Consider the following 56135-nt stretch of genomic DNA (forward strand, 5'->3'; position numbering starts at 1 on the left):
GAACACCACTACTGTCCCCCCACCCCTCCCGTCCTCTTGGGGGGGGGGGGGGGGTGTGGGGGGGGGGTGGGCGGTGGGGGGGCCCCCGCCGCCCGGCGCCCGCCGCCGCTCCCCCGCCGCCGCGCGCGGGCGCGTCCGAGGCCCCGCCGGCAGTGCCGCCCGCGGCGCCGCCGACGGTGTCACCGGTCGCGGCGGGGAAGCGGTCGGCGGCGAGGGCTCCGACGGTGGCGGTGGCCCCGAGCGCGGCGGCCAGGCGCAGCGCCGCCCGCCGCCCCATGGGCATCTGATCCTTTTTCATGACCAATGGTTCGTACGGGCGAGGGTCGGCGCGGCTCATCGACACCGCGGCCGGGGCCGAAAGCACCCGATGGGCCGACAGCCGGAACGGGCGGGGGCCGGTCACACGGCCCGCCCCCGTGCAACCGGGGGCGCTACTCGCCCATCACCAGGCCGTCCCGGTCGGCGCCGCGGGAGAGGACCACCTGCCGGATGGTCTCGCGGATGCCGAAGTGCCGGGGGTCGGAGCCGTCGGCGGCGCCGAGGTTCACCACGCGGCCGCTGCCGGTGTCGAACCACTGGGGAACGAACTCCGCCCGGGTGACCTCCCAGCGGCCGCCGGGCGTCCGGGGCGGCGCGAAGGTGAAGCGGCCGATGCTGCCCTGGTTGCCCCGCGGGTCGTGGGCGCCCTCGTGGTTGATCATGTCCCCGGCGATCTGGTCGCCCATCCCGTACACCACCCAGGTGCCGTTGACCTTCTCGTACGCCTGGGGGACGTGGGCGTGGGTGCCGATGATCAGGTCGATGTCGGGGCGGCCGCCGGTCCGCGAGGCAGTGAGGGCGCGGGCGAGGGAGAGCTGGCGCTCGTCGGGCGCGGTCTGCCATTCGGTGCCCCAGTGGACGCTGACCACGACGACGTCGGCGCCCGCGGCGCGGGCGGCGCGCGCGTCGGCGACGACCTTGCCCTCGTCCAGCAGGTTCACGGCCCACGGCTGGCCCTCGGGGAGGGGGCGGCCGTTGGTGTCGTAGGTGTAGGCCAGTTGGGCGACGGTGGCGCCGCCCGCCTTGAGGAGGGTGGGCCGGGACGCCTCCTCGGCGGTGCGGGCCGAGCCCGCGTGGCGGACGCCCGCCCTGTCCAGGACGTCGAGGGTGCGGCGGAGTCCGGCGGCACCGTCGTCGAGGGTGTGGTTGGAGGCGGTGGAACAGGAGTCGTAACCGGTGGCCTTGAGGGCGGTGGCGACCTCGGGCGGCGACTTGAAGGCGGGGTACCCGGTGTAGGGGCCGCCCTCCTTGCCGTAGACGGTCTCCATGTGGCAGACGGCCAGGTCGGCCGCGGAGACGACGCCCCGTACGCCCGAGAGCATGGGGCGGAAGTCGTAGCCGTGGCCGCCGGCGTCCTCGGCCGCCTTGCGGATGATGGAGTCGTGCGGGAGGACGTCGCCGGAGGCGACGAGGGTGAAGCCCGTGGGCGCGGAGGCCCCGCCGGGGGCGGCGGAGGGGACGGCGGGGGACGTACCCGCCCCTCCGGTGGTGACGCCCGGGGCGGGACCTCCGCCGTCCGGCCCGCTCCCCGCGCCGCAGCCGGTCGCGGCGGCGAGCAGGAGGGCGGCGAGGGCCACCGCGCCGGGTCTGGTTCGTGAGCTCATCAACGGTTCGCCACTTTCCTGGGATGAACATCTGTTCTGATGAATTCATCGCTCAGAAATGCCCCAGTCAAGGGCCAATACGGCGAGTCGTGACGAACCCTGCCGAAACGGACGCAAGCCCTCCGCCCGACCGCTCGACGTGCCGTTCACCGCTCGGTGCGACCGTTCGTCGCACACCGCTGCCCGTTCCCTGTCCCTCGCTGCCCGGATGCGTTCGTATACGCCCCGAACGACGAGCCGCACGGAGAGGCGGAAAGCGATGGCGACGGCGACGGCAGCAGCGGGCGCGACCACGACCGACGAGCGGACCCTGGTGGAGATGCAGCGGGACCACGGCCCGGCGCTGCTCTCCTTCCTGCTCGGCCTCACCTACGGGGACCGGCAGCGGGCCGAGGACCTCGCCCAGGAGACCCTCGTACGGGCCTGGCAGCACCCCGAGGCCTTCGACGGCTCCTACGCCTCGATCCGGCCCTGGCTCTTCACCGTGGCCCGGCGCCTCGCCATCGACGCGCGCCGCTCGCGCCTCGCCCGCCCCGCCGAGATCGGCGACGGCGTCCTCGCGGTCACCCCCGACCCCGCCGACGCCACCGCCTCCGCGGAGGCGGCCCTCGACGTGCGGGCCGCTGTCCGGGAACTGAGCCCCGAGCACCGTGCCGTCCTCGTCCGGCTCTACTTCCACGGGCTGACCGTCAACGAGGCCGCCGTGGACCTCGGCATCCCCGCCGGGACCGTCAAGTCCCGTTCCCACTACGCGCTGCGGCAGCTCGGCCGCTCGCTCCCCGGCTACCGCCCGCGCCGCGCGGGCGTTGCCCGGTCGCACGCCGGAGCCCCACAATGACGCCGTGACGCTGACACTCGCCGCCGCCGAAAAGGTCCTCGCCGACAACTTCGCCCCCTGGGTGCTCGATCTGGGACTCACCGTCGAGTCCGTCGGGTCCGCCGGCTCGGCCGGCTCGGCCGGCTCGACCGGCTCCGTCGACGGCCGGGAGGCGGTGCTCCGGCTGCCCTGGTCGGACCGGCTCGCCCGGGAGGGCGGCGGGCTGTGCGGCCAGGCCCTGATGGCCGCCGCCGACACGGCGACGGTCCTCGCGGTCGCCGCCGCACGCGGCGGCTTCGTTCCCATGACCACCGTGCAGCAGTCCATCAGCTTCCAGCGGGCGGTCGTCGGCGCCGACGTCCTCGTCCGGGCCCGGCTCACCAAGACCGGGAAGCGGATGGCGTTCGCGGACATCACGATGACCGCCGAGGGCACCGAGGAGATCGCCGCCCACGCGACCGCCGTGTACGCGCTCCTCGGCTGAGCCGCGGCCCGCTCCCGCCGCTGCCCCGGCGCCCCTCCGCCGGCTCTCCCGCCCCCCGCTCCCCCGTGGTCTCCGTCGCCCCACCGGCACCGATCCGGCCGGGGAACGTATCCCAAACCACACGGGCGAGTTGAGCAAACCGGCACCCGCGCGGACCGTTCCCGGAGGAGGCTCTCCCCCGGGGTTCCGCGTCGGGGACCCCGACGTCCGGGAGAAGGTGGGAGCGTTGCTGCCCGAGAGCACGAACGGCACCGGCGGCACGAGCGGCGGCGGCATCGCCGTCCCGATGGCGTGGCTGTGTGCCGAGTACCTCGCCGACGAGATGGTGCGCGCCGCCGGGCTCGCCCCGCCCGGCACGCTGGAGCACCGGGCGGGCCGGCTGACCCTGGCCCTCACGGTCCACCTCTCCGAGGGCGCGGGGCCGCTGTCGCCCGGCCGGGTCGACGAGTGGCTGCGCCGCACGGCGTACGACAGTTCGTGGGCGTCCTGGGTCGAGGAGCGGCTCGCGGCGCGGGCGGCGACGGACGGCGGGAGCCCGGACCTGACGCTGGCGCGCGCGGCCTGGCGCCGCCTGCGCGACACCTGGGTGCACGCGGCCGACCTGGACGGCCGCACCGCGGCGGGCCCCTGCGGGGAGGTCGACGAGTCGACCCGTGTGTGGCTGCCCGCCTGGGAGTTGGGCCTCCCGCTCGCCCATCTCTCCCTGCAGCTGCGCTGACCCGTCCCGGTGACCCGCGCGGTCAGGGAGGCGAACGGTGCACCCCGGGGCGGTACTTGGGGATGCGGACGGTGACCTTCATGCCGGCGCCGGTGCCGGTCTCGATGACGAGTCCGTGCTCCGGGCCGTACACCTGGCGGAGCCGCTCGTCCACGTTGGAGAGCCCGATGCCGGAGCCGGACGGGTGCTCGCCGCGCAGGACCGCCTTCAGCAGCTCCGGGTCCATGCCGACGCCGTCGTCCTCGACGGTGACGACGGCCTCGGCCCCCGCGTCGTGGGCGGAGATCACGACGCGGCAGCCGCGCTCGCTGTCCTGGAGGCCGTGCTTGACGGCGTTCTCGACGAGTGGCTGGAGGCAGAGGAACGGCAGGGTCACGGGCAGCACCTCGGGGGCGATCCGCAGGGTGACCTTCAGCCGTCTGCCGAACCGCGCCCCGGCGAGGGCCAAGTACTGCTCGATGGAGCGGAGTTCGTCGGCGAGCTGGGCGAACTCGCCGTGCTGCCGGAAGGAGTAACGGGTGAAGTCGGCGAATTCGAGGAGGAGTTCGCGGGCCCGCTCGGGGTCCGTGCGGACGAAGGAGGCGATAGCGGCGAGGGAGTTGAAGATGAAGTGCGGGGAGATCTGGGCGCGCAGGGCGCGGATCTCGGCCTCGACGATCCGGGTGCGGGAGCGGTCGAGTTCGGCGAGTTCCAGCTGGACGGAGACCCAGCGGGCCACCTCCGTCGCGGCCCGCACCAGGACCGCGGACTCCCGCGAGCCGTAGGCGACGAGCGCACCGAGCACTCCGTCCTCGCCGGTCAGCGGGGCGACGACGGCCCAGCGCAGCGGGCAGCCGGGGTCGGCGCAGTCGGTCCGGGCGGAGCGGCTGCGGCCGGTCTCCAGGGTCTCGGCGACGAGCGCGGGGACGCGGTCGCGGTGGTGGTCGCCGCCCGGCCCGTCCCAGGCGAGGACGGCGCCGCGGTCGGTGAGGCAGAGCGCCTCGGTGCCGAGCAGCGAGCGCAGGGTGCGGGCGGCCTTGCGGGCGGTCTCCTCGGTGAGTCCGGCGCGCAGCGGCGGCGCGGCGAGCGAGGCGGTGTGCAGGGTGTGGAAGGTGGCGCGTTCGACGGGGGTGCCGAGGTCGAGGTCGGCGGCGCTGTCGCCGCGGCGGGCCGCGAACCGTCCGAGGACGAAGCCCGCGGCCAGCAGGACGGCACCGGCGGCGGCCGCGGCGGCCAGGGCGACGCCGCTCATCGGCGGGCCTTCTGCGGGGCCACGGGCGTGGTCAGCTCCTCGGGCAGGTGGAGACGGGCGAGGAGCGCGGGGGTGCCGGCCGGGACGCGGCGCGGGGTGGCGAGCGAGACGAGGACCATGCTGAGGAAGCCGAGCGGGACGGACCAGACGGCGGGCCAGGCCATCAGGGTGTGCGGCCAGCCGCCGGGCGCGAGCCCGGCACGGGTCGCCATGACGGCGGCGAGGGCGGAGCCGCCGCCGAACAGCAGTCCGGCCATGGCGCCGGGCGGGGTGAGCCGCCGCCACCAGATGCCGAGGACGAGCAGCGGGCAGAAGGAGGAGGCGGAGACCGCGAAGGCGAGTCCGACGGCGTCGGCGACGGGGACCTTGGAGGCGACGACGCCGACGCCCAGCGGGACGGCGGTGGCGAGCAGGGTGGCGAGGCGGAAGTGCCGTACGCCGCGGGCGGGCCCCCGGGCGGGCAGGACGTCCTGGGTGAGGACGCCGGCGACGGACATCGTCAGACCGGAGGCGGTGGAGAGGAAGGCGGCGAAGGCGCCCCCGGCGAGGAGCGCGCCGAGCAGGTCGCCGAGCGCGCCGCCGACGATCCGGTCGGGCAGGACGAGCACGGCGGCGTCGGCGGAGCCGGTAAGGGCGAGTTCGGGGGCGTAGATCCGGCCGAGGGCGCCGTAGAGCGGCGGCAGCAGGTAGAAGGAGCCGACGAGGCCGAGGACGACGAGGGTGGTGCGGCGGGCGGCGCGGCCGTGCGGGCTGGTGTAGAAGCGGACGGCGACGTGGGGCAGGCCCATGGTGCCGAGGAAGGTGGCGAGGATCAGTCCGTACGTGGCGTAGAGCTGGTGTCCGTCGCGGCCGCCGGCCAGCGGCTGCGACCAGCCGAGGGGGTCGGAGCCGTCGGCGGCCCGCTCGGGCAGCTCGGTGCCGGGCGCGAAGGCGAGGGCGGTGCCGGCGAGGACGTGGTGGGTGCCCGGGCCGAGGGTGACGGTGCTCGCCTCGTACGGGACGGAGTCGACGCTGCCCGTGACGGTGAGGGTGAGGGGGGCGTCGAGCCCGATGCGTACGGTGTCGGCGATCCGGACGGTGGTGTGCTCGCGGAGCACCGCGGGGGCGTCGAAGCGGGCGCGGGGTGCGCCGTCCCCGTACCAGGCGGCGAGCAGGAAGAGCGCGGGCACCAGGAGGGCGGCGAGCTTGAGCCCGTACTGGAAGGCCTGGACGAAGGTGATGCTGCGCATGCCGCCGGCGGCGACCGCTCCGGTGACGACGAGGGCGACGAGGAGGCCGCCGACCCAGTCGGGGGCGCCGGTGAGGATCTCCAGGGTGAGCCCGGCGCCCTGGAGCTGCGGCAGCAGGTAGAGCCAGCCGATGCCGACGACGAAGAGGCTGGCGAGGCGGCGGGCGGGCGGCGATTCGAGGCGGGCCTCGGCGAAGTCGGAGAGGGTGTACGCGCCGGAGCGGCGGAGCGGGGCGGCGACGAGCACGAGCAGGACGAGGTATCCGGCGGTGTAGCCGACCGGGTACCAGAGCATGGCGGGGCCCTGGACGAGGACGAGGCCCGCGATGCCGAGGAAGGAGGCGGCGGAGAGGTACTCGCCGCTGATGGCGGCGGCGTTGAGTCCGGGCCGCACGGTGCGGGAGGCCACGTAGAAGTCGGAGGTGGTGCGGGAGATCCGCAGGCCGAGGGCGCCGATGAGGACGGTGGCGAGGACGACGGCGGTGACGGCGACGACGGCGTAGGTCTGGTTCATGCGGGGCGGTTCACCGTTCTCACCGTTCGACGAGGCCGGTGAAGTCGCGTTCGTTGCGCTCGGCGCGGCGGACGTACCAGTGGGCGATGCCCCAGACGACCGGGTACACGCCGAAGCCGAGCGCGGCCCAGACGAGCGCCTCGGGGGCGGGCAGCGCGAGCAGCAGCGGCAGGGCGCCGACGAGCAGGGCGAGCGCGCCGAGCGCGGTGAGGGCGGCACGCAGCTGGCTGCGCATCAGGGAGCGGACGTAGGTGTGGCCGAGGGTGGTCTGCTCGTCGATCTCGGAGCGCGCGGGCGGGTGGGCCGTGCGCCGTCCGGCACGGGCCGGCGCGGCGCCGGGGCCGGGGCCGTGCGCGGAGGCGTAGGTGACGGTCTCGCGGCGGGGCCTGCGCGGGGCGTCCCCCCGGCCGGGGGCGGGGGGAGGGTGGTGCTCGGACATCGGCGTCCGCTCCCGCCTCTCTCGACGACGTACGGGGGACGGCTCGCGCGGGCGGTTCACCCGCCCGGCGGACGCGTGGAGTCTACGCAGCGGGGTGGCCGGGCGGTAGGTCTCCGGCCCGCTGACGTGCGGCGACCGTCCCGGGGAGGGGCGGGGAGGGGGTCAGCCTCCGGCGCGGCGCATCAGCAGGTCCCGGAGCTGGCGGGCGTGGCGGCGGCTGACGGCGAGGTCGGTGCCGCCGATCCGTACGGTGGTGGCGCCGCCGTCCAGGCGGAGTTCGTCGATCCGGGCGAGGGAGACGAGGTGGCTGCGGTGGATCCGGACGAAGCCGCGCGCCGCCCACCGCTCCTCCAGGGCGGAGATCGGGATGCGGACGAGGTGGCTGCCCTGGTCGGTGTGGAGGCGGGCGTAGTCGCCGTGGGCCTCGACGTAGGCGATGTCGTCGACGGGGACGAAGCGGGTGACGCCGCCCAGTTCGACGGGGATCTGCTCGGGGGCGGCCGGCGCGGGCGCGGCCGTCGCCGCGTGGACCAGCTCGTGGACGCGGCGGACGGCCTCGGCGAGGCGTTCGCGTCGGACGGGCTTCAGGACGTAGTCGACGGCCTTCAGGTCGAAGGCCTGGAGGGCGAAGCCCTCGTGGGCGGTGACGAAGACGACGAGCGGCGGGCGGGCGAACCCGGCGAGGAGCCGGGCGACGTCGAGGCCGGTGAGACCGGGCATGTGGATGTCGAGGAAGACGACGTCGACGGCGTCCTCGCCCTCGGGTCCGCCCTCCAGGGCGCGGCCGATCCGGCGGAGCGCGGCGGTGGCGTCGCCCGCGCCCTCGGCGGTGCGGACGCGCGGGTCGGCGCGCAGGAGGTAGAGCAGCTCCTCCAGGGCGGGTTCCTCGTCGTCGACGGCCAGTACGCGCAGCATGCGCGGGAGTCTAGGGGAGGAGTTCCAGCAGGCGGCGACCGCGGCACGTAGCGTTGTGCCCGACGGGTCCGATCGGGAGGTACGCGGTGCTGACGTGGGACGAAGCCGTCGTTCAGCTGGAAAACCCGTCGTCGGCGAAGCGCCGGGCGGCCGCGAAGCGGCTGCGCGTGCCCGCGGTCACGGCCGCGGGTCCGGGGCTGCTCGAGGCGCTGCGGCACGAGGTTCTCCACCCGCGGACGTGGGAGACGCGGTACGAGATGATCATGGCACTGGGGGCGTGTGATCACCGGCCGGCGGTCCCGTTCCTGAGCGATCTGGCACAGCGGTCGCTCGACGACACGATGGTGTACGTCGCCCTGGGCGACTCGATCGTGCGGCTGCGCGGTGCGGAGGAGGGAGTCTCGGCTCCTGTGCGGTGGTGCCTGGACAGCGGAACGCCCATGCTCGCCGACGGAGCCCTCCGCGCCGTCGCCGTGCTGCGCGCGGTGCCGGATCCGCGGACCGTCGACCGCGTGCTCGACTTTCTGGTACCGCTGGACCCGTACGACGGACTGCGCTTCTGGGCGGCCGCGGCGGCCGGATGGCCGGGCGAGCGCGTCCGGGCGTTCCTGGAAGGGTGCGTGGCGGGTCCTCGGACGGACGTGACCGAGGCGGCGGCCGCGTCACTGGCGGGCACCTACCGGACCTACGACCCGTTCTGGCGCTACTTCAGGAGGCGGGAGAGCCTTCGGTCGGCGAGGACCTTTCCGTCGGTCTGGCAGGTGGGGCAGTACTGGAGGGACGAGTCGCTGAAGGAGACCTCGCGGATCGTGTCGCCGCAGACGGGGCAGGGCAGGCCGGTGCGTCCGTGGACGCGCAGGCCGCTTTTCTTCTCGGCCTTCAGTTTTCCGGCGGCGAGGCCGTGGGAGCGGTCGACGGCCTCGCGGAGGGTGGAGCGGACGCAGGCGTGGAGCGCCGTGATCTCCTCGGGGGTGAGGTTCTGTGTGGGCTTGAAGGGGGACATGCGGGCGGCGTGGAGGATCTCGTCGCTGTAGGCGTTGCCGATGCCGGCGATGAGGCTCTGGTCGCGCAGGGCGCCCTTGATCCGGCGCCGCTCGCCGGCGAGGAGCGCGGCGAACTCCTCGGGGCCGAAGTCGTCGGCGAGGGGGTCGGGGCCGAGGCGGGCGACGCCGGGCACCTCCTGGGGGTCGTGCACGAGGTGGACGGCGAGGCGTTTGGTGGTTCCGGCCTCGGTGAGGTCGAAGCCGTCGCCGCCGGTGAGGGCGGTCCGCAGCGCGAGCGGGCCCTTGCCGGGCCGGGGCGGGCCCGAGGGCAGTGGGTCCTGCCAGCGGAGCCAGCCGGCGCGGGCCAGGTGGACGAGGAGGTGCAGCTCCCCGACGCTCCCGGTGCCCCCGGTGCCCTCGGCGCTCCCCGCGCTCCCTTCGCCGGCCGCCGTCCGGACGGTGATGTCGAGGAACTTCCCGTGCCGTCCGACCCCGGTGACCCGGCCGCCGTCGAGGGCGGCGAGCGGCGGGTCGTACGTCTTGAGGACGCTGATGGCGACGGGCAGCACGCGGGCGATCTCCTTGCCCACCAGGTGCGTGCCGAGGAACGCGCGGAGCGCCTCCACCTCGGGAAGTTCGGGCATGGCTCCACCCTGCCGCACGGACGCCCGCTGCGCCCCCCGAGCCTCAGGGGGTGAGGGGGGCGAGCAGGTCGAGTTCGGTGGTGAGGGCCGCGGCGAGGGCGTCCAGGTCGGGGACGGCGGCTCCGTCGGCGACGAGGCCGATGTGGACCCGGCCGTCGTACGGGGACATGGCGACGGCGAGGGACTGGCCGCGGGCGAGCGGGGCCATGGGGAAGAGGGCGCGCAGCGGGGCGCCGCCGAGAGAGAGCGCGGAGCGCGGGAGGGGGACCTGGGTGACGAGAAGGTCGAAGAGGACGCGGGCGGCCCCGGAGGCGAGGGGTGCGCCGAAGCGGTGGGCGAGCGGGTGGAGCCGGTCGGCGAGCAGGGCGACGGCTCCGGCGCCCCTGTGGGGGCCCGCCGCCTTGTTGCGGTCCATGGCGGTGCGGACGGCGGCGAGCCGAGCGGCCGGGTCGGGTTCGGTGACGGGCAGGTCGAGGAGGTAGCCGGAGAGGCTGTTTCCGGGGCCGGGGGCGCTGCCGGGGCGGCGGCGGGAGACGGGGACGAGTGCGCGCGGATCGGCGCCCGGGAGCGGCTGGTCGCGCCCGTCGATCCAGGTGCGGAGGGCTCCGGCGACGACGGCGAGGAGGACGTCGTTGGCGGTGCCGCCGACGCTGCGGCGGACGGCGTGGACCCGGTCGAGGGGCAGGGTGGTGGTGGCGATCCTGCGGGTGCCGCTGGAGTCGGCGGTGAGGGCGGCGGTGGCGGGCCGCGGGTCGAGGCGGCTGGCGCGGACCACGGAGGCGCCGACGTCGACGGCCCGGCCGAGGTCGCCGAGCCGGTCGCGGGCGAGGCCGAGGAGGCGGCCGGGGTCGGGGAGCCAGGAGTGCGGCGGTACGGGGCGGCGCCCGCGGCCCGGGGTCGTACGGCGGCCGGCGGCGATCTCGTCGAAGATGCCGGCGCCGATGGCGACGGCCCGCATGCCGTCGGCGAGGGCGTGGTGGAGTTTGACGAGGACGGCGAAGGAGCCGTCGGGTGCGCCGCTGAGGAGGTACATCTCCCAGGGCGGCAGGCCGCGCTCGACGGGCCGCTCCATGAGTTCGGCGGCGAGGCGGGCGGCCTCTGCGGGGAAGTCGGCGCCCGGGAGGGCGATCTCGTGGACGTGGCGGCGGACGTCGAAGGCGGGGTCGGCGGCCCAGGCGGCGCCTCCGACGGGCAGCAGGACGTCGCGGACCCGCATGCGGAGGCGGGGGACGGCGGCGGCGCGGTGGGCGAGCAGGTCGAGGAGACCGGAGGGGGCGGGCCGGTCCGGGCGGTCGGGCCGGGTCGCTCCGGCGGGTGCGGGGACGGGGCCGAAGTGGGCGAGGGCGCCCAGGTGGAGGGGGTGGGCGGGGGATTCGAGGTGCCAGAAGGCCAGGTCGAGTGGTGCCAGTAGCTCGCTGCTCACGGTGTCCTCACGTCCTGCGCGGAGAGGCGGTTGAGCAGAGTCAATCGCGCACTGTCAGTTACGGTCAAGTACGTTCAGTTCACGCTCAGTTAATGTCCGGGCCCTTCGGGGGCTCGTCCCGGCCCCTCGGAGGCTCGTCCCGGCCCGTCGGGAGCTGACCCCCGGCCCCTCGGCGGCTCCTCCGGGGCCGGTCCGACGGCGAACTCGCACCACACGCACTTGCCGCCGCCGCGGGACTCCACGCCCCAGGAGTCGGAGAGCCGCTCCACCAGGAGCAGCCCGCGGCCCGACACGCCCTGCTCCCCCGCCTCGCGGCGGCGCGGCAGCGCGCTGGACCGGTCCTCGACCTCGACGCGCAGCCGGCGCGTCGCGCCGGGGAGCACCCGCAGGGTCACGATCGCTCCGCCGTCGGTGTGCATGAGGGCGTTGGTCATCAGCTCGTCGGCGACCAGCTCGATCTCGTCGGCGCGCTCCCCCGCGCCCCAGGCCCGCACCGCGGCCCGGATCATGTGCCGGGCGGCTCTGAGCGCCTCGGGATCGCTCTGGGCGACGTGCTGCCGGAACCGGCCGGCGCCCGCCGGGCCGTACGCCGCCCGCCGGCGGAGCAGCAGGATGGCGACGTCGTCCTCGCCGCCCCGGTCGGCGACGACGTCGCAGAGGTGGTCGGCGAGCTGCTGGAGGTCGGCGGGGCCGCGACGGACCAGGGAGGAGAGCCACTGGAGCCCCTCGTCGAGGTCCGCGCCCGGCTTCTCGACCAGGCCGTCGGTGTAGAGGAGCAGGGTCTGTCCGGCGTCCAGGTCCAGCGTGGTGACCGGGTAGTCGAGCCGGCCGAACTCCGCGGAGAGGCCGAGCGGCAGCCCGCCCTCGACCGGCACCCGGCGGCAGCCGCCGTCGGGCTCCCTGACCAGCGGGTCGACGTGCCCGGCCCGTACCACCTGGACCACTCCGGTGCCCAGGTCCACCTCGGCGTAGGTGCAGGTGGCGAAGCGGTCGGTGTCGAGCTCGTGCAGGAAGACGGAGGCGCGCGCCATCACCGTGGCAGGGGTGTGTCCCTCGGCCGCGTAGGCGCGCAGCACGATCCGGAGCTGGCCCATGACGGCCGCCGCGTGGGTGTCGTGTCCCTGGACGTCGCCGATGACGGCGCCGACCCGGCCGCCGGGGAGCGGGATGACGTCGTACCAGTCGCCGCCGATGTCCCGGCCCAGGCGGGCCGAGCGGTACCGGACGGCTATCCGGGCGCCCGGCACCTCGGGGATCCGGCGCGGCAGCATCGCCTGCTGGAGGCCTTCGGCGAGGTCGTGCTCCTGCTCGTACAGCATGGCGCGCTGGAGGCTCTGCGCGATGCTGCTGCCGAGGGCCACGAGCAGGGTCCGCTCGTCCTCGCTGAAGCCGGTCTTGTCGCTGTAGAGCAGGCCGAGGGCACCGATCGGCCGGGCCTGGGCCACCAGCGGGAGGTAGGCGGCGGAGGTGATGCCGAGTCCGCTGATGTGCGGCCAGAGGACCGGGTAGGACTCGGCGAAGTCGTCGACCGTCTCGATGAACCGGGGCCGCAGGGTACGGATCACCTCGCTCATCGGGTACGGCTCGTCCACGCGGGTGAAGCGGGTGCCGGGGACGAAGGCGCCGGCCGGTCCCTCGGCGACGAGGTGGATGCGGCCCGCTTCGAGGAGGCCCATGACGAGGCTGGCGGCACCGAAGTGTTCGAGCGCGTGGGAGTCGTTGAGGAGGTCGATGACGTCCTGGACGGTCCTGGCGTAGGCGAGCGCGGCGGTGGTGCCCTCGATGACCCCGGCGCGCTTCCTGCGGCCCTCGTCGAGGCCGAGGCGGGCGGCGGACTCGGTGAGCTCGTGGGTGGCGTCGCGGAGGATCCCGACGATGCGGACGGGACGGCCCGAGGCGTCGCGGTGGACGAGCCCCTGGGTGTGGGTCCACTGGTGGCGGCCGTCGCGGCGCCGGATGCGGAAGTAGGCGCCGTACTGCTCGCTGCCCTCCTTGAGGGCCTGCGCCACCAGCGTGTCGAGTCGGCGGCCCTCGTCGGGCAGCACCCGGGTGCCGAGGCTCTCGGGGCGGTCGTCGTACTCCGTCCGGTCGATGTCGAAGACCTCGAGGGCGGCGTCGTCCATGGCCATGGTGCCGTCGAGCAGGTCCCAGTCGAAGCCGCCCATGCGGAAGGCGGAGCCGTACGTTTCCAGGATCGGCGCCCCGACGGAGAGGGGCGGGGGCTCGGCGGGCGCAGGCGCGGCGGAGTCCCGCGGTGCGGGGTCCCGCACGGCGGGGTCGGGCGCACCGGGGTCGGGCGCACCGGGGGCCGGCCGGGGTCCGCCGCTCCCCGGGTCGCCGCCGCCCGTCGTCACCGTTCCCCTCAGCCTTCGAAGGTCTCGGGCTGGCTCGGCTCCCGCTCGCCCGGGAAGAGCTCCTCGGGCGGCAGTTCGCCGTCGGGGTACGGGTGGGGGTACGGGTCGGCGGGCGCGTCCGGGTCCGCGGGCGCGTCCGGGTCCACGGGCGCGTCGGGGTCCACGGGTGCGTCCGGCTCGGCGGTGTCGGGTTCCGGGGCGGGCGGTTCCGGGAGGAGTTCCTGGTCCTGCTCCGGCGGGGTGGCGGCGTCCGGGTCCGTCGACGGGATGTCGGGGACGGCCGGGACGTCCGGGGTGACGGGCGTGTCGGGAGTGTCGGGCGTGCTCGGGGTCACCGGGCCCGTGGGCGCGGTCGGGGCGGTCGGGGGCGGGGGGTTCACGGGGCCGGTGCCGGTGCCGTCGGAGCCGGACGGGTCGGGGGTCCCCTCGCCCGCGAGGTGACAGGCGTCCGGGTCGCAGGTGGGCGGGGTGTCGGGTGTGCGGTCGCGGTCGCCGTCGCTGCCGGTGCGGCGTTCGATCCAGGTGTTGTCGACGACGTTCACGATGACCAGCTCGGTGACGACCGTGGTGGTGGGCCGGACGACGATCACCCGGTCGGGGTCGAATCCGTCCCAGGGGTCGCCCTGGTGGACGGCGCCCGGGACGGTGCGGGGGGTGCGGAGCGGGTTGCCGCAGGCGCAGCGGACGCGCGGGGCGCCGTACTGGTCGACGAGGACCGCCGTTCCGGCCTGGAGGACGGCCTGGAAGGGGGCGGCCGCGCCGTCGCGGTAGCCGTGGTTGGTGACCCGGGTGTCCATCCGCAGCACGACGGGGGTCAGCCCGCGCAGCCAGCCGCCGACGTTGGTCTCGGGGATGCCCGCGGCCTCGGCGAAGGCGCGGTTCCTGTCCTTGTCGGCGGCGAGGAAGGAGACCTGGCGCTCGACGTCGCAGCTGGCGACGGAGCGGGTGCCGCCGTAGAGGCCGGGGACCGAGCCGGTGACCTCGCGGGGGCCGCCCTCGGCGTTCGGGGCGGGTGACGGGGCCGGTCGGACGGCGTCGAGGCGCGCGGTGGAGGCGGTGAACGGGTCCGGGCCGCGGGCGGCGACGGGCTGGAGGTGGACGTCCTGCTCGGCGACCCGGGCGGGTGCGGCGGCCCGGCCGCCGCTGCCGCCGTCGCTCGCGGCGGTGCACCCTGCGAGCAGCAGAGCGGTGGCGGCGGTGACGGCCGCGAGACCGGTGCGCGCGCCGAGCCCGTCGACCGGGCCGGAGGAGCGGGTGGGATGGACAGGGCTCGTGGGGCTGCTGGGGCTGATGGGGGTGCGCCGTGTCGGGCGCGTGGGTGAGGGCACCTGATGTCTCCCGATCGTCTCTTCCCCCGGCGCCCTGCGCCCGGGCGTCCTGCCGGTCCTTCATGTCTGTCGCAGGGGGCGGGGCCCCGCAAGCGGAGGGCGGCCGACCGGGGGCGTCCCCGCGACGACCCCCACCCCTCCACTTGAACACGTTCAAGAGAACCCCTACGCTCGAACCATCGGTTGAACGTGTTCAAACGGGGGTGGTGACCCATGACCGCGCTGTCGGTCCTGGTGAATCCGATCGTCACGATCGGCATGCTGTGGGTGGTCCCGACCGGGCTCGCCCTGCTCGACGGCGGCCGCAACGACGGACTCGACGGCGGTCTCGACGACGACGGTCCACGGCCTCCCGGCTGGGCGTTCCTGCGCCGCCGCTGGGTGCTCCTCGCCCTGCCGGGCGCGCTCTCCCTCTGGCTGCCGCGCTCGGGGCTCGCCACCGCGCTCGCCGCCGTCTACGCGCTCGCCACCCTGGCCCTCGCGCTCCAGGCCCCGGCCCGGCTGTTCCTCACCCGCTCCCTGCGACCGCGGGAGATCGCCGTCCTCACGGCGCTCGTCTCCCCCGCCGTCGCCGGACTCGCGCTCGTCTCCGAACGCGCCGGACACCGCCTCTTCGGCTTCGACCTCGACATGCTCGCCCTGACCGTCCCGCACTTCCACTTCGCGGGCTTCGCCGCCGCACTGGTCGCCGGGCTCGTGCACCGGGCCGCCGCCGACGGGCCCACCGCCCGGTTCGCCGCGCTCAGCGTCCCCGCCGGCACCCTGTTCGTCCTCATCGGGTACTTCATCGACGACTGGGCGGAGCTCGTCGGCGCCGTCGTCCTGACCGCCGGCATGACGGCCGTCGCCGTCCTGACCCTGCGGGAGCGCCGCGACCTCGCCACCGACCGGCTCACCCGGGCCCTGCTCGCCGTCTCCGCCCTGGTCCTCTCCGTCACCATGCTGCTCGCCCTCAGCTGGGCCCTCGGCGAGGCGACCGGACTCCCGCACCTCGGCCTGACCTGGACGGCCGCCACCCACGGCCTCGGCAACGCCCTCGGCTTCGCCGTCTGCGCCCTGCTCGCCCGCCGCCGCCTCCACTCCACCGCGGCCGCGGCCGCGGCCCCCGCCCCGTACGGCCGCCGCACGGCCGACACCCACCGAACGGAGCTCCCGGCATGACCCGCCTCACGCGCAGCCTCGCCACCCCCGGCCGCCGCCCCCGCACGCAGGACCGGGACGGCAGCCGCCCCGGGCTCACGTACCGGGAGGTCGGCGCCACCCGCACCCCCGACGACCTGCCCCCGGGCTACCTCCACCTGCGCCACACCGCCACCGTCGGCCACGGACCGGCCGCCTTCGCCGCCGCGAGGGACGCCGTCACCACCTGGGACCTGCACCGGGCGACCGGCGCCCGGGTGGACGCGGACTCCCGGCGGGCCGCGCCCGGCGTACGCCTCACGGTCTCCCTCGGTCTCGGTCGGCTGCGGTACGGCGTCCCCTGCGCGGTGATCTGGACGGCGTACGAGGAGCGGCGCGCGGGCTTCGCGTACGGGACGCTCCCCGGCCATCCGGAGTGCGGCGAGGAGTCCTTCGTCGTCGAGCTCGGCGACGACGGCGCCGTGAGATTCACGGTCACCGCCTTCAGCCGCCCCGCCGCCTGGTACACCCGGCTCGCCGGGCCGCTGGTCCCCCGGCTCCAGCTCGCCTACGCCCGCCTGCTCGGCCGGAACCTCGCACGGATCGTCCGGGGCTGATCCGGGACCGATACTGGAGGGGATGGAGTGGTTCACCGCTCCCGAGTACTGGCTGAGCCGCATCGTGTTCCAGCGGGGCCTGGCCGTCGTGTACTGCGTGGCCTTCCTCTCCGCGGCCCTTCAGTTCCGGGCGCTGATCGGCGAGCGCGGGATGCTGCCCGTACCGGCGTACCTGCGCCGGACCCGTCCGCGCCACACGCCCTCGCTCTTCCACTGGCGCTACTCCGACCGGCTCTTCGCGCTCGTCGCGTGGACCGGGGCCGCCCTGGCGCTCGCCCTGGTGGCGGGCGCCGGGGACGCGGTGCCGCTCCCGGTGTCGATGCTCCTGTGGCTGCTGCTCTGGGGCCTGTACCTGTCGATCGTCAACGTCGGCCAGACCTGGTACGCCTTCGGCTGGGAGTCGCTGCTCCTGGAGACCGGGTTCCTCGCGGTCTTCCTCGGCAACGACGAGACCGGGCCGCCGATCCTGGTGCTCCTGCTGCTGCGGTGGCTGCTGTTCCGCGTCGAGTTCGGGGCCGGTCTCATCAAGATCCGGGGCGACCGGTGCTGGCGGGACCTGACCTGCCTCTACCACCACCACGAGACCCAGCCCATGCCCGGCCCGCTGAGCTGGTTCTTCCACCGGCTGCCCCGGCCCCTGCACCGGGTCGAGGCCGGCGCCAACCACGTGGTCCAGCTGGGCGTGCCGTTCCTGCTGTTCACGCCGCAGCCGGTGGCGACGGTCGCGGCCGCGCTGATGATCGCGACCCAGCTGTGGCTGGTGCTCTCCGGCAACTTCGCCTGGCTCAACTGGCTCACCATCGTCATCGCCGTCTCCGCGGTGGACGTCTCCGCCCTCGACTCCTCGGCCCTGGACGTCTCCGCCCTGACCGGCGACCACCCGCGGCCGGACCCCCCGCTCTGGTACGTCGTCCTGGTCCTCGGCCTGACGGTGACGGTGGCCGTCCGCAGCTACCGCCCGGTGCGCAACCTGCTCTCCCGCCGCCAGGTGATGAACCGGTCCTTCGACCCGTATCACCTGGTCAACAGCTACGGCGCCTTCGGCACGGTCGGCCGGATCCGCGACGAGATTGTCGTCGAGGGGACCGGGGACCCGGCGCCCGGCCCGGACTCCGAGTGGCGCGCGTACGGCTTCAAGGGCAAGCCGGGCGATCCGCGGCGGCTGCCGCGCCCCTGTGCCCCCTACCACCTGCGGCTGGACTGGCTGATGTGGTTCGCGGCGCTCTCCCCCGGCTACGCGAGGGACTGGTTCGGGCCCTTCGTCGAGCGGCTGCTGCTCGGCGACCGCGACACCCTGCGGCTGCTCGCCCACAACCCCTTCCCGGACGCCCCGCCCGCGTACGTCCGCGCCCGGCTCTACCGCTACCGCTTCACGACGTGGCGGGAGCTGCGTTCGACCGGGGAGTGGTGGCACCGCGCGCTGGTGCGGGAGTACCTGCCGCCGACGCGGCTGCGGGAGCCGGTGGACCGGGAGCCCTGACGCGACGGTGCCCCCGGGCCACGGGGGGCCGGGGGGCACGCGACGTGAGGACGGCGGCCTCGTCGGTTCGACCGCGGGGTACGACGTCGCCGTGGGGGCGGCTCAGTCGATGCCGGGCAGGATGTGCGGTTCCGCGAGGTCGTCCTCGTAGCCCGCGAGCCTGATGGGCGCCGAACGGGCCCACACGTCGAGGCTTCCGAGCTCGCCGTCCCGGCGGGGCCGCCGGGCGGGGCCGGTCGTCTCGGCTGGTCGCGGTTCCTGCTTCAGTTCTGGTGTCACCGCGCACTCCTTCGTGTCGCGTCAGTGTGAGGACGGGGGCCGGTCGGTCGCGGTGGCGCCGTTCGTCGGGCGGGACCGCGGCCTTGGTGGCAGGCCAGTCCCCGGGCCGGACGTGAAGACGGTGTGTGTCCTCGGTGTCCGACTGTGGACCTCAGACTAACCAAATGAGCGCGGATGCGCTCTGGCGGGCTGTGAAGTGTGACGCGTTCGAGTGAGGAAAACGGAAAGAGCGCTCCACCGGCAGGTGAAGCGCTCCCCACGCGGACGTGTCCGACCGTCCACCGGTCCTCTACCAGTTGCCCGGCGCGTAGTCCTTCAGGAAGACCCCGTAGACGTCCTCGCCCTGCTCGCCGCGGACGACCGGGTCGTAGACGCGGGCCGCGCCGTCGACGAGGTCGAGGGGCGCGTGGAAACCCTCCTCGGCGAGGCGGAGCTTGTCGAAGTGCGGACGCTCGTCGGTGATCCAGCCCGTGTCGACCGAGGTCATCAGGATGCCGTCGGTCTGGAACATCTCCTGCGCGCTCGTCCGGGTCACCATGTTCATGGCGGCCTTGGCGGCGTTGGTGTTCGGGTGCCCGGCACCCTTGTAGCCGCGGCCGAAGACGCCTTCCATCGCCGAGACGTTCACGACGTACGCACGGCCGCTCGGCGCCTTCGCGGCCGCGTCGGCCATCACCTGGCGCAGCTTGCTGATGAGGATGAAGGGCGCCGTGTAGTTGCAGAGCTGGGTCTCCAGGAGTTCGACCGGGGAGATCTGCTCGATGCTCTGCACCCACGTGTTGCTCTCCACGACGTCGGGCAGCAGGCCCCCCGCGTCGATGGCGGTGCCGTCGAGGTGCCGGGCGATGCTGGCGTTGCCGGCGACGAGGGCGAGGTCGGCGACCTTCTGGGCCTCCAGGCCGCTGGCGCCGACGGGCAGCGCCGCCAGACCGTCCACCGCACCGGAGTTGAAGGCGCCGATGACGTGGTGGGCCGGCAGCTCGCCCGCGGGCAGCGGCGCGCTCTCGCCCTCGACGAGGGCGGCGTACGCGGAGGGCAGCCGGCGGACGGTCTGCGTGGCGTTGTTGATGAGGATGTCGAGCGGTCCCGCCTCGGCCGTCTGCTCGGCGAGTGCCACTGCCTGCGCGGGGTCGCGCAGGTCGATGCCGACGACCTCCAGGCGGTGCATCCAGTCAGCGGAGTCCTCCATCGCCTTGAAACGGCGGATGGCGTCCTTGGGGAAGCGGGTGGTGATGGTGGTGTGGGCGCCGTCGCGCAGCAGTCGCAGCGCGATGTACATGCCGATCTTCGCCCGGCCGCCGGTGAGCAGCGCGCGCTTGCCGCTGAGGTCCGCGCGGGCGTCGCGCTTGGTCCGGTTCAGGGCGGCGCAGGGCTGGCAGAGCTGGTGGTAGAAGTAGTCGACCTCGACGTACCGGGTCTTGCACGTGTAGCAGGACCGGGGGCGCTGGAGTATGCCCGCGATCTGGCCGGCCTCGGTGACCGAGGAGGGCAGGATGCCCTCGGTCTCGTCGTCGATGCGCTGGGCGGAACCGGTCGCGGTCGCCTCGGTGACCGCCTTGTCGTGGGCGGTCTTGGCGGCCCTGCGCTCCTGGCGGCGGCGCTGCTTCACGGTCCGGTAGATGCCGGCGGTGGCGCGGCGGACGGCGATCGCGTCCGGGTGGTCGACCTCCAGCTTGTCGAGCTCGTCGAGCACGCTCAGGCAGACGGCCAGGCGCTCGGGGTCGATTCCCGGGCCGTAGTCCTGGTTTTCTTCGGTCACCGTCATGGCCCTCTGCCGTTCCTCGCCGCTGCTGCTGTGGGTGTCGTCGCTGTCGAAGACGCAACTTTACGGAGCGGGGGGCCGCCCCTCCAAACCCGTCCGGGGAGGGTGGTCGAAGACACAGTCGCCGCACAGCCCTCCGCCGGGGGCGCGGTAGTAGAGGCAGCAGGTGGCGCGGCGCAGCCGGGGGCCGCGGACGGTGCCGGCGAGGTCGGGGTGGTCGAGGAGGCCGCCCACGAGGACGGCTGCCCGTTCGGCGACCTCGGGGCGCCCCCGGGCCATGGACCAGCGGACGATCTCGCGCAGGGCCCCGGCGAGTGCGGAGCCCGCGTTGCCCCACAGGAGCCGGGGGGAGATCCGGCCGTCCCGGCGCAGGGCCGCGTGGAGCGGGACGAGGTGGCCTTCCTGGACGGCGGCGCGAAGGTCGGCGACGGTGGCGGGGCGGGTGGCCGTGCCGGACCACCACAGGTCGTCGGGTGCGGTGAGGCCGCCGTCCCAGTGCAGCTCGGCCGGGTCGAGGCCCGGGAAGCGGCCGTGCAGCGCGGCCGGGCCAAGCGCGGTCGACCAGAGCCGGGCGGCGAGGCCGAGGTGGGCGACGGAGGCGGCGACCCGGCGCTCGGGGACGCGGAGGCGCGTGGCGACGACGTTCACGCGGGCGGTGAGGGCGTCGTCCTGCCCGGCGTACAGCTCGGCGAGGGGGCGGTGGGCGCCGCCGGGTACGGGTGTGTCGGAGCGGGGCCGGGGGCCGTCGGGGGCAGGTGTGGCGCCGTCAGGGAGACGCGGGCCCGCGGGGACGGGCGGCTCGGTGCGGAGGGCGAAGAAGCCGCCCATCGACCCGCTCTCGTCGAGATCCACCCCGTACCCCCGTCGTCGCGCGGCCCCTCGGACCGCTCTTGGCCAAGGGTTGGTCATGGGTGGACCAAGCCGATCCCCCGCCCCAGCGCACACCGTAACGCTCGGGGCATGACTCTTCCGACGTCCTCCTCACCGTCCGCCGCCGACTCGGCCTCCCCGTCCTCCTCGGCCTCCTCGCCCGCCGCGTCCCGGTCCGGCACCGTGACCGGCCGCCGCGGGGTCCTCGCGCTCGGCCTGGCCGCGCTCGCCTCGGGCTCCGCCGTCCCTCCGGCGCTCGCCGCCCCGCAGCCGGGCCGTCCCACCCCGGACCCCCGGCCGAGCGGGCCGAGCGCGCAGCCGGGGCGTGCGGGGCTGTCCGGGCAGCCGGGGCCCGCGCGGGCGCTCGCGCTGCTGCGCGCGGGCAACGCCCGCTTCGCGGCCCTGCGGCAGGCCCATCCGCACGAGGGCGCGGACCGGCGGGCGGCGGTGGCCGTGGCACAGCACCCGTTCGCCGTCGTACTGGGCTGCGTGGACTCGCGGGTCCCGCCGGAGCTGGTCTTCGACCAGGGCCTCGGGGACCTCCTGACGATCCGCTCGGCCGGGCAGGCCCTGGACGAGGCCGTGCTCGGCTCCGTCCAGTTCGGCGTGGAGGAGCTGGACGTCCGGCTGGTCGTGGTCCTCGGCCACGAGCGCTGCGGAGCCGCGTCGGCCGCCGTGGAGCACATACGGACCGGCGCTCCGGCGACCGGGCACCTGGCGCGGGTGGTGGAGGAGCTCGCCCCTGCGGCCCGGGAGACCCAGGGGCTGCCGGGCGACTGGGTGGAGAACACGGTCCGGGCGAACGTGGACCGGGTGCGGCGACGGCTGGCTCGGGACGCGGCCTTCTCGGAGGCCGTGATCGTGGGTGCCCGTTTCGACCTCGACACCGGAAAGGTCGCCTTCCACCCGTTCTGACCTGCCCGGTCGTACACCTGGGGGCGTACGCGTACGGCACGTACTGCGTCGGCGGTACGAGGAAAGGGGTTCCGGGGAACGACGACGCGGGCGCCCGGAAGAGAGATCGTGGAAGGTATGAGCCCCCTCGTGCTGTCCGTGCTCCTGTCCCTGGTCTCCGCCGTGGCCTACGCCGCCGCGGCGATCGTGCAGGAGCGGGTCGCGGCCGCCGCCCCCGGCCTGCGCTACGCGCCGCTGCGCGACGCGGCCTGGTGGGGCGCCGTCCTGCTGAACGGCCTCGGGGCGGCGCTGCACGTGGCGGCGCTCGCGTACGGACCGCTCAGTCTGGTGCAGCCGCTGGGCGCCCTCACGATCGTCTTCGCCCTGCCGATGGCGGCCCTGTTCGTCGGCCGCAGGGCCGGCGGCCGGGCCTGGCGCGGCGCGCTGATGGCCACCGTCGGGCTGGCGGGCCTGCTGAGCCTCACGAGCGGCTCGGACACCCGGCTGCCGGCCGACGGGCAGCGCTGGCTGCTGGTCGGCGTGACCGCCGGGGTCGTCGCGGCCCTGTTCGCGGCCGCCCACGCCGCCCGCCGCTCGGCGCTGCGCGGGGTGCTCCTGGCGGCGGCCGCGGGCGTCGCCTTCGGAATCGCCTCGGTCGCGACCAAGGCGGTGGCGGAGGAGTGGACGCCTGAGGCACCGCTCGCCGAGTGGCCGGGGCTGCTCGTCCTCTCGGCGCTCGCCGTGACGGGCCTGCTGCTCTCGCAGGCCTCGTACCGGGGGGCCGGGCTCGCCGCGCCGCTGGCCACGGTCACCGTGGTGAACCCGGTCGTCGCGGCGACGGTCGGGCTGACCCTGTTCGGTGAGAGCTTCCGGTACGGCGCCGCGGGCACGGTCGCCGCGCTGATCTGCGGCGCCGTCGCGGCGGGTGGACTCGTGCAGCTGACCGTGGACCGCCTGGCGACGGCCCGTACGTCGTCCCCGGCGGGGGCCGGGGACGGCGGGGAGGCGTCAGATGGTGACTCCGCGGGCCCTGAGATACGCCAGGGGGTCGATGTCGGAGCCGTACCCGGGACCGGTGCGGATCTCGAAGTGGAGGTGCGGTCCCGAGCTGTTGCCGGTCGATCCTGAGCGTGCGATGCGCTGGCCGCCGTGGACGCGCTGGCCCTCGCGGACGGAGAGCGCGGAGAGGTGCGCGTACTGGCTGTAGCGGCCGTCGTCGTGGCGCAGCACGATCTGGTAGCCGTACGCCCCCGCCCAGCCGGCCGAGACGACCCGGCCGTCCGAGACGGCCCTGACGGAGGTGCCGGTGGGCACGGGGAAGTCGACGCCGGTGTGGTAGCCGCTGGACCAGGAGGAGCCCGCGGTGCGGTAGCGGGTGCCGATCCCGGCGGAGACGGGGGCCGCGTAGCGGTCCTCGCGGGGCTGGGCGGCGGGCTTCTGCTGCGGGGCGGGGCGCGGGGTCGTCCGGGTGGTCGGCTTCGCGGCGGGCTTCCTGGACGGCTGCGCGGTCGGCTTCTTGGACGGCTTCGTGGAGGGGGTCCCGGCGGACGAGGGCGCGGGGCGGGGCGCCGGTCTCGTGGACGGCCGGGTCGTGGGCGGGGCGGAGGGTCGGCCGTCGGCCCGGGGCGGTGTCACGGCGGGCTTGGCGGCAGGCTTGGTGGCGGGTTTCGCGACGGGCTTGGGCGCCTGCTTCTGCGCGGTCCTCGCGGGCGGTGCGGCGATGCGGAGGGTCAGGCGCTGGCCCGGGTGGATGAGGTCGGGGTCGTCGCCGACGACGGTCCGGTTGGTGTCGTACAGGCCTTTCCAGCCGCCCCGTACGCGTTCCTCTCTCGCGATCTTGGAGAGGGAGTCGCCCCGTGCCACCGTGTACATCTCCCGGACGGTGGGGACGTCGGTGGGTGCGGCGCTCCTGGTCCGGTCGGGTAAGGCGCGCTGGGCGGGCAGCGAGGCGGTCCGCGGGGCGTTCCCGGCGGTCCGGTCCCCGGTGCCGGGCGCCGCGTCACCGCGGGCGAGACCGGCGCGGGGCGCGCAGGAGGGCCAGGCGCCCGGCCCCTGGCCCTTGAGGACCCGCTCGGCGACGGCGATCTGCTGGTCCTTGGAGGCGAGGTCGGCGCGCGGGGCGAAGTCCCGGCCTCCGTACCGCTCCCAGGTGGACTGGCTGAACTGGAGTCCGCCGAAGTAGCCGTTACCGGTGTTGATGCGCCAGTTGGAGGAGGACTCGCAGGCCGCGACCTTCTCCCACACGTCGAGCGAGGCGGCCTCGACGGCTCCGGCCCCGATGAGTGGCAGCGCCATGCCGGCGCCGCCGACGGTGGCGGTGAGCGAGGCGCGGTTGACGCGGCTCGGCTGGTGGCGGCGGTGACGTCCGCGTACGGCCATGTGGCCCCCCTTGAACACAGCAGCGGCGGTCCAAGTTACGGGGGGCGCACGCTGCGTGACAAGGGGCGTACGGGATCTCAAGGGCCTTGCGTCAGCCGGGTGATGACGGGGGGCGGCCACTCGCGGGGCCCGGCTGGGGCTGAGGCTCGGGTTCCGGTACGGGCGGGACGGGCGGCGGCGCCGGGACCGGCCCGGGTCCCGGAGCCGGCTCCGGGTTGGGCGGGACCGGGACCGGGTCGGGCGGCGGTACGGGCGGCGGCCCCGGGTGCGGGGGTGGTACGGGCGAGGGCGGCTGCGGTGCGGGAATCGGCGGCTGGGTCATCACGAACCTCTCGTTCGACGGCTCCTCGGGGGCGGTCCCCCGCCCCCCGACCCTTCCAGGGTGGCCCGGCCGAGCGGCGGACGCCCGCCGGACCCCGCCCTTCGGGGGGGGTTGCCCGGCCGGCGCGGCCGTGCCGGATCAGTGCGCGGCGGGCACGGCGTGCGGCGGGCGCACGGTGTCGGTGCCGGGCACGGCGGCGGAGGCGTCGCTGCCGAGCTCCACGATCCGGTTGTCACCGTCGACGTGCACGACGCGCGGCACGAACGACCGGGCCTCCGCGTCGTCGACCTGCGCGTAGCTGATGAGGATCACGAGGTCCCCGGGGTGCACGAGATGGGCCGCGGCACCGTTGATGCCGATCACGCCGGAGCCGCGCTCGCCCTCGATGACATAGGTCTCGAGACGGGCGCCGTTGTCGATGTCGACGATGTGCACCAGCTCGCCGGGCAGCAGGTCGGCGGCCTCCATGAGGTCGGCGTCGACGGTGACGGAGCCGACGTAGTGGAGGTCGGCCTGGGTGACGGTGGCCCGGTGGATCTTGGACTTGAACAGAGTACGCAGCACTTTGGACTCCTGTGAGACGGCTCCCTGCCTGCTTCGTGCAGGTCAAGGGCGTCGTCGACTGTACACCGACACCCTTGTCCGAGGGATGTGAGGAACATCGCCCGGATCGGGCCGAGGAGGTTCTGACCTGCGCTTTCACACGGCCCGTACCGGAGGTGCGCGGCGGGAGGCCGAGGCGTGGGAGCGGTCCGCCGGGGTCCGCCGTGTCCTTCGCCGATGAGATGCGGACGCCGTCCCCTCCGGGCAGAGTGGGGAAGGACCTGTTCGTACCGAGGGCTTCCGCGTGGTCCCGCGTGCTGGAGACGGGACGGACCGATGCGAGGATTGTCGTGACGTCGGAGTGATCGATGTTCCGCAGACGGCCGGCCGGCAACAGCGAGGACCTTCTGGTCCGGCTCGGGGCGCTGACCGCCAGGGCGCGCGAGTTGGCCGAGACGCAGCGGTCCCGTGTCGAGCTCGCCGTGGCCCTGCAGCGCGGCATGCTGCCCTCGGACCTGCCCCGCTTTCCGGGCGCCCGGCTCGCCGTCCGCTACGAGCCCGCCAACCACGGGCTCAACGTGGGTGGTGACTGGTACGACGCCTTCGCCCTGCCCGGGGGGCTGATCGGCATGTCCATCGGCGACGTGCAGGGGCACAACATCGAGGCGGCCGCCTTCATGGGACAGGTCCGTGTGGCCCTGCGCGCGCTGGCGTCCGTCAGCGGAGACCCGGGAGAGCTGCTCGGCCGCACCAACGACCTGCTGATCTCGCTGGGCGCCGACCTCTTCGCCACCTGCACCTTCCTCCGGCTCGACCCCGCCGCCGGCACCCTGGAGTGCGCGCGGGCCGGCCACATCCCCCACATCTGGGCCACCTCCGACGGCCGCTCCGGCATCGACGACAGCGAGGGCGGGCCTCCGCTCGGGGTGCTCAGCGGCGTCGACTACCCGGCCACGCGCCACCGGCTCACCTCCGACGGTGTCTTCGTCCTCCTGACCGACGGGGTGGTGGAGGGGCCCTCGCTCCACGTCGACGAGGGGCTGGACCGGGTGACGAGGCTCGCCGGGATCACCGCCGTCGCCGGGCTGGACGTCGACGCGCTCGCCACCGCCGTCATGAAGCTGGCGGCCACGGTGGGGCACGAGGACGACGCGGCCGTCCTGGTCGTCGGTCATGACGGCGGTCCTGCCCGTCCGGCGGGCGAGGAGTGAGGGGGGCTCGCCTCGGGCCGGGTCGGTTCTCGGGCCGGGTCGGCCCACCGACCGGCCGGGACCGTGCCCTGCGGCGGCGCCCGACACGCTGGGGTCCTTGCCCGGTCATGGCGGCCCGGCCGGTGTCTGATGGTGGACGTGTTGGCTCTTCGGCAGTTCCGGCCCTCCGTGCAGGCGGCTCTGATGTCGCTGGCCGTGACGGTGTGCTACTACGCGGCCGGACGCCTCGGCCTGATGGGCCGCCTCGTCGTCGAAGGCGTGGTGGCCACCCCCATCTGGCCGCCCACCGGCGTCGCCGTCGCCGCCCTGCTGCTGCTCGGCGCGCGGGTCTGGCCCGGGATCGCCCTCGGTTCCTTCCTCGTCATCGCCTCCCTCACCACTCCGGGGGCCACCACCGTGGTCACCGTGGTGAGCAACACCGTCGCGCCGCTCTGCGCCTTCCTGCTGCTGAAACGGGCCGGCTTCCAACGCGACATGGCGCGGCTGCGGGACGGACTCGCCCTGGTCTTCCTCGGCGGGTTCGGCGCCATGCTGATCAGCGCGAGCGCGGGGGTCGGACTGCAGGTGGCGAAAGGCTCCCTCAGTACGAGCGAGTTCTGGCCCGTCTGGCTGGCCTGGTGGGTGGGCGACACGATGGGGGTGGTGCTCATCGCCCCGCTCCTGCTCGTCCTCGCGGAACCGGCCGGACGGTTGCGGGTGCGGCGCTGGAAGGAGGCGGCCTTTCTGGGGGTGACGACCGTGGCCCTCATGCCCATGGCCGTACGCAGCTCGATGAGCATGCTCTTCCTCGTCTTCCCCCTGCTGATCTGGGCAGCGCTCCGCTTCCAGCTCGCCGGAAGCATGCTGTGCGCGCTCTTCGCCTCCGTGCTCACCACCTTCGAGGCGACCTCCGGGCGGGGCGCGTTCCTCCACCTGACGGACGTCGAGATCATGGCCAAGCTCCAGGCGTTCAACGGCTCCGCCGCGCTGACCGCCCTGCTCCTCGCCGCCGTCATCACCGAGCAGCGCGCGACCCGCCGGTCGGTGCGCCGGGCCTGCCAGGAACTGGCGGAGGTCCTGGAGCACCTTGCGGCGGGCGAACCCTCGCCGGGTGCACCCGGCACCGCCGAGAGCCGGGCGGCCCCACCCGGCGGGCACCGGGATCCGTGAACCCCGCGCCTGAAAGCCGGGGTCCCTCCCGCACGGGCGGCGGAGCCGCTTCGGGCGGACGTCGGCGCCCGCTCCGGTTGCCGCTCCCCTCCGCGTGGGTGAGTTTGGAGTGGGGTCGGACAAGACCGGCCCCACTCCCACTCATCCGTGCCCTCAGGAGGAAACATGGCGCACTCCGAGCAGGACCCGAACCAGCAGGAAGGCCCCCTGGACGGCGGTGCCGACGGCACGCCCGACGTCCACGACGGCGGGGCCGACGGAGGCGCTGACGGCGGCGCCGACGGTGGCGCCGACGGTGGCGCCGACAGCGGAGCCGACGGAGGGGCCGACAGCGGAGCGGAAGGCCCGGCGGACGGCGGCGCGGCCGGGACGCCCGGTGTGCACGACGGCGGTGCGGACGGCGGAGCCGAAGAGGGCGGCGTTTGAGCACCGCTCCGGAAACGCTTCGGGACACGGCCACGGGCTTCGACGGCGGTGTCCTGGAGGCGCGTCTGATCGGCCTCGGCCGCGACGAGTTCGCCCGGGACGTCTGGGGGCGCGCCCCGCTGCTCACCCGGGGAGCCGGCGACTTCTCCGACCTGTTCTCGGCGTCCGCCGTGGACGAGCTGGTCTCCCGACGCGGGCTGCGTACGCCGTTCCTCCGCGTCGCCAAGGACGGCGCCACCGCCCCCGAGTCCTCGTTCACCGCGCCGGGAGGAGTGGGCGCGTCGATCGCGGACCAGGTGGACGACACGGCGTTGTGGCGGAGCTTCGCCGACGGCAGCACCCTGGTCCTGCAGGCACTGCAGCGCACCTGGCAGCCGGTCGGGGACTTCGCCACGCGCCTCGGTACGGAACTCGGCCACCCCGTCCAGGCGAACGCCTACGTCACCCCGCCGCAGAACCGCGGCTTCGACGACCACTACGACGTCCACGACGTCTTCGTCCTCCAGGTCACGGGCGCCAAGCGCTGGATCGTCCACGAGCCCGTGCACCCGGCTCCGCTGCGCGACCAGCCGTGGACCGCTCACCGCGCCGCGGTCGCCGAGGCCGCGCGGGGCGAGGCGTACATCGACGCCGTGCTCGAACCCGGCGACGTCCTCTATCTGCCGCGCGGCTGGCTGCACGCCGCCGAGGCGCTGGGCGCGGTGTCGATCCACCTGACGCTCGGCGTCCACACCTGGACGCGGCACGCGCTGGCCGCGCAACTCGCCGAGTCCGCCCTGGCGTCGCTGCGGGAGGACCTGGAGATGCGCGGGTCCCTCCCGCTGGGCGTCGACGGGCCGGGCGACGAACTCGCCTTCGTACGCCGACGACTCGTCGCCGCGCTCACCGAGGCCGATCCGACTCCCCTGTTCCACCGGGCCCGCCGCGGCCAGGCGCGCCCCGCGCCCCTGGGGCCCCTGGCGCAACTCGGGGCTCTCGACGGCCTCGCCCCCGACTCGCCGGTGCGGCTCCGGGAGGCGTTGGAAGCGCGGCTCGTGGGCCGGCGCCTCGCCACCCGCGTCGGGTGGCTCGACCTCCCGGAGGCGGAACTCCCTTCGACGCTCCGGATCCTCGACGGCGGGACGCACCTCGCCGGCGAGCTCGGTCTCCCCTTCGTCGAACGACTGCTGCGCGCGGGCGTCCTCGTCCCCGCCGGGTCATGAGACGGACCCGATGACGACTCCGGCCCGGTTCCTCTGCTCCGACGCCGCGCGCCTGCGCGGCGACCCGATCGCGGGCACGGCGCCGTACGGCTCGGTCTGGGTCCTCGTCGAGTACCGGGCCGGCTGGCCGTTCAACGGCTTCGACGGCCTTGACCTCGAACCCGGGGTCAAGGCGGGGGTGAACGCCGCCGCACGGGCGGTGCGCGCCCGCGTCCTGCTGATCAGGCGCCACGGCCGCGGCCGCCCGGACGAGCCGCGGCGGTGGGCCGTCCTGCGCTACGACAAGGGCGGCGACCACCGTCAGGAATGGGGGACCTGGGACCGGGACGGGGACCTGGCGGGAATCGTCACCGCCCTGCACGCCCCCGGGGAGCCGGGGCACCCACCCGTCGTCCTCGTCTGCGCCCACGGCCCGCACGACACCTGCTGCGCCCTCCGCGGCCGTCCGGTGGCCCGTGCGCTGAGCGACGGCTGGCCCCGGCTGGTGTGGGAGTGCACCCACGTGGGGGGCGACCGGTTCGCGGCGAACGTCGTCGTCGCGCCCGACGGCGTCTACTACGGCAACCTCGACGCGCCCTCCGCCGTGACGGTGGTCGGCGACCACCTGGCGGACCGCGTCCACGCGGACCACCTGCGCGGGTACACCGACCTCGCCCCGCCCCAGCAGGCCGCCCTGGCCGCGGTGCTCCGCCACGCGGGTCCCTCGGGCCGGCACGACTACGTCGTCGAGGAGACGGTCAGGGACGGTGACCTCTGGCGGGTCCGCGTCGGCGGCCGTCTCACCGGAGCCGGACTGCAGGCCTTCGAGGTCGAGATCCACGCCCGCCGGGCACCCGCCCACCAACTGACCTGCCGCGGCCGGTCCCTCGGCTCGGCGGTGTACTACGACGTCACGTCGCTGCGCGTCGGCTGACCGTCGGCCCGTCACGGCACGGGCAGGGCCTGTTCCGCCCAGATCGTCTTGCCGGCCGGCATGTACCGCGTACCCCAGTGGTCGGTGAGCTGGGCGACCATGAACAGTCCGCGTCCGCCCTCCTCGTCGTTGCCGGCGTAGCGGGCGTGCGGTGAGGTGTGCTGCGAGTCGGAGACCTCACAGATGAGGGAGCGGTCCCGGATCAGGCGCAGACCGACCGTGCCCGAGGCGTGCCGGATCGCGTTCGTGACCAGCTCGCTGACCACCAGCTCCGTGGTGAAGGCCAGATCGTCCAGTCCCCACCGCCCGAGCTGCTCGGCGGCCATCGCACGGGCGCGCGCGACGAGCGCGGGGTCCGGCGGCAGCTCCCAGGCCGCCACCTGGCGTGCGTCCAGCGCACGGGTGCGCACGACGAGCAGCGTCGCGTCGTCCCGCACGTGGTCCGGCACCAGCCGCGCGACGATCTGGGCGCACACCTGGTCCGCCGACGCACCCCGCCGTTCCCCGAGCACCGCCGCCAAGCGGTCCGACCCCGCGGCGACGCCCCGCCCCCGGGCCTCCACGAGGCCGTCGGTGAACAGCACGACCAGGCTCCCGGCGGCGAGCTCCACCTCCGCGCTCTCGTACGGCAGCCGTCCCACGCCCAGCGGGGGTCCTGGCGGCAGACGGAGGAAGCCGACGTCGCCGCGCGGCTGCACCACGGCCGGGGCCGGGTGGCCCGCCGCCGCCCAGGTGCTCGTCCGGGAGGCGGGATCGTAGATTCCGTACACGCACGTCGCTCCCACAGCGCCGGTGGCGTCCGGTCCCTGTCCCTGCGCGTTCTGGTCGGTCGCGTCCTTGCCGACCTGATCGTTCAGCCGGGCCAGGAGTTCGTCGGGCGCGAGGTCCAGCTCGGCCAGGGTGCGCACCATGGCCCGCAGGCGCCCCATGGTGGCGGCGGCCCCCAGCCCGTGGCCGACGACCTCCCCCACGACGAGTCCGACCCGTGCGCCGGACAGCGGAATGACGTCGTACCAGTCGCCGCCGGCGCCGAGGTGGCTGTCGGCGGGCAGGTAGCGGCTCGCCGCCTCGACGGCGCTCAGCTCGGGCAGTGACCGGGGCAGCAGACTGCGCTGGAGCGTGAACGCGGCGGTGTGCTCCCGGCGGTAGCGCCGGGCGTTGTCGACGCACACGGCGGTCCGTGACGCCAGCTCCTCCGCCACCGCCCGGTCACCGTCGTCGAAGGGTTCCGAGTCGCCGCCCCGCACGAAGGTGGCCAGGCCCCAGGGCGTCCCCCGCACGATCAGCGGGACGTAGAGCCGTGTCGGCGCGACCTCGGCGTCCGCGGTCACGCGGCGCCCGGCCAGGCTCTCGGCCTGCGGCGTTCCGGAGGCGTACGTGACCGGCTCGCCCACCCGGGAGGGTTCCCCGTCGGAGTCCGCCACCCGGACCAGGTCCGACGCCGAGACGGGCCTCGGTTCCTCTCCGGCGAGCACTTCGGCGGCCAGGTCCACCAGCACGGCGTCGGCGTACCGCGGCACGGCGGTCTTGGCGAGCTCCGCCGCCGTTCCGGACGGGTCGAGCGACGCGCCGATCCGCGCACCGGCCTCGGCGAGGAGCGCGAGGCGCTGTTGCGCGCGGTAGTGGTCGGTGACGTCGATGGACTGCTCGCACACCCCCACCGGCTCGCCCCTGCCGTCGAGGAGCCGGAAGTAGGACGAGGACCAGACGTGCTCGCGGCGCGGGTCGGCCGGGGCCCGGCCCCGGAAGTGGACGTCGATGACCGGTTCACCGGTGTCGAGGATCTGCTGGACGAAGTCCTCGGGCGGTGCCAGGTGCTGGGTGGTGAGGACGTCGCCGGGGAAGAGTTCGGTCATGGAGCGGCCCAGGGACGCCGTGAGGTCGCCGCCGAGCTCCCGGACGCTGGACGCGTTGGCCCACAGCAGGCGCGCGCCCGGGCCGTAGATCGTCAGTGTCACGGGCGACTGGGTCACGAGCCCCTGCAGCATCGCCTGCCGGGTCTCCCACCAGCGGAGTTCCTCGAGCTCGGCCGCCAGGAGGACGGCGGCGGGGGCCCGGCCGGTGGGGTCCTCTTCCGCTCCGGGGACCAGGGGGCGCAGCGTCAAGGCCACCCGTACGGTGCCTCCGTCGCGGTGGCGCACGTCCACGACGGCACTGCGCGTCCCGTCGAGCCGCAGCCGCCGGCCGGGCCGCCGCCCGTCCGGTCCGTGGCGGTCGGCGGGCGGGGTGACGAGCAGGTCGGCCGCGCGGCGCCCCACGACCTGCGCGGCGGAATACCCCAGGAGGGCCTCGGCCTCACGGCTCCACCCGACGAGCACTCCGTCCGCGGCGACCAGGGCGAAGGCCGCCGGGGGCGGACCGAGCCGCCCGTCGTCGTCCGCCCCGCCGGGAGGAGTGAAAGCTAGCCCTTCCATGGTCCCATCATCCTTCCGAGCGGTCGGGACCGCAGTCCGCTCCCCCTCGGCTCCGGCACGCCCCTCGATGCGCGGGCGGTACGGAGGCGAGACACCCTCTCAGGACGAGAGCGGGCGCGTCGAGCAGTCCGCCAGGGCGCTGCCCCGCGCGGCTCGCCACCGCGGGGCGGAGGTCGGGCGGCGGCAGGCCGTGCGTTGGACGGCGAGGGCGATGCCGGCGACGAGGAGGGAGACGGCGGGGCCGACGAGGAGGGCTGCGGGGCCGCCGTCCGTGAGGAACCGTCCGCCGAGGTAGCCGAGCCCGACGGTGTACGAGACGAAGAGCGCCTCCGCGATGCCGGCGCCGAGCAGATAGCCGCGCAGGGGGAAGCCGACGAGGCCGGCGGTGAGGGCTCCGATGCCCCGCCCGGTGGGGACGAAGCGCAGGCCGATCACCGCGGGCACGCCGTACAGGTGGAGCCGGTGGGCGACCCACTCCAGGGTCGAGCGCCGTCGGGCGTCCCGCGAGAGCCAGCCGAGGGCCCGTCCGCTGGACCGGCGTCCGGCCCAGAAGACGGCGAGGTCGCCGAGGACGGCGCCCACGAGGGGGACGGCGATCAGGAGCGGCAGGTTCAGGTCGCCGGTGGCGGCGAGGGCGCCCGCGCCCGCGAGCGCCGCGGAGTTGGGCACCATGGGTGGCGCGGTGACCAGGAAGAGCAGTGCGTAGATCCAGTACGCACCGTCCATACCGATCGACTCCCCTCGGGTCTCGCGCGCCTCGGCCGCCTCCGCGAGCGTCGGCCGTCCTCGTGTACGTCGGCCGTCCCCCCGTGCGCCGGCCGTCTCGTACAGACGCTGGCAGGTGTCACCGGGACGTGCAACGGCTGACGGGCGAAGCCGGGGGGAAATCTACGGGACGGCGCGTACGGGGCGCGTGACCGTGTCGGTCGTTCGGGTGCCCGTCACCGGGGGGCGTTGACGGCGAGGAGGCGGCGGGTGCGGGGGCTGGCGTTGGTGAGGGTGAGGGGGATGCCCAGGCTGTCGCACATGCGGTGGGCACGGGCGAGCGCGCTCAGGGTGGCGGGGGCGGGGTCGGTGGCGGGGAGGGCGACGACGACCCGGGCGGGGCGGTGGGTCTGGACGAGGAGCTGGATCTGGAGGGCGGCCGCCGCCCGGTTGGTGACGTCCAGTTCGTGGCCGATCTCGACGTGCAGGACGTCGTGGCGAACGGCGTGGCTGATGAGCATGGTGTCCCTCCGCGCAGGACGTCGAAGGCCCGCGGACCTGTGCGGCGCGGGCACGTTCGTCCGAGGATGCCACGACGGCCCTCGTGCGGCGCTCAAGCACGGCGTGACACCGCCGATGACCTGCGGTCACCCGGGTGCGGGGCGTTGACGGCGGCCCGCTCGCGCCCCGCTCGGCGGGCCCGTCCGCCGACCGGTCGGCGGACAGTCGGTGGCCGGTCGGCCGGAGGGGTGAGGCGGTGCGGCGGCCGACGTAGGGTGGTGCGGGCCGGGAGCGACCGGTCGAGATCTCGCACACGACCTCATGAACAAGGCGGTACGCATGTCCCGGTTCGACCTGCCCCTCGATCAGCTCCGTAGCTGGCGCAGCACGTCGGTGGAGCCCGAGGACTTCGACTCCTTCTGGGCGAAGACCCTCGACGAGGCGCGCGGCCACCAACTGGACGCCCGCTTCGAGCGCGTCGAGACGGGGCTCACGACGGTGGAGGCGTACGACGTGACCTTCGCCGGCTTCGGCGGGCAGCCGGTCAAGGGGTGGTTCGTCCTTCCGGCGGGGACCACCGAACCGCTGCCGGTGATCGTCGAGTTCCTCGGGTACGGCGGCGGGCGCAGCCTCGCGCACACCCATCTGCTCTGGGCCTCGGCCGGGTTCGCGCACTTCGTGATGGACACCCGCGGGCAGGGCAGCGGTTGGGCGACCGGTGACACCCCGGACCCGGTGGGCAGTGCTCCCGCCGCGCCCGGCCACATGACGCGCGGCATCGAGGACCCGTACGCGTACTACTACCGCCGGCTCTACACGGACGCGGTGCGCGCGGTGGAGGCCGCGCGCTCGCATCCGCTGGTGGACGCGTTCCGGACGGCCGTGACCGGGGTGAGCCAGGGCGGCGGCCTCACGGTGGCCGTCGCCGGGCTGGTGCGCGACCTGGTGGCGGTGGCTCCGGACGTGCCGTTCCTGTGCGACTTCCCGCGCGCCGTGACGGTGACCGAGCGCAGGCCGTACCGGGAGATCGCCATGTACCTGGCCGCCCACCGGGGCCGGGTGCGGCAGGTGCGGGAGACGCTCGCCTACTTCGACGGCGTGCACTTCGCGGCCCGCGCGACGGCGCCCGCGCTGTTCTCGACGGCGCTGGAGGACCAGACGTGCCCGCCGTCGACGGTGTTCGCGGCGTTCAACGCGTACGCGGAGGCGGACAAGGCCATCGAGGTGTACGAGTTCAACGACCACGAGGGCGGCGGCCCGTTCCAGCAGGAGCTCCAGCTCCGCTGGCTGCCGGAGCGCCTGCGCGGCTGAACCGACGGGGGCGCCTGCGCGGCTGAACCGACGGGGGCGCCTGCGCGGCTGAACCGACGGGGGGCGCCCGGCCGGTCAGGCGGGGCGGCTGCGCAGGGCCGCCTCGTAGGCCTCGTCGGGGTCGAGGCGGCGCAGCTCCTCGGCGATCAGCTCTGCGGTGGTGCGCACCTTCAGGGCGAGCACGCGGTTCGGCTGGCCGGGGATCGCGAGCCGGGCCGTGGGCCCCTCGGGGCGGTCGATGCGGATCTCGCCGTCGGCCGTGCCCATGCGGACCGCCGTGACGACGGGGCCGTCGGTGACGACCCGGTCGACCGGGACGCCGAGCCGGACCTCGAACCAGCGGGCGAGGAGTTCGGCGCTCGGGTTCTCGGCCTCGCTCTCGACGGTGGCCGAGGTCACCGCCAGGGGGGCCTGGTCGAGCGCGGCGGCCAGCATCGAGCGCCAGGGGGTGAGCCGCGTCCAGGCGAGGTCCGTGTCCCCCGGGGCGTACGAGGCGGCGCGGGCGTCCAGGGCGCCGAGCGGGTCCTCGACGGCGTACATGTCGGTGATCCTGCGCTGGGCGAGCGAGCCCAGCGGGTCCTTGGAGGGCACCTCGGGGGCGTCGACGGGCCACCAGACGACGACGGGCGCGTCGGGCAGCAGCAGCGGCAGGACCACGGAGTCGGCGCGGGCGCCGAGTTCGCCGTGGAGGCGCAGGACGACCGTCTCGCCGGATCCCGCGTCGGTGCCCACCCGGACCTCGGCGTCGAGCCGGGTCTCGTGGCGCTCGCGTGGCGAGCGGGCGTGGCGCTTGATGACGACGAGCGTGCGGGAAGGGTGTTCCTTCGAGGCCTCGTTGGCGGCCTTGACCGCGTCGTAGGCGTTCTCCTCGTCGGTGACGATGACCAGCGTCAGGACGACTCCGGCGGCGGGGGTGCCGACGGCTCTGCGGCCTTGCAGGATCGCCTTGTTGATCTTGCTGGAGTTGGTGTCCGTGAGATCGATCTTCATGCCCGGCGCCCGTCCCTTCCTCTGCGGCGAGCCTAACGCGCCCGCGCGTCGGGCGCGTGCGGTCCCCTGGTACGGGGGTGGTCAGGCGGTACGGGGATGGTCAGGCGGGCTCGGCACCGGCGGCCCCACCGGTCGTGCCGGCCGTCGACTCGCCCTCGGGGGAGGCCCCTTCGTCGGCGGTGGACCCCGCGGACTGGGCCTCGGCCCGGCGGCCGACCACGGCCGCCGCGGCGAGCGCGGTGCCGATGAAGGCGGTGGCCACCACCCAGGGGCGGTCGAGGACGTGTCCGGTGGCGTGGTCGAGGGAGTAGCGCCCGGCGCCCGTGACGCCGATGGCGGCGGCGGTGAAGCCGAGGAACGCGGGGTACTCGTAGCCGCCGCCCTGGGCGAAGAACCCGGCCGGGGCGTGGACGGCGACGGCGCCCGCCATCGCGCCCGCGGCGGCGGCTCCGGCGGCGGGGGTGGCGAGGCCGAGGGCGAGCAGCGCGCCGCCGCCGGCCTCGCCGAGCCCGGCGGCGACGGCGCTCTGCCGGCCCGGCGAGAAGCCCATGGCCTCCATGGCCTTGGAGGTGCCCTGCAGGCCGCCGCCGCCGAACCAGCCGAAGAGCTTCTGGGTGCCGTGCGCGGCGAGGACGGCGCCGGTGCCGACCCTCAGCACGAGCAGCCCGAGGTCGCGTCGGTTGAGGTGGGCCATGGGGTTCTCCAGGTGCGGGAGGGGACGCGTACGTCGTCCACTCTCCGCCCCCGCCGTCGTCACCGCCGCCCGGGCGGCGGCCCCGGTACTCCACTTGAGTCACGTCGCACGGCGGGGGCCCGCCGGCGTCGGTGCGCCCGGGCGCCCCTCGCCCGTCCGACGTCGTCACGGCGTCCGGGCGGGCGGCGGGTGCCCCTGACGTGTGCGCTACATTTTGCCGGTCCTTGACCGCCGATCCTCGCGATCGCCACCTACCTCCGGAGCCGGCATTCCATGAGCGACATCGTCAACGGCCTCGGCCGGGCCACCGCCTACGGCGCCCTCGGCGTGGTGCTGCTCATCCTCGGCATCGTCCTCGTGGACCTGCTCACCCCCGGCAAGCTCGGCCGGCAGATCTGGGAGGACCGCAACCGCAACGCCTCGGTCCTGCTGAGTTCGGCGCTGCTCGGCATCGGCGGCATCGTCTTCACCTCCATCTGGACGACGTACGACAACTTCGGCAAGGGCCTGGTCTCGACCGCCGCGTTCGGTCTGCTCGGCCTGGTCCTGATGGCCGTGGCGTTCCTGGTGGTGGACCTGGTCACGCCGGGCAGGCTCGGCGCCACCCTCGTCGACCCGGAGCCGCACCCGGCCGTCTGGGTGACCGCGTCCTGCAACCTCGCGGTCTCGGCGATCGTCTCCGCCTCCATCGCCTGAGGCCCGCCCCCGGGCGCTTCACGTGCCGACGCCCACCCCGGGCGCCTGCCCGGGCGCTCACCGCGGGGCCGTGACCGGCTCCACCTCCAGGAAGCGGCGCCCGCGCGGCCCCCGGTAGAGCAAGGCCTCCCAGCCGAGCCGCTCCAGGGCCCGGACGCATCCGGCGAGCGCGGTCGCCTCCTCCTGGGCGGCCCCGCCGCCGGGCGGACCCAGCCACTCCACCACGGTGGTGCCGGGACGCTCCCCCGCCGTGACCCGGTATCCGGTCGCGGTGCGCTCCCCCGCGGAATCCACGGCCGAGGGCGCGAAGCCGCCCGCCTCGAGGGCCAGGGCCACGGCCCGCACGGGCTGTCTGCGCTCCCACTCGGCCGGTACGGCAGCGGGGTCGCCGCCCGTTCCGTTGGTCAGCCGCCGGATGCCGAGCAGGCCGTCGAGGGCGGCGCGGACCTCTCGCGCCCGCTGCTCGGCGTCGGGCGGCAGCGGCGGCCCGTCCCCGGTGGCCGCCTCGAACACGCCCTTCTCCGCCGGGCCACCGGGCCGCTCGGGGCGCCGCGGCCGTTCGGGCGTGGTCACAGGAGCCGCCTGATGTCGCCGCGCACGCGGTAGAAGCCGCCCGCGGCGGCGTGCAGGGCGTCGACGACGTACCGCGCGCCGGGCTCCCTGACGGCTCTCGGGAACTGCACGTTCCACGCGGGGTCGTAGCCCTGGGAGACGACACGGACGCGGGTCCTGCCCGACTCCTGGACGCACTCGACGACGATCGACCCCGCCGGGGCGTCGCTCAGGGTGGTGACGGCGGCGGCCGTCGTCGCCGGCTCGTACGTGGGCAGCGCGGCGGCGAGCTTGATGTCACGGGCCACCGGGACCGTGCCCTCCTGGGCGGCCCGGACGGCCGCCTCGCTCGCGTCCACGCACACCAGGGAGCCGTCGGTGGTGACGAGGTAGAGCCGCTCGTCGCGGTACTGCATGGAGAGCGCCGAGCCGCCTCCCGTGCCGAGCTTCCAGAGGCGGGTGCCGTCCTCGGCGAAGCAGTAGACGGAGGAGGACGAGTCGGCCGCGAAGACGAACCGCCCGCCCGGGGAGGTGGCGCAGGAGTAGACCGGGCTGTCGCAGGCGTACACGGCCTCGACCCGGCCGTCCTTCTTGGCGAGTCGCTGGACCTTCTTGCGGGACGTGCCCGCGTAGACGGCGGTCGCCTCCTGCCAGCCGAAGAGGACGCTGCCCTCGGTCGCGGTGTGCCAGAGTTCGCCGCCCCCGTCGGGCGCGTGGGCCGCGACGCCGCGCGTGTCGCCGTAGTAGACGGCGTCGCCGTCGGCGCGGACCATCCAGGCGTGCTCGCCCTGGCCGCCGCGCGCCCACTGGTGCTCGTCCTCGTGGTCGATGACGGTGAGCCGGCCCGAGCGGTCGGCGACGTGGAGCACGCCCTCGTGGATGTCGAGCCAGAAGATGTCGACGTCGGTGGCGATGTCGTAGGCGGCGAAGGGCAGCTTCGACGAGAGGTCGTAGACCTTGCCGTCGTCACAGCCCGCGTAGATCCAGAAGTCGTCCGCTACCAGGCACTTGACGCCGTCCGGCAGGCCGAAGCGGGCCCGGACCTCGCCGGAGTGGTCCAGCGTGAAGACGTCGCCCGCCTGGTTGCCCACCCAGCAGCGCTCGTCGTCGACGTGGACGCCGAACGCGGCGGAGCCGGTCCGGAACCGCCAGAGCACCGGGGCGACCGCGCGGGCCGTGGAGGGAGCGGAGGTGACCGCCCGGCGCGTGACGGCCCGGGCGGCGCGCTGTCCGCGCACCGCGGGGGCGTAACCCTTGCGGACCTTCTCCCCGATCTTCTTGGCCGCGGCGGCCTGCGCCTTCTCCTGGCTGGGGAAGGACGAGCGCTGCGTCTGGCCGTCCGCGCCGATCCGGCCGTAACGGACCGCCACGTCCAGTCCGTCGACGGTCACTTCGTAGAACTTGTGGGCACCGCCGCCGTCCTGGGACAGCTCCAGATAAGTCGTCGTCATGTCGAGAACGGTAGGTCCCGCCACTGACAACGGCTCCGATCGGGGGCCCGGCCGGCCCGGGCCGAACGGCTCGCGCGGCTCCTCGCGGCCCGGGACGGCGCCGGTCTCCTCGTACGGCTTTCGTACGGCTTCACGGGGTACGACGAACGGCCCGGTTCCCGGCCACGCGCTCGATCCAGGCGGTGAGGTCGGCGACGACCTCGTCCCTGTTGGTCTCGTTGAGGACCTCGTGGCGGGCGCCGGGGTAGCTGCGGTACGTGACGTCGTCGAGCCCGGCCCTGCGGTAGCGGGCGACCAGCAGGTCGCTCAGCGAGAGACGGGCGTTCAGGGGGTCGCGGTCGCCGACGAACACGTACAGCGGCAGTCCGGCCGGGATGCCCTCGGGGGCGGCGAGCCGGGCGGCGGCGGCGCCCATGTCGGCCATGCCCCGGCCGTCGGCGGCGAAGCCGCAGAGGGGGTCCGCGAGATAGGCGTCGACCTGCCGCTCGTCCCGGCTGAGCCAGTCGGCCTCGGTGCGGTGGGGTGCGAAGGGCGCGTTGAAGGCGTCGAAGACGCCGCCACCGCCCCGGCCCGCTGCGGCGCCGTCGCTGTCCGTGGCGTCGGCGTGTGCGGCGTCGGCGCGGGCCGCGTCCTGCGTGCGCTCCGCGGTGGCGCGGCGGGCGGCGTGGGCCAGGCCGGTGAGGAGGCCGTCCACCGCCGTGGTGCCGGAGAGGGCGACGCCGTCGACGAGTGCGGCGTGGTCGAGCAGGTACTGCTGGGCGGCGAAGGAGCCCATGCTGTGGCCGAGGAGGATCACGGGGACGCCGGGGTGGCGTTCGCGGGCGATGCGGGTGAGCGCGGCCATGTCCTCGACGAGCAGGTTCCAGCCGTCCTCGCCGAGGTGGCCGGGGCCCGCGTGCATGCTGAGCCCGTGGCCGCGGTGGTCGCCCGCGTAGACGGCGTGACCGAGGCCGGCGAGGTGCTCGGCGAGGTGTGCGTAGCGACCGGCGTGCTCGCCCATGCCGTGGGCGATCTGGACGACGCCGCGCGCCTCGCCGGAGAGCGCCGGCCACTCGTGGACGTGGATGCCGACGCCGTCCCGGGAGGTGAAGGTGAACATGCGACTCCTGACTCCAGAGGGGCGGCTCCGGTGGTTCCCGCCGCCTCGGTGGCCACCGGGCCGCTCCGCGGGTGCCGCCGGATGCCGCGGCGGGGTACGACCGGGCCACCGGCCACCGCCCGTGGACCCGACGCCGGGGCGGCGACGCCACGGTAGCGGCGGTCGACTCGACCGGACACCGCCGTCGTGGAGTGATCCTCGTCTCCCGCGCGTGAGGGCCCCACGAGAGCACGGGCGCCGCCACGACGGTGCGTCAGGCCGGTCGGTCCGGGCGCCGCAGGACCCGCGGCTTCGTGAACGCCAGGGGGTCCGCCAGGATGTCGTGGAGGACGAGCGAGGCGGCCCCGCGGGCGGCGTCGGTGGTGGGGGACGCGGGGCGCAGCCGGGGGCCGGTCGGGGACCAGAGGCCCGAGACGACGCGGTCGGCGAGCTCCTCGGCGACGGCCGGGGCCAGCCAGGGCATCAGGCGCGGGTAGATGCCTCCGAGGACGACCGCCTCGGGGTCGAGCAGGTTCACGGCGCCGGAGACGGCGCGGCCGAGCATCCGGCCCGCCTCGGCGAGGGCCGCGAGGGCCTCGGGTTCGGCCGCTCCCGCCCGCCGTACGAGGTCGTCGACGTGGCTCGCCCGGGCCGCCTTCAGGAGCGCCGCCTGGCCCGCGTACTGCTCCAGGCAGCCGCGCGAACCGCAGCGGCAGCGGGGTCCCGCGGCGTCGACGACCAGGTGGCCGATCTCGCCCGCGAAGCCGTGGGCGCCGCGCAGGAGTTCGCCGTTCACGACGATCGCGCCGCCGACGCCGATCTCGCCGGTCAGGTGCAGGAAGGTGCGGACGTCCCCGAGGGTGCCGAACCGGAGCTCGGCGAGGGCCGCCATGTTGGCCTCGTTGTCCGAGGTGACGGGGAGGACCGGACGGTCGCCCGGAGCCGGGGCGGCGGCCACGGAGCCGGGCGGGGCGCTCCGGCCGGGCGCGGCCGTCGGGGCCTGCCCGGCCGTCGGGGCGTGATCCGCGCGTGCCGTCAGGGCCTCGCCGAAGAGACGTTCCGCCGGGACGTCGTGCCAGCCGAGGTTGGGCGCCTGGAGGACGGTTCCGGCCGAGAGGAGGCCGGGAAGTGCGAGGCCCGCGCCGGCGGGGGTGAGGGAGAGCGCGGCGGCCTCGGCGAGGGCGTCCGCGGCGAGGGCGGCGGCGTGGGCGAGGGTCTGCTCCGGGGAGGCGGTGCGGTTGTCCCGGTGCGCCACGCGGCGCACCCGGTCGGTGCCCGTGAGGTCGACGACGCAGACGGTCACGTAGTCGACGTTGATCTCGACGCCGAGCCCGGCCGGGCCGGTGGGGGCGGGTTTGAGGACGGTGCCGGGCCGTCCCGCCTGGCCGCTGAACGTCTTGCCGGACTCGACGAGCAGCCCGAGGTCGAGGAGCTGCTCGACGAGGGAGGAGACGGCGGGGCGGGTGAGACCGACGCGGGCCGCGACGGCCGCCCTGGTCGTCTCGCCCGCCTCGTGGACGGTCCGCAGGACGAGACTCAGGTTGTGCCGCCGGACTCCCGACTTGTCGGCCTTGGGTTCCGTGGGCTGGTTCATGGTGAGCGAGAGCCTAGTCGCCCCTTCGCGACCCCACGCACCCCCCTGGACCCGCCCGTCCCCGGCCGCCGGTTCCTCCATGGTCGCCGGTTCCTCCATGGTCGCCGGTTCCTCCAGGGTCGCCTGGGGTGTCCTGTCGATCAGGCCGGATCAGGGAGCGGCAGGCGGTGGTGCCTCCCGCCCGCGCCGCTGGGCGGCGCCCGACGACCGTCCCGCCTGCTCCCGTCGCGGCACCGGCAACCCCGGCCGCGGTTTCGCCCGCGGGGCCGAGCCGTCGGGCCCGGCCCGCCCCGGCGCCCCACGCCCCCGCCCCTCGCCCGGCTCGGCTCGGCTCAGCTCAGCTCAGCTCAGCAGCGTCGGTGTCGACGCCGCCAGGACGTCGGCGATGCGGTGCCAGGTCTCCTCGTCCCGCGGCAGCGGCGGCACCGGCGTGCCGGTGCCGGTGCCCCAGGTGGTGGCCAGCGCGACGGGGTCCTCCCCGGTGACCGCGCCCGCGGCGAGGGCAGCGGCGCCGAGGGCGACGAGTTCGGTGGCGGCGGGCACGACCAGCGGGCGGCCGGAGAGCCTGCGGACGGTGTCGGTCCAGGCCCGGCCGCGGGCGCCGCCACCGATGAGGCGCAGGGGCCGGTCGCGTACGGCCGGGTCGTCCGGGTCGAGGCCGCAGGCGGCGAGGAGGCCGTCCAGGGCGCGCAGGACCGTGAAGGCGGCGCCCTCGTAGGCGGCGCCGAGGATCGCGCGGGGGTCGGTGTCGTGCCGCAGGCCGGTGACGAGTCCGGCGGCGTGCGGGAGGTCGGGGGTGCGTTCGCCGTCGAGGTACGGCAGGACGACGACGCCCCCGCCCGGTGCGGCGTCCTCGCGGTCCAGGCCGAGGAGCGTGGCGAACCGGTCGACGGCGAGCGTGCAGTTGAGGGTGCAGCCGAGCGGCAGCCGGGTGCCGTCGGTGGCGGCGAACCCCGCGAGGCCGGGGTCCGCCGGGCGGGCGCGGGTGGCGGCGAAGACGGTGCCGGAGGTGCCGAGGCTGACGACCGGGTGGTCGAGGAGTCCGGCGCCGCCGAGGCCGAGGCCGACGGCGGCGGCCATGTTGTCGCCGGTCCCGGCGGCGACCAGGACGGTAGGGGGCAGTCCGAGGGCCTCAGCGGCGGCGGGGGTGAGCGTGCCGACGGGGGTGGCTCCGGTGGGCGCGACGGCGGGGAGCAGGGCCGGGTCGAGGCCGAGCAGGTCGAGGACCTCGGGGTCGTAGGCGCCGTCGGAGGGCCGGTACCAGCAGGTGCCCGAGGCGTCTCCGGGGTCGGTGACGGCCGTGCCGGTGAGGCGCTCGGTGAGGTGGTCGTGCGGGAGGCGGACGCCGGTGGCGGCCTTGGTGTGGGCGGGTTCGTGCTCGCGCAGCCACTGCCACTTGGCGGCGGTCATGGAGGCGACGGGGACGGAGCCGGTGCGCCCGGACCAGGCGGCGGGGCCGCCGAGGCGGGCGGCGAGGGCGGCGGCCTGCGGTGCGGAGCGGGTGTCGTTCCAGAGCAGGGCGGGGCGTGCGGGGCGGCCGTCGGGGCCGAGGACGACGAGGCCGTGCTGCTGTCCGGCGACGGCGAGGGCGGTGACGGCCTCGGCGGGGACGCCCGCGTCCCGTACGGCCGCGCGGACGGCGGTGACGAGCGCGGTCCACCACTCCTCGGGGTCGCTCTCGCGGGCGCCGCCGGTGCCGGTGACGGTGTGCGGTGCGCGGCCGATGGCGAGCAGTTCTCCGGTGTCGGCGTCGACGGCCGCGGCCTTGGTCGACTGGGTGGAGCTGTCCACTCCGATCACGACGGCGCGGGTGGTGCGCACGCCCTCACCTCTTCTCTCCTGCGTCCGGGTCTGGCGCCGCGGGGTCCCGTGGCGTATTAGTTATCTCAGAAAACAAATCTGGCGGCCAGTACCTGGGCGCCCGGCTCACGCGAAGGACATCCCCATGCCGGAGCTTTACTCCCCCACCCCCGAGGACCGGTTCACCTTCGGCCTCTGGACGGTCGGCTGGCAGGGCCGCGACCCGTTCGGCGACGCCACCCGGCCGGCCCTCGACCCGGTCGAGTCGGTCGAGCGGCTGGCCGCCCTCGGCGCGTACGGCGTCACCTTCCACGACGACGACCTCGTGCCCTTCGGGTCCTCGGACGCCGAGCGGGACGCGATCGTGAAGCGCTTCCGCGCGGCCCTCGACCGCACCGGCCTCGCGGTGCCGATGGCGACCACGAACCTCTTCGCGCACCCCGTCTTCAAGGACGGCGCGTTCACCGCCAACGACCGCGACGTGCGCCGCTACGCGCTCCGCAAGACCTTGCGCAACATCGACCTCGCCGTCGAGCTCGGGGCCACCACCTACGTCGCCTGGGGCGGCCGCGAGGGCGCCGAGTCCGGGGCCGCCAAGGACGTCGGCACGGCGCTCGACCGCATGAAGGAGGCCTTCGACCTCCTGGGGCAGTACGTCACCGAGCAGGGCTACGACCTCCGCTTCGCCATCGAGCCCAAGCCCAACGAGCCGCGCGGCGACATCCTGCTGCCCACGATCGGCCACGCGCTCGCGTTCATCGAGCGCCTGGAGCGCCCGGAGCTCGTCGGCGTCAACCCGGAGACGGGCCACGAGCAGATGGCGGGGCTCAACTTCCCGCACGGCATCGCCCAGGCCCTGTGGGCGGGCAAGCTGTTCCACATCGACCTCAACGGCCAGTCCGGCATCAAGTACGACCAGGACTTCCGCTTCGGCGCCGGTGATCTGCGCCAGGCGTTCTGGCTCGTCGACCTGCTGGAGTCGGCCGGCTACACCGGCCCCCGCCACTTCGACTTCAAGCCGGTGCGCACCGACGGCTTCGACGGCGTGTGGGAGTCCGCGAAGAACTGCATGCGCAACTACCTGATCCTGAAGGAGCGGGCCGCCGCCTTCCGCGCCGACCCCGCCGTCGAGGCCGCGCTCACCGCCTCGCGCCTGCCCGAACTGGCCGTGCCGACGGCCGCCGAGGGGCTCGCCGAGCTGCTCGCCGACCCCACCGCGTACGAGACGTTCGACGCCGACGCTGCGGGCGCGCGCTCCATGGCCTTCGAGCACCTCGACCAGCTGGCCCTGGAGCACCTGCTCGGGGTGCGCTGACGCTGCGGGCCGCCGAGCGCCCGGCGGCGCGTCCCCGCGCAGGAAGGTAAGGAGAGGGGCTGCCGGGCCCCTCACAGAGCCCGGCCGCTCCTGCCTGATCCGAAAGAGGCGGCCTACGCCGATTCCCGGCGGACGAGTTCGGTCGGCAGGATCACCGCCGACGGTTCCTCGCCCGCTATCCGGGCCAGGAGCATCCGCACCATCTCGGCGCTGATCCGGTCCCACGGCTGGCGGATCGTGGTGAGCGGGGGCCGGGTGGAGAGGGCCGCCGGGGAGTCGTCGAAGCCGCCCACCGCGATGTCCTCGGGGACGCGGCGGCCCTCGCGGGCGAGGGTGTCGAGGACCCCCTGGGCCATCAGGTCGGAGGCGACGAAGACCGCGTCCAGGTCGGGCGCGCGTTCCAGGAGCGTGCGCGCGGCGCGTTCTCCGCTGGCCCGGCTGTAGTCCCCGGTGGCGACGAGGGACTCGTCGGCCGGCAGCCCGCACTCGGCGAGCGTCTCCCGGTATCCGGCGAGCCGCTCGACGCCGCCGGGGGTGTCGAGGGGGCCGCCGACGAGGGCGATGCGGCGCCGCCCGGAGGCGTACAGGTGGCGCACCATGTCGCGGGCGCCCTCCCGGTCGTCGGCCGCCACGTAGCCGATCCGGGCGGTCTGCCCGAGCGGCTTGCCGCAGGCGACGACGGGGACGCCGGCCTCGTGGAGCCGGTCCACCACGGGGTCGCCCGAGTGGCTGGAGACGAGGAGGACGCCGTCGACGTGTCCGGCCTCGATGTAGCGGAGGTTGCGGCGGCGTTCGTCCTCGGTGCCCGCGATCATCAGGATGAGCGGGATGTCGCGGTCGGCGAGCGCCTGGGTGCAGGCGCGCAGGAGGACGTTGAAGTTGGGGTCCTCGAAGAAGCGCTCCTGCGGCTCGGTGAGGAGGAAGGCGACCGAGTCGGACTTGCCGGTGATGAGGGAGCGGGCGTGCCGGTTGACGACGTAGCCCGTTCTGCGGATCGCGGCGTCGACGGCCGCCTTGGCCGCCGGGCTGACGTAGTGCCCGCCGTTGAGGACGCGGGAGACGGTGCCGCGCGAGACGCCCGCCTCGCGGGCGACGTCGTGGATGGTGACGGGACGGCGCCTGCTCGCTGCTGTGCTCATGCTGTGTGTTTCCCCTCGATCCCCTGTGCTCAGGACTTTACGGCGCCGGAGAGCAGGTCGAGGCTCCAGAACCGCTGGATGACCAGGAACAGGGCGATGAGCGGGGCGACGGCGAGGAGCGCGCCGGTGATCACCAGGGTGTAGAGGGCGGGCTGGGAGGCGCCCTGCTTGAGGAGGGTGAACAGGCCGACGGTCATGGGGAACTTCTCGTCGTCGCCGAGCATGATGAACGGCAGCAGGAAGTTGTTCCAGATGGCGACGAACTGGAAGAGGAAGATCGTCACCAGACCCGGGGACATCATGGGGACGGCGATCCGCGTGAAGATCCGCCACTCGCCCGCGCCGTCCATGCGGCCCGCCTCGACCAGCTCCATGGGGATGGCGGCCTCGGCGTAGATGCGGCCGAGGTAGACGCCGTACGGGGAGAGGATCAGCGGCAACAGCACGGAGAGGTGGCTGTCGGTGAGGTCGGCCTCGGCCATGAGCAGGTACTGCGGGATGGCGAGGATGACCGGGGGCATGAGGACGCCGGTGAGCATCACGTTGAAGAAGGCCTCGCGGCCGGGGAAGCGGTAGATCGCGAGGGCGTAGCCGGCGAGCGCGGAGACGGCGGTGGACAGGACGGCGCCGAGGCCCGCGTAGAAGACGGAGTTGAGCATCCACCGCCAGTAGATGCCGTCGCGGTACGCGGTGAGGTCGCCGACGTTGTCGGTGAGCCCGCCGCCCGGGAGGAAGGAGAAGGTGGAGAAGAGTTCGCTGTCCGGCTTGGTGGCGGCGACGACGACCCAGGCGACGGGCAGCAGGCAGTAGAGCGCGCCGAGGACGAGGGCGGCGGTGGGCAGCAGCGCGGTGCGGCGGGCGCCGGGGGCCGCGCCGCCGCCGGGGGCCCGGCGAGGTGTCCGGGTCGGGGCCTGGGGCGGGGCCTGGGCGACGCCCGGGGTGGCGCCGGCCGCCGGGGCCGCCTTGCGCTGCGAGGGGGAGGCGAGCCCGGTCATCGGCTGGCTCCTTGCGTGGTGCGGCGGTTGGAGACCCTGAGGAGGGCGAAGGAGAGCACGAAGGTCGCGAGGGCGAGGACCACGGCGGTGGCCGAGGCGGCGTGGATGTTCCCGCCGGTGAACGCGTCGTTGTAGACCTTCATGAGGGGGCTCCAGGTGGACGGGATGCCGTTGGTGAGCGGCTTGAGCGTCATGGGCTCGTTGAAGACCTGGAGGGTCGCGATGATCGAGAAGAAGAAGGTGAGGACCAGGGAGGGCACCACCATCGGGATCTTGACGCGGAGTGCGATCTGCAGCTCGGAGCAGCCGTCGAGCTTGGCCGCCTCGTACACCTCGGCGGGCAGGGAGCGCAGCGCGGTGTAGATGACGATCATGTTGAAGCCGGTGCCGCCCCAGACGGCGATGTTGGACATGGCCAGGTAGAGCGGTCCGCCGTCCATGAGGTCGGGCCGCGGAAGGCCCGCCTTCTCCAGGAGGTAGTGGAAGGGGCTGACGTCCGGGAGGTAGAGGAAGCCCCACAGGACGGCCGCGATGACGCCGGGCACGGCGTACGGGAGGAAGATCGCGAGCCGGGCGAAGGAGCGGGCCCGGACGCGCGGGGAGTCGAGCAGCAGCGCGAAGAAGAGGGCGAGTCCCAGCATGACGGGGACGACGAGGGCGCCGTAGCCGAGGACGCGCAGGGAGCTGGCGAGGAACTCGGAGTCGGCGAGGGCGGAGGCGTAGTTGTCCAGGCCCGCCCAGACCTCGGAGCGGGAGCCCTTGCCGAGGCCGAGCCCCTTGATCTCGACCTTGTGGAGGCTGAGCCAGACGGCGTAGCCGATCGGGAGGGCGAAGAAGAGGGCGAAGAGGACGGCGGCGGGGAGGAGGAAGACGTAGGGGGCGCTGCGCGCGCGTGCGCGGGTGGCGGCGGGCGCCGGGTGGGCGTGCGGGGCCGGCTCGGCCCCGTACGCCCGGCGCACGCCCTCGGCGGGCTGTGTCACTTGGCGACCTCGAAGCCCTGCTTGGCGAGGTCGGCGACGGTGGCGTCCTGGACCTTGGCGAGGGCCGTGCCGAAGCCGGACCTGGCCTTGGCGGCCTTGCCGAACTCGTCCTTGAAGGCGGTGTAGGCGACGTTCACGTTGGGGCCCCAGGCGGCGGGGGCGGTGGTCTTCGCGATCTCGGCGGCGCGGGTGTAGAAGTCGGGCTGGTTGGCGAAGTAGTCGGGGGCCTTGGCGAGGGCGCCGCTGGTCTGGGCGGCGGTGGCCGCCGGGTAGATGCCGCTCTCCTTGACGAGGGCGGCGAGCGCCTTCGGGTCGGTGTTGAGCCAGACGGCGAACTCGGCCGCGGCCTCCTTGTGCCGGGAGTCCGAGGTGACGGCGGTGGAGGAGCCGCCCCAGCTGCCGGTGGCGGCGGCGCCCTCGGTCCACTGCGGGAGGGGGGCCATGGCCCACTTGCCCTTGGTGTCGGGGGCGGCGGTGGTCAGGGTGCCGGGGGCCCAGACGGCGGAGACCCAGGCGAGCTGCTCGCCGGTGTTGAGGGCCTTGTTCCAGGCGGGGGTGTACATGGGCTGGTTGTCGATGGCGCCCTCGGCGACGAGTCCGCCCCAGAAGTCGGCGACCTTCCTGGTGGCGGCGTCGTCGATGCCGACCTTCCAGGTGTCGCCCTCGAAGGTCCACCACGCGGCGCCGGCCTGCTGGGCGAGGCCGGCGAAGAGGCCGGAGTCGTTGGCGGAGAAGGTGGTGAGGGCCTTCTTCGGGTCCTTCTTCTTCAGGGCGCGGGCGGTCTCGGCGAACTCGTCCCAGGTGGTGGGGACGGTGAGGCCGTACTGCCGGAAGAGGTCCTCGCGGTAGTAGAACATCATCGGCCCGGAGTCCTGGGGCAGGGCGTAGAGGCCGTCGCCGCCGAGGGTGGCCTGCTGCCAGATGCCGGGGGCGAACTTCTCCTCGGCGCCCTTGACGAGCGGGGCTATGTCGGCGAGGGCGTCGTTGCTGACGAGGGTCGGGAGGGCCTGGTACTCGGCCTGGACCAGGTCGGGGCCCTTGTGGGCCTTCGCCGCGGTGATGATCTTGGTGACGAGGTCGTCGCCGGAGGCCTGCTTCTGCACGGTGACCTGGATGTCGGGGTGCTCGGCGTTCCAGAGGGCGGCGACCTTGTCCATGCCGGGCGCCCAGGCCCAGTACGTGAGCTTGACGGGGCCGGAGTCGGCGCCTGCGCCGTCGCCGGAGCCCGAGCCGGCGCCGCAGGCGGCGAGCGCGGTGGCGCCGAGGAGGGTGGCGGTGGCGGCGGCGAGGCTGCGGCGCGTGATGTGGGGCATGGGTGGTTCTCCCTGACCGAAAGGGGCCCTTCCTCGACGGGAAGGGCCTGCCATGCATCTGTGAGCGTTCACAGTAGAGAAATGTTCTGGACACTTGTCAATGGTTGTTCCTGTGCGGTTATGTTGCGTTGCCACATCGAGATCGGGTGTGTGCACGTTCCCAGAAACGGGAAGCTTTCATCGTCCGAGCTTTCAGGAGACACTCATGCCGCAGACCACTCCCAAGGGGCTGCACCGGCTCGCGTTCGGCGGGGACTACAACCCCGAACAGTGGCCGGAAAGCGTCTGGCAGGAGGACGTCCAGCTGATGCGCGAGGCAGGCGTCACCATGGTCAGCGTCGGGATCTTCTCCTGGGCCCTCCTGGAGCCCGAGCAAGGCCGCCACGACTTCGGCTGGCTCGACCGGCTCCTCGACCTGCTCCACGCCCACGGCATCCGGGTCGACCTCGGCACCCCCACCGTCGCCCCGCCCGCCTGGTTCTACCGGCTCCACCCGGAGGCCCTGCCCGTCACCGCCGAGGGCGTCCGCCTCTCGTACGGCTCACGCGGCGCGATCTGCCACAGCTCGCCCGCCTACCGGGCCGCCGCCGCGGGCATCACGACCGCACTCGCCCGCCGCTACGGCAGCCACCCCGCGCTCGCCCTCTGGCACGTCCACAACGAGTACGGCGTGCCCGTCAGCGCCTGCTACTGCGACACCTGCGCCGCACACTTCCGCGTCTGGCTCGACCGCACGTACGGCTCGGTGGAGGCCGTGAACGAGGCCTGGGGCACCGCCTTCTGGGGCCAGCGCTACGGCTCGTACGAGGAGATCGACCCGCCCCGGGTCACCCCGACCGTCGGAAACCCCGCCCAGCAGCTCGACTACCGCCGCTTCGCCGACGCCACCCTCCGCGAGAACTTCCGGACGGAGCGGGACATCCTGCACGACCTCTCCCCCGGCATCCCGGTCACCACCAACTTCATGACCGCGCTCAGCCAGTGCGACTCCATCGACTACTGGGCCTGGGGCCGCGAGGTCGACCTCGTCACCAACGACCACTACCTCATCACCGACGGCCGCCGCACCCACGTCAACCTCGCCATGGCCGCCGACCTCACGCGCTCCGTCGCGGGCGGCGCCCCCTGGCTGCTCCTGGAGCACTCCACCTCCGGGGTCAACTGGCAGGCCCGCAACCCCGCCAAGCGCCCCGGCGAGATGGCCCGCAACTCCCTCGCCCACGTCGCCCGCGGCTCCGAGGGCGCCCTGTTCTTCCAGTGGCGCCAGTCCCGGCGCGGCGCCGAGAAGTTCCACTCCGCGATGGTCCCGCACGGCGGCACCGACACGCGGATCTGGCGCGAGGTCGTCGCCCTCGGCGCCGGCCTGGACGCCCTGGCCGAGGTGCGCGGCAGCCGTACCGTCCCCGACGTGGCCATGGTCTGGGACTGGCACTCCTGGTGGGCGCAGAACCTGGAGTGGCGGCCGAACGAGGCGCACGAGGCCCGCGAGCGCGCCGACAGCTTCTACGAGACGCTGTACGACCGGCACCTCACCGTCGACTTCGCCCACCCCGAGTCCGACCTGTCCGCCTACCCGCTGGTCGTCGTCCCCGCGCTCTACCTGACGACCGAGGCCGCCGGGCAGAACCTCCGGGAGTACGTGGAGAACGGCGGCACGCTCGTCGTCTCGTACTTCTCCGGGATCGTCGACGAGCACGACGCCGTCCACCCCGGCGCCTACCCGGGCGCCCTGCGGGACGTCCTCGGCCTCACCGTGGAGGAGTGGTCACCGCTCCTCGACGACCAACGCGTGACGATCACCGGGCCGGGCGGCGCCGCGCTCACCGGCGACGTCTGGACCGAGTTCGTCCGGCCGCGCGGGGCCGAGACCGTCTGGACGTACGCGGACGGGCCCGCGGCCGGCGGGCCCGCCGTGACCCGGCACCGGCTGGGCCGGGGCACCGCCTGGTACGTCTCCACCCGCCTCGACGCGGCCTCCCTGGACGCGATCGTCGCCGCCGCCTGCGAGGACGCCGGGGTCGCCGGCCGGTCCGGCCTCCCGTACGACGTCGAGGTCGTCCGCCGCGCCGGACGCGACGGCCATTACCTCTTCGCGCTCAACCACTCCGCCGAGGACGCCGAGGTGCCGCTGGACGGCCCCGGGACGGGCACCGGCACGGAGCTGCTCGGCGGGGCGCCGGTCAGCGGCAAGGTCACCGTCCCGGCCGGAGGCGTACGCGTCGTCCGCCTCGACGGCTGACGCCCCGCCGCACCCCCGCTCCACTCCCCCCGATCTCCACGGGGGCGGCCGCGTCGCCGCGCCGCCCCCGGGCGAGCCGCACCACCAGCACCACCGCATGAGCACCACCAGCACCACCGTGAGGAACCACCGCACCACCACTCCCCCAACCTTCACCGTCGAAGGGACATCGACGATGCACCTCACCAAGAGCCGCTTCCGCCTGCGGGCCGCCGCGCTCGCGGGCGCCCTCGGCGCCGGCCTCCTCGCCGGACCGCTGCCCGCCCAGCAGGCCGCCGCCGCGAGCACCCTCACCAACCCCGGCTTCGAGTCCGACGGCACCGGCACGGCCACGCCCTCCGGCTGGTCGACCTACTCCGCCGCGGGCCGGAACGCCGCCTCCTTCACCGAGGCGGGCGGTCGCGGCGGCGGCGGTCACCGCCTCTCGCACTGGTCGTCCTCCGCGTACAAGGTCGAGACGTACCAGTACCTCTCCGGGCTCGCGGACGGCACGTACACGCTCAGCGCGTGGGTGCGCTCCGGCGGCGGCCAGCACGCGGCCTACCTGGCGCTGCGGAACTGCGGCTCGGCCGAGCAGCGCACCGACCTGCCGGTGACGACCAGTTCGTGGATACGGATCGTCACCTCCGTCAGGGTCGTCGGCGGCGGGTGCACGATCAGCGTCAACTCCGATGCCAGGGCGGGCAACTGGCTCAACGTCGACGACCTCACCTTCACCCCGGGCGCGACCGGGCTCGGCGTGAAGGGCGTGGACCTCTCCGGCCTCAAGAAGAGCGAGGACCTCGGCGGCACCTACAAGAACGCCGCCGGGACGACAGGCGACCCCGTCGCGCTCCTCAAGGCCGCGGGTGCCAACTACGGCCGTCTGAAGGTGTGGGTCAACCCGGCCGACGGCTACAACGACAAGGCGCGCGTCCTCGCCACCGCCCAGCGCATCAAGGCACAGGGCATGAAGCTGCTCGTCGACTTCCACTACTCGGACATCTGGGCCGACCCGGGCGCCCAGAGCAAGCCCGCCGCGTGGGCCGGCCACTCGTACAGCCGGCTCAGGACGGACGTGTACGACCACACGTACGACATCCTCAACGCCCTGAAGGCGCAGGGCACGACCGCCGACATGGTGCAGATCGGCAACGAGATCAACACCGGCATGCTGTGGCCCGAGGGCTCGACGAGCAACTGGACGCAGCTCGCCGGGCTGCTCAACTCCGGCATCTCGGCCGCGAAGGCGGTCTCCTCGACGACGCAGATCGCCCTGCACCTCGCGAACGGCGGCGACAACGCGCTGTACCGCACCTGGTTCGACAACGCGGCGGCGCAGGGCGTGCGTTACGACGTGATCGCGCTGTCCTTCTACGGCTACTGGCACGGGGCGCTGTCGTCGCTCCAGGCCAACATGGACGACGTCTCGGCCCGTTACGGCAAGAAGGTCCTCGTCGTGGAGACGGCGTACCCCTTCCGCCTGGACAGCGAGGACGCCCACGAGAACATCATCGACCTCTCCTCGGAGCTGGTCTCCGGCTACCCGGCCTCCCCGGCGGGCCAGTCGGCCTGGCTCCGCGACGTGATGAACGTGGTGGAGGCCGTCCCGGGCGGCCGCGGCCTCGGCGTCGTCTACTGGGAGCCGGCCTGGACGGCCGTCACCGGCAACGGCTGGGACCCGACGGACCCGTCGTCCGGCAACGGCTGGGAGAACCAGGCGCTGTTCGACTACGACAGCAGGCTGCTGCCGGCGGCGAGCTGGTTCGCCCACAGGTGAGCCGGTGACCGGTGAGCCCGTGAACCGGTAGGGCGGCCGGGTGGCGCGAAGGGCCGGACTCCTCGGCGGAGTCCGGCCCTTCGTCATGCGTGCGCCCTCACGGACTACCACTCCGCCAGGGAGCCGTCGTCGCGGCGCCAGGCCGGGTTGCGCCAGCGGTGTCCGATCTCGGCGGCGCGCTCGACCGCCTTCGCGTCGACCTCGATGCCGAGCCCCGGACCGGTCGGCAGGGCCACGTGCCCGTCCTCGTACCGGAAGACCGAGGGGTCGACGAGGTAGTCGAGCAGGTCGGAGCCGGTGTTGTAGTGGATGCCGAGGCTCTGCTCCTGGATGAGCAGGTTCGGCGCGGCGAAGCCGACCTGGAGGCATGAGGCGAGCGCGATCGGGCCGAGGGGGCAGTGCGGGGCGAGGGAGACGTCGTACGCCTCCGCCATGGCGGCGATCCTGCGCACCTCCGAGATGCCGCCCGCGTGCGAGAGGTCCGGCTGGGCGACCGCGATGCCCTGGTCGAGGACCCTCTTGAAGTCCCAGCGGGAGTACAGGCGTTCGCCGGTCGCGATCGGGATGGAGGTGGAGCGGACGATGTCGCCGATGTGGTCGCTCATCTCGGGGACGACCGGCTCCTCGACGAAGAAGGGCAGGTACGGTTCGAGGAGCGGCAGGACCCGGCGGGCCATCGGGGCGGTGAGGCGCCCGTGGAAGTCGATGGCGATGTCGAACTCGTCGCCGACGGCCTCCCGGATGGAGGCGACCCGGTCGACGATGGCCTGGGTGGCGGCGGGGGTGTCGATGAGCCGCAGCTGGGCCGAGGCGTTCATCTTGATGGCGGTGAAGCCCTCGTTCTTGCGGGCCAGGGCCTCCGAGGCGACCTCGTCGGGGCGGTCGCCGCCGATCCAGCTGTAGACGCGGGCCCGGTCGCGGACGTTGCCGCCGAGGAGCTGCCAGACGGGGACGCCGAGGGCCTTGCCGGTGATGTCCCACAGGGCCTGGTCGATGCCGGCGACGGCACTGGAGAGGATCGGGCCGCCGCGGTAGAAACCGCCCTTGGTGAGGACCTGCCAGTGGTCCTCGATCTTCATCGGGTCCTGGCCGACGAGGTAGTCGGACAGCTCCTCGACTGCGGCGGCGACGGTGTGGGCGCGGCCTTCGACGACGGGCTCGCCCCAGCCCGTGATGCCCTCGTCGGTGTCGACGCGCAGGAAGCACCAGCGGGGGGCGACGATGTAGGTGCGCAGGGCGGTGATCTTCACTTGGACTCCTTCTTGACGGTCCAGCCGCCGTCGACGACGAGGTTGGTTCCGGTGATGTAGGCGGCGTCGGAGGAGGCGAGGAACGCGACGGCGGAGGCGACCTCCTCGGGGCGGCCGAGGCGGGCGAGCGCGGTCGCGTCGGCGGAGAGGCGGCGGCCCTCCTCGTCGACGTCGCTCCAGACGTCGGTGAGGATCGGTCCCGGCAGGACGGAGTTGAAGCGGACGTCCGGCCCGTACTCGACGGCCAACTGCCGGACCAGCGCGCACATTCCGCCCTTGGCGGCGGCGTACGCGGCGTAGCCCGGCAGTCCGAAGTCGGCGTGCACGCTGGAGGTGGCGACGAGGCTGCCGCTCTCGGCGCGCAGGTCGTCGAGGAAGGTGCGGACCGCGAAGTAGAGGGCGCGGAGGTTGACCGCGAGCTCCCGGTCCCAGGTGGCGACGGGGAGTTCGTGGGCGGCGGCCGCGGTGTGGATGAAGGCGTTGCTGTGGAGGACGCCCACGTGGCCGAAGTGGGCGTGGGTCTGCTCGCGCAGGGCCGCCCAGTCGGCCTCCGACGAGACGTCGCAGCGGACGTAGACGGCGCGGCCGCCGTCGGCCCGGATGGCGGCGGCGACGGCCTCGCCGGCCTCGTCGGCGATGTCGGAGACGACGACGGCGGCACCTTCAGCGGCGAGCCGTACGGCGCTCGCGGCCCCGATGCCGGATGCGGCGCCGGTGACGACGGCGGTCCGGCCGGAGAAACGGTTCATGTGCGGTGTCCTGTGTGTGGAGTGACGAGAGGGGGGCGGGACCTCGGGGTGTGCGGTTCCCCGGGACCCCGCCGGGAGGCGTCCCGCAGGCGGGGGGTCCTGCGCGGACGCGGGGCGTGTGGGCGGTCGGTCGGTGCGGTGGGGGTGTGGTGGCGGGGCGGTGGGTGTGCGGGCGGTCGGGCGGTGCGGTGCAGGTGTGGGCGGTCGGGCGGTCAGGGCCTGCTCCGGGGCGGGCGGCCTGCTCCGGAGCGGCCGCCGGGCCCGGGCCTCCCGCTCCGGGGCCCGAAGCGGGGGCTCCGGGGCTCGGGCCCGCCGGGGCTCGGGTGTCCCCGGCCCCGTTCCCTCGGAACGAGGGGTGGGGCCCTCGGCCCAGGGCCGAGGGGAGGGTCCCCCCGGCTGGGGGATGCCCCTTGGCGGACGTGGGGCCCGACCCGCCAGGGGCGCCGGGGCCCGGGCAGAGCCTGCGGCCTCCCGGGAGGGAGGGGAACCCTCCCTCCCGGGAGAGGCCCCGGGTGAGGCCGCGGGCTCCGGCCCCGGGGTGGGGTTCGGGGTGGGGCCCCCGGCCCGGGCCGAGGGGAGGGTCCCCCCTGCCGGAGGGTGACCCTTGGCGGGCGTGGGGCCCGATCCGCCAGGGGCGCCGGGACCCGGGAGGGGCCCCGGGGTGGGGTTCGGGGTGGGGTCCGGAGGTGTGGCCCGGGGTGGCCCCCTCCCCCGGGGGCTCGG

General features: G+C 74.7%; 48 protein-coding genes. 18 read left to right on the forward strand and 30 right to left on the reverse strand.

The annotated features are described in order from the left end of the window. Positions 1-431 precede the first annotated feature (431 nt). The gene (locus ACWDVG_RS17910) at positions 432-1643 is read right to left on the reverse strand and encodes a CapA family protein (protein ID WP_451700184.1); all 1212 of its coding nucleotides are present in this window, start codon (positions 1641-1643) and stop codon (positions 432-434) included. A gap of 259 nt (positions 1644-1902) precedes the next feature. On the opposite strand from ACWDVG_RS17910, the gene ACWDVG_RS17915 reads away from it, so the two are divergent. The 3 genes from ACWDVG_RS17915 (at position 1903) to ACWDVG_RS17925 (ending at position 3662) form a co-directional block, all read left to right on the forward strand. Further along, on the forward strand, positions 1903-2481 hold the full coding sequence (locus ACWDVG_RS17915; protein WP_451700186.1) for a sigma-70 family RNA polymerase sigma factor: 579 nt from the start codon (positions 1903-1905) through the stop codon (positions 2479-2481). 4 nt (positions 2482-2485) lie between these two features. Continuing rightward, entirely contained in the window at positions 2486-2944 is a 459-nt protein-coding gene (locus tag ACWDVG_RS17920; protein WP_451700187.1) for a PaaI family thioesterase, read from the forward strand. Between the two features lie 226 nt (positions 2945-3170). Continuing rightward, a complete protein-coding gene (locus ACWDVG_RS17925) occupies positions 3171-3662 on the forward strand; it encodes a hypothetical protein (protein WP_451700188.1) in 492 nt (163 codons plus the stop codon). 22 nt (positions 3663-3684) lie between these two features. Here the strand turns inward: ACWDVG_RS17925 and ACWDVG_RS17930 are convergent, their stop codons facing one another. From ACWDVG_RS17930 to ACWDVG_RS17965, 8 genes are all read right to left on the reverse strand, one after another. Next, entirely contained in the window at positions 3685-4893 is a 1209-nt protein-coding gene (locus ACWDVG_RS17930; RefSeq protein ID WP_451700190.1) for a histidine kinase, read from the reverse strand. Next, positions 4890-6635 carry a sodium/solute symporter gene (locus tag ACWDVG_RS17935; protein WP_451700191.1) on the reverse strand — a complete coding sequence of 582 codons (1746 nt, stop codon included), beginning with the start codon at positions 6633-6635 and terminating at the stop codon, positions 4890-4892. The genes ACWDVG_RS17930 and ACWDVG_RS17935 overlap by 4 nt, the downstream gene beginning before the upstream one ends. Positions 6636-6654: 19 nt before the next feature. Continuing rightward, entirely contained in the window at positions 6655-7074 is a 420-nt protein-coding gene (locus ACWDVG_RS17940) for a hypothetical protein (RefSeq protein ID WP_451700192.1), read from the reverse strand. 162 nt (positions 7075-7236) lie between these two features. Next, complete coding sequence (locus ACWDVG_RS17945) at positions 7237-7989, reverse strand: LytR/AlgR family response regulator transcription factor (RefSeq protein WP_451700193.1); 753 nt, start codon at positions 7987-7989, stop codon at positions 7237-7239. Between the two features lie 703 nt (positions 7990-8692). Next, positions 8693-9616 carry an Fpg/Nei family DNA glycosylase gene (locus ACWDVG_RS17950; protein ID WP_451700195.1) on the reverse strand — a complete coding sequence of 308 codons (924 nt, stop codon included), beginning with the start codon at positions 9614-9616 and terminating at the stop codon, positions 8693-8695. A gap of 43 nt (positions 9617-9659) precedes the next feature. After that, positions 9660-11039 carry a wax ester/triacylglycerol synthase family O-acyltransferase gene (locus ACWDVG_RS17955; protein ID WP_451700196.1) on the reverse strand — a complete coding sequence of 460 codons (1380 nt, stop codon included), beginning with the start codon at positions 11037-11039 and terminating at the stop codon, positions 9660-9662. Between the two features lie 89 nt (positions 11040-11128). Beyond that, positions 11129-13204: a SpoIIE family protein phosphatase gene (locus ACWDVG_RS17960; protein WP_451700277.1), complete on the reverse strand. Its 2076-nt coding sequence runs from the start codon at positions 13202-13204 to the stop codon at positions 11129-11131. A gap of 197 nt (positions 13205-13401) precedes the next feature. Continuing rightward, entirely contained in the window at positions 13402-14721 is a 1320-nt protein-coding gene (locus ACWDVG_RS17965; RefSeq protein WP_451700197.1) for a DUF6777 domain-containing protein, read from the reverse strand. A 222-nt stretch (positions 14722-14943) separates the two neighbouring features. Here ACWDVG_RS17965 and ACWDVG_RS17970 point away from each other — a divergent pair, with 222 nt between their 5' ends. The 3 genes from ACWDVG_RS17970 to ACWDVG_RS17980 are packed head-to-tail and all read left to right on the forward strand — an operon-like array spanning position 14944 to position 17937. After that, positions 14944-15882, forward strand: a complete 939-nt coding sequence (locus tag ACWDVG_RS17970) for a YndJ family protein (protein ID WP_451700278.1) — start codon at positions 14944-14946, stop codon at positions 15880-15882. Then, on the forward strand, positions 15879-16457 hold the full coding sequence (locus ACWDVG_RS17975; protein ID WP_451700198.1) for a DUF1990 family protein: 579 nt from the start codon (positions 15879-15881) through the stop codon (positions 16455-16457). Before ACWDVG_RS17970 ends, ACWDVG_RS17975 begins: the two co-directional genes overlap by 4 nt. A gap of 22 nt (positions 16458-16479) precedes the next feature. Then, a complete protein-coding gene (locus ACWDVG_RS17980; protein ID WP_451700199.1) occupies positions 16480-17937 on the forward strand; it encodes a lipase maturation factor family protein in 1458 nt (485 codons plus the stop codon). A 102-nt stretch (positions 17938-18039) separates the two neighbouring features. Here the strand turns inward: ACWDVG_RS17980 and ACWDVG_RS17985 are convergent, their stop codons facing one another. The 3 genes from ACWDVG_RS17985 to ACWDVG_RS17995 form a co-directional block, all read right to left on the reverse strand. Next, positions 18040-18216: a hypothetical protein gene (locus ACWDVG_RS17985; RefSeq protein ID WP_451700284.1), complete on the reverse strand. Its 177-nt coding sequence runs from the start codon at positions 18214-18216 to the stop codon at positions 18040-18042. Between the two features lie 289 nt (positions 18217-18505). Further along, positions 18506-19981 carry an SDR family NAD(P)-dependent oxidoreductase gene (locus tag ACWDVG_RS17990; protein WP_451700200.1) on the reverse strand — a complete coding sequence of 492 codons (1476 nt, stop codon included), beginning with the start codon at positions 19979-19981 and terminating at the stop codon, positions 18506-18508. 60 nt (positions 19982-20041) lie between these two features. Continuing rightward, a complete protein-coding gene (locus ACWDVG_RS17995; protein WP_451700201.1) occupies positions 20042-20830 on the reverse strand; it encodes a (2Fe-2S)-binding protein in 789 nt (262 codons plus the stop codon). 108 nt (positions 20831-20938) lie between these two features. On the opposite strand from ACWDVG_RS17995, the gene ACWDVG_RS18000 reads away from it, so the two are divergent. Then, entirely contained in the window at positions 20939-21763 is an 825-nt protein-coding gene (locus ACWDVG_RS18000) for a carbonic anhydrase (protein WP_451700202.1), read from the forward strand. A gap of 117 nt (positions 21764-21880) precedes the next feature. Then, positions 21881-22870, forward strand: coding sequence for a DMT family transporter (locus ACWDVG_RS18005; protein ID WP_451700204.1), 990 nt, complete (start codon positions 21881-21883; stop codon positions 22868-22870). Here the strand turns inward: ACWDVG_RS18005 and ACWDVG_RS18010 are convergent. Together ACWDVG_RS18010 and panD are read right to left on the reverse strand one after the other, a co-directional pair. Continuing rightward, positions 22751-24121, reverse strand: a complete 1371-nt coding sequence (locus tag ACWDVG_RS18010) for a transglycosylase family protein (protein WP_451700206.1) — start codon at positions 24119-24121, stop codon at positions 22751-22753. The two genes, ACWDVG_RS18005 and ACWDVG_RS18010, sit on opposite strands and share 120 nt — an antisense overlap. Before the next feature lie 460 nt (positions 24122-24581). Then, a complete protein-coding gene (panD, locus tag ACWDVG_RS18015) occupies positions 24582-25007 on the reverse strand; it encodes an aspartate 1-decarboxylase (protein WP_451700207.1) in 426 nt (141 codons plus the stop codon). Positions 25008-25354: 347 nt separating this feature from the next. On the opposite strand from panD, the gene ACWDVG_RS18020 reads away from it, so the two are divergent. The 5 genes from ACWDVG_RS18020 (at position 25355) to ACWDVG_RS18040 (ending at position 29887) form a co-directional block, all read left to right on the forward strand. Further along, on the forward strand, positions 25355-26197 hold the full coding sequence (locus ACWDVG_RS18020) for a PP2C family protein-serine/threonine phosphatase (protein ID WP_451700208.1): 843 nt from the start codon (positions 25355-25357) through the stop codon (positions 26195-26197). Between the two features lie 183 nt (positions 26198-26380). After that, positions 26381-27346 (forward strand): MASE1 domain-containing protein, encoded by a 966-nt coding sequence (locus ACWDVG_RS18025; RefSeq protein WP_451700209.1) that lies wholly within the window; start codon positions 26381-26383, stop codon positions 27344-27346. 165 nt (positions 27347-27511) lie between these two features. Further along, a complete protein-coding gene (locus tag ACWDVG_RS18030) occupies positions 27512-27772 on the forward strand; it encodes a BatC protein (RefSeq protein WP_451700210.1) in 261 nt (86 codons plus the stop codon). Next, positions 27769-28974: a cupin domain-containing protein gene (locus ACWDVG_RS18035; protein WP_451700211.1), complete on the forward strand. Its 1206-nt coding sequence runs from the start codon at positions 27769-27771 to the stop codon at positions 28972-28974. The genes ACWDVG_RS18030 and ACWDVG_RS18035 overlap by 4 nt, the downstream gene beginning before the upstream one ends. Positions 28975-28984: 10 nt before the next feature. Further along, positions 28985-29887 carry a sucrase ferredoxin gene (locus ACWDVG_RS18040; RefSeq protein ID WP_451700212.1) on the forward strand — a complete coding sequence of 301 codons (903 nt, stop codon included), beginning with the start codon at positions 28985-28987 and terminating at the stop codon, positions 29885-29887. Positions 29888-29898: 11 nt separating this feature from the next. Here ACWDVG_RS18040 and ACWDVG_RS18045 read toward each other — a convergent pair whose 3' ends face one another. From ACWDVG_RS18045 to ACWDVG_RS18055, 3 genes are all read right to left on the reverse strand, one after another. Continuing rightward, positions 29899-32301, reverse strand: a complete 2403-nt coding sequence (locus tag ACWDVG_RS18045) for a SpoIIE family protein phosphatase (RefSeq protein ID WP_451700213.1) — start codon at positions 32299-32301, stop codon at positions 29899-29901. A 99-nt stretch (positions 32302-32400) separates the two neighbouring features. Continuing rightward, positions 32401-33027: a DedA family protein gene (locus ACWDVG_RS18050; RefSeq protein WP_451700214.1), complete on the reverse strand. Its 627-nt coding sequence runs from the start codon at positions 33025-33027 to the stop codon at positions 32401-32403. A gap of 215 nt (positions 33028-33242) precedes the next feature. Further along, positions 33243-33527 carry a hypothetical protein gene (locus ACWDVG_RS18055; protein WP_451700216.1) on the reverse strand — a complete coding sequence of 95 codons (285 nt, stop codon included), beginning with the start codon at positions 33525-33527 and terminating at the stop codon, positions 33243-33245. Positions 33528-33846: 319 nt separating this feature from the next. Here ACWDVG_RS18055 and ACWDVG_RS18060 point away from each other — a divergent pair, with 319 nt between their 5' ends. Then, complete coding sequence (locus ACWDVG_RS18060; RefSeq protein ID WP_451700217.1) at positions 33847-34818, forward strand: acetylxylan esterase; 972 nt, start codon at positions 33847-33849, stop codon at positions 34816-34818. Positions 34819-34893: 75 nt separating this feature from the next. Here the strand turns inward: ACWDVG_RS18060 and opcA are convergent, their stop codons facing one another. Together opcA and ACWDVG_RS18070 are read right to left on the reverse strand one after the other, a co-directional pair. Then, positions 34894-35808, reverse strand: a complete 915-nt coding sequence (gene opcA / locus ACWDVG_RS18065; protein ID WP_451700218.1) for a glucose-6-phosphate dehydrogenase assembly protein OpcA — start codon at positions 35806-35808, stop codon at positions 34894-34896. A 100-nt stretch (positions 35809-35908) separates the two neighbouring features. Next, positions 35909-36502 (reverse strand): DoxX family protein, encoded by a 594-nt coding sequence (locus ACWDVG_RS18070; protein WP_451700219.1) that lies wholly within the window; start codon positions 36500-36502, stop codon positions 35909-35911. A 273-nt stretch (positions 36503-36775) separates the two neighbouring features. Here ACWDVG_RS18070 and ACWDVG_RS18075 point away from each other — a divergent pair, with 273 nt between their 5' ends. After that, entirely contained in the window at positions 36776-37198 is a 423-nt protein-coding gene (locus ACWDVG_RS18075; RefSeq protein WP_451700221.1) for a DUF350 domain-containing protein, read from the forward strand. A gap of 57 nt (positions 37199-37255) precedes the next feature. Here the strand turns inward: ACWDVG_RS18075 and ACWDVG_RS18080 are convergent, their stop codons facing one another. The 5 genes from ACWDVG_RS18080 to xylB form a co-directional block, all read right to left on the reverse strand. Next, complete coding sequence (locus ACWDVG_RS18080; protein ID WP_451700223.1) at positions 37256-37771, reverse strand: hypothetical protein; 516 nt, start codon at positions 37769-37771, stop codon at positions 37256-37258. Next, a complete protein-coding gene (locus tag ACWDVG_RS18085; RefSeq protein ID WP_451700224.1) occupies positions 37768-39201 on the reverse strand; it encodes a WGR domain-containing protein in 1434 nt (477 codons plus the stop codon). Before ACWDVG_RS18085 ends, ACWDVG_RS18080 begins: the two co-directional genes overlap by 4 nt. Positions 39202-39331: 130 nt before the next feature. Beyond that, positions 39332-40300 carry an alpha/beta fold hydrolase gene (locus ACWDVG_RS18090; protein ID WP_451700225.1) on the reverse strand — a complete coding sequence of 323 codons (969 nt, stop codon included), beginning with the start codon at positions 40298-40300 and terminating at the stop codon, positions 39332-39334. A 253-nt stretch (positions 40301-40553) separates the two neighbouring features. Beyond that, positions 40554-41873: an ROK family transcriptional regulator gene (locus tag ACWDVG_RS18095; RefSeq protein WP_451700227.1), complete on the reverse strand. Its 1320-nt coding sequence runs from the start codon at positions 41871-41873 to the stop codon at positions 40554-40556. 342 nt (positions 41874-42215) lie between these two features. Continuing rightward, positions 42216-43694, reverse strand: a complete 1479-nt coding sequence (xylB, locus tag ACWDVG_RS18100) for a xylulokinase (RefSeq protein WP_451700228.1) — start codon at positions 43692-43694, stop codon at positions 42216-42218. A gap of 124 nt (positions 43695-43818) precedes the next feature. Between xylB and xylA the strand changes: the two genes are divergently transcribed. Then, positions 43819-44988, forward strand: coding sequence for a xylose isomerase (gene xylA, locus ACWDVG_RS18105; protein ID WP_451700229.1), 1170 nt, complete (start codon positions 43819-43821; stop codon positions 44986-44988). Positions 44989-45101: 113 nt separating this feature from the next. Here the strand turns inward: xylA and ACWDVG_RS18110 are convergent, their stop codons facing one another. The 4 genes from ACWDVG_RS18110 to ACWDVG_RS18125 are packed head-to-tail and all read right to left on the reverse strand — an operon-like array spanning position 45102 to position 49415. Further along, positions 45102-46127 (reverse strand): LacI family DNA-binding transcriptional regulator, encoded by a 1026-nt coding sequence (locus tag ACWDVG_RS18110; RefSeq protein WP_451700230.1) that lies wholly within the window; start codon positions 46125-46127, stop codon positions 45102-45104. Between the two features lie 29 nt (positions 46128-46156). Continuing rightward, a complete protein-coding gene (locus tag ACWDVG_RS18115; RefSeq protein WP_451700231.1) occupies positions 46157-47122 on the reverse strand; it encodes a carbohydrate ABC transporter permease in 966 nt (321 codons plus the stop codon). Then, the gene (locus ACWDVG_RS18120) at positions 47119-48102 is read right to left on the reverse strand and encodes a carbohydrate ABC transporter permease (protein WP_451700233.1); all 984 of its coding nucleotides are present in this window, start codon (positions 48100-48102) and stop codon (positions 47119-47121) included. Before ACWDVG_RS18120 ends, ACWDVG_RS18115 begins: the two co-directional genes overlap by 4 nt. Further along, the gene (locus ACWDVG_RS18125; protein ID WP_451700234.1) at positions 48099-49415 is read right to left on the reverse strand and encodes an extracellular solute-binding protein; all 1317 of its coding nucleotides are present in this window, start codon (positions 49413-49415) and stop codon (positions 48099-48101) included. The genes ACWDVG_RS18120 and ACWDVG_RS18125 overlap by 4 nt, the downstream gene beginning before the upstream one ends. Positions 49416-49620: 205 nt before the next feature. Here ACWDVG_RS18125 and ACWDVG_RS18130 point away from each other — a divergent pair, with 205 nt between their 5' ends. Next, positions 49621-51654, forward strand: coding sequence for a beta-galactosidase (locus ACWDVG_RS18130; RefSeq protein WP_451700235.1), 2034 nt, complete (start codon positions 49621-49623; stop codon positions 51652-51654). A gap of 175 nt (positions 51655-51829) precedes the next feature. Continuing rightward, positions 51830-53413, forward strand: coding sequence for a glycoside hydrolase family 53 protein (locus ACWDVG_RS18135; RefSeq protein ID WP_451700279.1), 1584 nt, complete (start codon positions 51830-51832; stop codon positions 53411-53413). A 104-nt stretch (positions 53414-53517) separates the two neighbouring features. On the opposite strand, the gene dgoD is transcribed toward ACWDVG_RS18135, so the two are convergent. Both dgoD and ACWDVG_RS18145 read right to left on the reverse strand, forming a co-directional pair. After that, the gene (gene dgoD / locus ACWDVG_RS18140; RefSeq protein ID WP_451700236.1) at positions 53518-54663 is read right to left on the reverse strand and encodes a galactonate dehydratase; all 1146 of its coding nucleotides are present in this window, start codon (positions 54661-54663) and stop codon (positions 53518-53520) included. Next, entirely contained in the window at positions 54660-55412 is a 753-nt protein-coding gene (locus ACWDVG_RS18145; protein WP_451700237.1) for an SDR family NAD(P)-dependent oxidoreductase, read from the reverse strand. Before ACWDVG_RS18145 ends, dgoD begins: the two co-directional genes overlap by 4 nt. Positions 55413-56135: the final 723 nt, after the last annotated feature.

The sequence above is a fragment of the Streptomyces sp. NPDC003327 genome, assembly GCF_053589515.1.

Excerpts from the sequence above, each read along its gene's own strand:
- ACWDVG_RS18075 (WP_451700221.1), top strand. The coding sequence starts at position 36,776 with ATGAGCGACATCGTCAACGGCCTCGGCCGGGCCACCGCCTACGGCGCC.
- ACWDVG_RS17910 (WP_451700184.1), bottom strand. The coding sequence starts at position 1,643 with ATGAGCTCACGAACCAGACCCGGCGCGGTGGCCCTCGCCGCCCTCCTG.
- ACWDVG_RS18130 (WP_451700235.1), top strand. The coding sequence starts at position 49,621 with ATGCCGCAGACCACTCCCAAGGGGCTGCACCGGCTCGCGTTCGGCGGG.
- ACWDVG_RS18110 (WP_451700230.1), bottom strand. The coding sequence starts at position 46,127 with ATGAGCACAGCAGCGAGCAGGCGCCGTCCCGTCACCATCCACGACGTC.
- ACWDVG_RS18010 (WP_451700206.1), bottom strand. The coding sequence starts at position 24,121 with ATGGCCGTACGCGGACGTCACCGCCGCCACCAGCCGAGCCGCGTCAAC.
- xylA (WP_451700229.1), top strand. The coding sequence starts at position 43,819 with ATGCCGGAGCTTTACTCCCCCACCCCCGAGGACCGGTTCACCTTCGGC.
- ACWDVG_RS18000 (WP_451700202.1), top strand. The coding sequence starts at position 20,939 with ATGACTCTTCCGACGTCCTCCTCACCGTCCGCCGCCGACTCGGCCTCC.
- ACWDVG_RS18060 (WP_451700217.1), top strand. The coding sequence starts at position 33,847 with ATGTCCCGGTTCGACCTGCCCCTCGATCAGCTCCGTAGCTGGCGCAGC.
- ACWDVG_RS17945 (WP_451700193.1), bottom strand. The coding sequence starts at position 7,989 with ATGCTGCGCGTACTGGCCGTCGACGACGAGGAACCCGCCCTGGAGGAG.
- ACWDVG_RS17950 (WP_451700195.1), bottom strand. The coding sequence starts at position 9,616 with ATGCCCGAACTTCCCGAGGTGGAGGCGCTCCGCGCGTTCCTCGGCACG.
- ACWDVG_RS17915 (WP_451700186.1), top strand. The coding sequence starts at position 1,903 with ATGGCGACGGCGACGGCAGCAGCGGGCGCGACCACGACCGACGAGCGG.
- ACWDVG_RS17980 (WP_451700199.1), top strand. The coding sequence starts at position 16,480 with ATGGAGTGGTTCACCGCTCCCGAGTACTGGCTGAGCCGCATCGTGTTC.
- ACWDVG_RS18115 (WP_451700231.1), bottom strand. The coding sequence starts at position 47,122 with ATGACCGGGCTCGCCTCCCCCTCGCAGCGCAAGGCGGCCCCGGCGGCC.
- ACWDVG_RS18135 (WP_451700279.1), top strand. The coding sequence starts at position 51,830 with ATGCACCTCACCAAGAGCCGCTTCCGCCTGCGGGCCGCCGCGCTCGCG.
- ACWDVG_RS18070 (WP_451700219.1), bottom strand. The coding sequence starts at position 36,502 with ATGGCCCACCTCAACCGACGCGACCTCGGGCTGCTCGTGCTGAGGGTC.
- ACWDVG_RS17935 (WP_451700191.1), bottom strand. The coding sequence starts at position 6,635 with ATGAACCAGACCTACGCCGTCGTCGCCGTCACCGCCGTCGTCCTCGCC.
- ACWDVG_RS18025 (WP_451700209.1), top strand. The coding sequence starts at position 26,381 with ATGTCGCTGGCCGTGACGGTGTGCTACTACGCGGCCGGACGCCTCGGC.
- ACWDVG_RS18090 (WP_451700225.1), bottom strand. The coding sequence starts at position 40,300 with ATGTTCACCTTCACCTCCCGGGACGGCGTCGGCATCCACGTCCACGAG.
- ACWDVG_RS17990 (WP_451700200.1), bottom strand. The coding sequence starts at position 19,981 with ATGACGGTGACCGAAGAAAACCAGGACTACGGCCCGGGAATCGACCCC.
- ACWDVG_RS18045 (WP_451700213.1), bottom strand. The coding sequence starts at position 32,301 with ATGGAAGGGCTAGCTTTCACTCCTCCCGGCGGGGCGGACGACGACGGG.
- ACWDVG_RS17960 (WP_451700277.1), bottom strand. The coding sequence starts at position 13,204 with ATGGGCGGCTTCGACTGGGACCTGCTCGACGGCACCATGGCCATGGAC.
- ACWDVG_RS18055 (WP_451700216.1), bottom strand. The coding sequence starts at position 33,527 with ATGCTCATCAGCCACGCCGTTCGCCACGACGTCCTGCACGTCGAGATC.
- ACWDVG_RS18030 (WP_451700210.1), top strand. The coding sequence starts at position 27,512 with ATGGCGCACTCCGAGCAGGACCCGAACCAGCAGGAAGGCCCCCTGGAC.
- ACWDVG_RS18040 (WP_451700212.1), top strand. The coding sequence starts at position 28,985 with ATGACGACTCCGGCCCGGTTCCTCTGCTCCGACGCCGCGCGCCTGCGC.
- ACWDVG_RS18125 (WP_451700234.1), bottom strand. The coding sequence starts at position 49,415 with ATGCCCCACATCACGCGCCGCAGCCTCGCCGCCGCCACCGCCACCCTC.
- ACWDVG_RS18095 (WP_451700227.1), bottom strand. The coding sequence starts at position 41,873 with ATGAACCAGCCCACGGAACCCAAGGCCGACAAGTCGGGAGTCCGGCGG.
- ACWDVG_RS18050 (WP_451700214.1), bottom strand. The coding sequence starts at position 33,027 with ATGGACGGTGCGTACTGGATCTACGCACTGCTCTTCCTGGTCACCGCG.
- ACWDVG_RS18020 (WP_451700208.1), top strand. The coding sequence starts at position 25,355 with ATGTTCCGCAGACGGCCGGCCGGCAACAGCGAGGACCTTCTGGTCCGG.
- ACWDVG_RS18145 (WP_451700237.1), bottom strand. The coding sequence starts at position 55,412 with ATGAACCGTTTCTCCGGCCGGACCGCCGTCGTCACCGGCGCCGCATCC.
- ACWDVG_RS17975 (WP_451700198.1), top strand. The coding sequence starts at position 15,879 with ATGACCCGCCTCACGCGCAGCCTCGCCACCCCCGGCCGCCGCCCCCGC.
- ACWDVG_RS17940 (WP_451700192.1), bottom strand. The coding sequence starts at position 7,074 with ATGTCCGAGCACCACCCTCCCCCCGCCCCCGGCCGGGGGGACGCCCCG.
- ACWDVG_RS18005 (WP_451700204.1), top strand. The coding sequence starts at position 21,881 with ATGAGCCCCCTCGTGCTGTCCGTGCTCCTGTCCCTGGTCTCCGCCGTG.
- ACWDVG_RS18085 (WP_451700224.1), bottom strand. The coding sequence starts at position 39,201 with ATGACGACGACTTATCTGGAGCTGTCCCAGGACGGCGGCGGTGCCCAC.
- ACWDVG_RS17930 (WP_451700190.1), bottom strand. The coding sequence starts at position 4,893 with ATGAGCGGCGTCGCCCTGGCCGCCGCGGCCGCCGCCGGTGCCGTCCTG.
- opcA (WP_451700218.1), bottom strand. The coding sequence starts at position 35,808 with ATGAAGATCGATCTCACGGACACCAACTCCAGCAAGATCAACAAGGCG.